Genomic DNA, 57,671 nt, shown 5'->3' with positions numbered 1-57,671 from the left:
GCGCGTGATCCCGCCCCCCTGCTTGTCGAGCGACACCTGTGCCAGTGCGCCGCTCATCGTGGTGCGCGTGCTGTCGTAATCGAGGTGCCCGGCATCGGGGCGCTGGTACAGATGCACGTTCGAGCGCTGCGTGCGGTCGATCGCCTCGGGCGTGCCGGTCACCCGGCTGCCCGCGAGCTGCGCCGAGACCTGGTAGCGGTTGCCGGCGAAACGGTGGCGGCCGTCGAAGCCCCCGGTCCAGGCGTCGCCGCGGAGTTCGTCACGCGTCCACTCGTCGTTGCGCCGCGTGGTGTTGGTCAGCATCACGCCGATCCCGGAGTTGCCGCCGCGCAGGTCCTGCTGCAGCCGCACGACGCCGTAGTTGGTCATCGGCTCGATCGTCCGGCCCTGCACGCCGGCCGTCCGCTCGGTGACGGCGTCGATCACCCCGATGGAGAGCCCGTTGCCCAGGCGACCGGTGACCTTCGCGGCACCGAGGATCGTGGATTGCCCCGGTGATGCGGCGTCGCCGTACGTGTCGCGCAGCTGCGGCGAGCGCCCGATGCGTCGCGAGTAGAACAACCCGGTGCACTCGCCGTCGTTGCAGTCGATGTCGTAGCGGAAGATGCCGCTCCCCTCGAGGAAGAAGGGCCGCCGTTCGGCGTAGAACTGCTCGAACGCGCTGAGGTTCAGCACGCCGGGGTCGGCCTCGACCTGGCCGAAGTCGGGATTGATGGCGGCGTCGAGCGTGACGTTCGAGGTGATGCCGACCTTCAGGTCCGCGCCGATGCGGGCGCGGCCGGCGTCACGCGGGGTGCCGTCGCCACGCGGCTGGTAGCCGTACCGGGCGACCGTGTAGGGCATCAGTTCCACGCGCCGCGGGGCGGAGAGCCCGGTGAAGCCGGCGGTGCGTTCCCACTGGCTCACGAACCCGGTCTTCGAGCGGCGGACCGTCGGCCAGACGACGCGCTCGCCGCTGCGGGCGGTGCGGCGCATGATGGCGAGGCCGAAGGTGTTGTCGCCGGTGGCGGCGTAGCGGAGCTGGCTGAGCGGGATGCGGTACTCGGCGATCCAGCCCAGCGAGTCGACGCGGGCGGCCCCCTCCCAGACGGCGTTCCAGCCCCAGTCCTCCTCGCCATCGTTGAACATGTAGCCGTCGGCCATGGCACCGGCGGCGGTCAGGCGGAAGAGGTAGCCGGTGCGCCGGTCGTTGTAGGAGTCGACGCCGAGGAGGATGTCGTCGGAGAGGGTGAAGGCGTCGCGGCGCTGGAGGACGGCGAGGATGCTGTCGGGCTTCGGGTCGAAGCTGCGGACGAGGACGTAGAGGTTCCGGGCGTCGTAGGCGATCCGGGCCTCGGTGCGGAAGGTGGGGTCGCCGGCCTCGGTGGGCTCGAACTGGCGGAAGTCGGTGACGACGGGCACGTCGCGCCACATGGGGTCGTCGCCGCGGCCGTCGATCTGCGGGGCGCGGGTGGCGCGCGCGGGCCGGTACCTGACGAGCTCGGCTGGCGCAGGCGCCTGGCGGGCGCTGCTGTCGCGCGGGGGCGCGGCGACCTGACCGGCGACGGCGAGCTGGAAGAGCAGGGCGGGGAGAAGCATCGGTCGCGGGTCGCAGGCTGGGAGGGGGAGCTCGGTCCCCGATGGCGGGAACGGCTCTTGGAGTCAGCCTACGGGCGGACGGTTGCCTCGGGTTTCGCCTGACGCTTCCGGAGGCGGGGATGGGGGTGCGGCGTGGGCCTAAGCTCTTGTGTTGACCTGACTTCCCCGGCTGGCTATGCTTCAGGTCTGTCCAAAACACCCTTTTCGGAGGGGGCCGAGACCCGGGTTGCATCGTGCACCGGTGAGGCGTGGGTTCATTCTCGTCCGCAGTGCTGATGCATCCGAACCAGAGTACGTACAGCCCGAAGCCGGCTGACCTCAATCATGCCTGGTGGGTTGTCGACGCCGAGGGCATGGTCCTGGGCCGTCTCGCCGCCGAAGTCGCGAAGATCATCCGCGGCAAGCACAAGCCGATGTACACCCCGCACGCCGACACCGGCGACTTCGTCGTCGTGATCAACGCCAGCAAGGTGCGCGTGACCGGCCGCAAGGCGGAGCAGAAGACCTACTTCCGGCACACCGGCTACATGGGCCACGAGAAGTACACGGCCTTCGCCGACATGATCGAGAAGCACCCCGAGCGCGTGATCGAGAAGGCGGTCTACGGCATGCTGCCGAAGACCGACCTCGGTCGCCGCCACCTGCGTCGCAAGCTGCGCGTGTTCGCCGGCCCGACCCATGATCACGTTGCGCAGAAGCCGCAGCAGCTCACGTTGACCGCCGCGAAGGGGACGAAGTAATGGCGACCGAACAGCTCCACGCAGTCGGCCGCCGCAAGGAAGCGGTGTGCCGCGTCTACATCACGCCGGGCACCGGCAAGTGGGAGATCAACGGCGGGCGCACGCTCGGCGACTATTTCCCGCGTCCCTCGCTGGTGACGTCGATCCAGCAGCCGTTCACGGTGACCGACACGATCGGCAACTACGACGTGAAGGCCAACCTCACCGGCGGCGGCCAGGCCGGCCAGGCCGGTGCGCTGCGCCTCGCCATCGCCCGCGTGCTGGTGCAGATCGACGCCGACCACAAGAAGAAGCTGCGCGAGTTCGGCCTGCTGACGCGCGATGCCCGCTCGGTCGAGCGCAAGAAGCCGGGCCAGCCGGGCGCCCGCAAGAAGTTCCAGTTCAGCAAGCGCTAGTCGTTGTCGCACCGGGCCGGCGCACCACTGCGCCGGCCGGTGCACCGCTCGTATCTCTCACGCGTTCCGAGTGCACCGCTGGTGCCGGCCCTGCCGGTTGCGGCGCACGATGACGACCGCGGCGGACTCAACCTTCTGATTGCCCACACATGTCGCAGCCCACGATCGAACAGCTCCTGGAGGCCGGTGTCCACTTCGGCCACCAGACGCGCCGCTGGAACCCGAAGATGCGCAAGTTCATCTTCGCCGAGCGCAATGGCATCCACATCATCGACCTGCAGAAGACGCTCAAGCAGCTCGAGCTCGCGCAGAAGCTGGCGCGTGAAGTCGTGCTCCGCGGCGAGCAGGTGCTGTTCGTCTGCACCAAGCAGCAGCTCCAGGCCATCGTGGCGCAGGAGGCCGAGCGCTGCGGCTCGATGTTCATCACCGAGCGCTGGCTGGGCGGGCTGCTGACCAACTTCGGCACCGTCAAGAAGCAGCTCAAGAAGCTGAAGGAGCTCGAGGCCGGCAGCGAGGAAGGCGGCGGCTTCTCGAACTACACGAAGAAGGAACAGCTGATGATGCGCCGGCAGCGCGACAAGCTGTCGAAGAACCTGTCCGGCATCTCCAGCATGACGCGCCTGCCCGGCCTGATGTTCGTCGTCGACGCGAAGAAGGAGAACATCGCGGTCAGCGAGGCGAACAAGCTCGGGATCCCGATCATCGCCATCGCCGACACGAACGCCGACCCGGACCTGCTGACCGTGCCGGTGGCGGGCAACGACGACGCCATCCGCTCGGTGGAGCTGATCGCCCGGGCGATCGCCGACGTGATCTCCGAGGCGCGCCGCGAGGCGCCGCAGCGCGTGGTCGAGGAGGAGTCGGAGGAGAGCACGTACAGCTCCGACCGCGGCATGGAGTCGGCCGGCCGGGGCGATGACCGTGGCCGTCGCGGTGGCCAGGGCGCTGGCGGCCAGGGCGGTGGCCAGGGTGCCGGTGCAGGTGCCGGTGCACAGGGCGGCCAGCGCCGTCGGCGCCGCGCGAAGCCGGAAGCCATCCAGGCGCGCCTGCGTGGCCCGGATGCCGCGGCGGCGGTCGAGACGACCGACGACGCCTCGTAACCGGCGCACCGGACACCGGATCGCGCCTACCCGCGTCCCGGCGTCCGGAGTATGCTTCCCGACGCCGCCGGCCATCAGCCGGCGGCGTTTCCACAATCCCGATTGACCCGGTCTCTTGACCAGGACGACGATGAATTTCACGGCCAAGGACGTCCAGGAACTGCGGCAGCGCACTGGCGCCGGCATGATGGACTGCAAGAAGGCACTCACCGAGATGAACGGCGACCTGAATGCCGCCGTCGAGTACCTCCGCAAGAAGGGGATCGCGAAGGCGGAATCCCGCGCCGGTCGTACCACCAGCGAGGGCCTCATCGGCAGCGCGGTCTCGAATGACGCCGCCGTCGGCGTGATCGCGGAAGTGAACTGCGAAACCGACTTCGTGGCGCGCACCGACGACTTCAAGGCGCTGGTCGATGTCGTGCTCGCGCACGCCATGACCACCGACTTCGCCGACACGGCCGCCTTGCTTGCCGCACCGGTGGGTGTCGAGGGTGGCAAGTCGCTGGACGAGGTGGTCAAGGAACGCTCGGCCAAGCTCGGTGAGGTCGTCAACGTGCGCCGCGTCACGCGCTACGCCATCGGCACCGGTGCCGTCGGCACGTACACGCACCACAACGCCAAGGTCGGCGTGCTGGTCGAGGCGACCCTCGGCAACCCCGACGTCGCCACCACCGAGTCCGTGCAGACGATGCTGAAGGCGATCGCCGAACATGCGGCGGCGATGAACCCGCTGGCGCTCGATCGCACCGGCATCCCGGCCGAGCTGGTCGAGAAGGAGAAGCGCATCGCGGAAGACCAGGCGCGCCAGAGCGGCAAGCCGGAGGCGATGATCGAGAAGATCGCGACGGGCAAGCTCGAGGCGTTCTTCAAGGACATGTCGCTGGTCTCGCAGCCGTGGGTGCGCGAGCCGAAGAAGACGATCACGGACCTGATCCGCGAGACGGGCAAGGCGGCCGGCACGGAGATCACCGTGACGCGCTTCGTCCGCTTCGCCCTCGGCGACGCGTGAGCGATCCCGCCGATGCGGTGACGGCGGCGGGTGCCGGGACGCCCGGCATCCGCTACCAGCGTGTCCTCATCAAGCTCTCGGGTGAGGCACTCGCCGGCGAGAAGAAGGTCGGCTTCGACTTCGAGCGCGTCTCCTTCTTCTGCGGGCAGATCAAGGAAGTCCTCGACCTGGGCTGCCGCGTCGGCCTCGTCATCGGCGGCGGCAACATCGTGCGGGGCGCGCAGCTCGCACAGAACGGCATGGATCGCGTTGGCGCCGACTACATGGGCATGCTCGGGACGGTCATCAACGCGCTCGCGTTGCAGGACCAGCTCGAGAAGCTCGGCGTCGACACCCGCGTCATGACGGCGATCCGCATGGAGGAGCTGGCGGAGCCGTACATCCGGCGGCGCGCCATGCGGCACCTCGAGCAGGGGCGGCTGGTGCTCTTCGCGGCCGGCACCGGCAATCCGTACTTCTCCACCGACACCGCGGCGGTGCTGCGCGGCATCCAGATGAAGGCGGACGTCATCATCAAGGCCACGAGCGTGGACGGCGTGTATTCCGCCGACCCGAAGAAGGACCCGAATGCCGTCAAGTTCGATACCGTCAGTTTCCGCGACGTCATGCTCGGCGAGCTTGCAGTGATGGACCAGACGGCCGTCACGCTCTGCAAGGAGAACTCGCTGCCGCTGATCGTCCTCAACACCCACACTCCCGGTGCGCTCGCCCGCGCAGTCCGTGGCGAGCGTGTCGGAACCTTCGTGTCATGATCCAGGACATCCTGAAGGCCACCAAGAGCGGCATGGAGAAGGGCATCGAGAACGCCAAGCGCGAGTTCTCGACCGTGCGCGCGGGCAAGGCCACCCCGAACATGCTCGACACGATCCAGGTGGAAGCCTACGGGTCGTGGGTGCCGCTCAACCAGGTGGCATCGATCTCGGCGCCGGAATCGCGCATGCTGATCGTCACCCCCTTCGACAAGGGCCAGGTGAAGGCGATCGAGAAGGCGATCCGCGAGTCGGACCTCGGCCTCGATCCCGCGCACCAGGGCAACATCATCCGGGTGCCGCTGCCGTCGATGAACGAGCAGCGCCGCAAGGAGCTGGTGAAGATCCTGCACACCCTCGCCGAGGATGGCCGGGTGGCCATCCGCCATGCGCGCACCGACGGCCGCGACAAGCTCAAGAAGCTCAAGAGCGTGTCGGAGGACGAGGTCAAGCACGCCGAGAAGGACCTGCAGAAGATGCACGATGACTTCATCGCGAAGATCGAGTCCGCGGTGAAGGCGAAGGAAGCCGAGATCATGGAAGTCTGAGGACCTCCGTGGCCACCTCGACGCTGTCGACCCCCGACCTGCTGGAGCAGGTGCGGCTGGCCGGTTCGCCACCGCAGCACGTTGCCATCATCATGGAGGGCAACGGCCGCTGGGCGCGCAAGCACTTCATGCCGCGGCCGGTGGGACACCGCTCCGGCATGAAGGCGGTGCGCGAGGTGGTCCACGGCGCGATCGAGGCCGGCGTCACGCACCTCTCGCTGTTCGCGTTCAGCCAGGAGAACTGGCAGCGCCCGACCACCGAGGTCTCGGCGCTGATGTCGCTCCTCGAGGAGTACATCGCGAAGGAAGTGGCGGAGTTGTCGGAACGCGGGGTGCGCGTGCGCATCCTCGGCGAGCGTGAGCGCCTCACCGACGGCGCGCGGCGGGCGGTGGAGCTGATCGAGCGCACCACCGCACACAACGACACGCTCCACCTCAACATCTTCATCTCCTACGGCAGCCGGATGGAGCTGGTGCGTGCGTCGCAGTCGCTGGCCCGCGACGTGGCCGCCGGCATCCTCGCCCCGTCGGACATCGACGAGGATGCCATCAGCGGCCGCCTCATGACCGCCGGCATGCCCGACCCCGACCTGCTCATCCGCACCTCCGGCGAGCAGCGGGTCTCGAACTTCCTGCTCTGGCAGCTCGCGTACACCGAGTTCTACATCTCCGGCGTGCTCTGGCCCGACTTCGGACGCCGCGACCTGTTCGCCGCGATCCTCGACTACAAGCGGCGCGAACGCCGGTACGGGAAGGTCTCCGTCTGAGCACCGGCCTGTCGGAGCTCGCCAAGCGTGTGCTCGTCGCGCTCGTCATCGCACCACTCGCCGTCGCCGCGGCCTGGCAGGGCGATGCGGCACTGGCCACGCTCCTCAGCGTGGTGGCGGCGGTGGCGGCGTGGGAGCTCTGCCGGATGTGCCGCAACGCGGGCATCGCCCCGCTCGAGTGGCTCACCATCGGCCTCGCGGCGGCCCTGCCGCTGCTGTCGCACGGCATGCGGCTCGGCGTGCTCCGGCCCAGCGCCGCCTGGTTCGCGATCGCACTCGTGCTCATCATGGCGGCCACCATCTTCACGCGCCGCATCGACCAGCGCCCCATCGCCGTCGCCGCGGTGAGCATGTTCACGGTGCTCTACACCGGTGGCATGCTGAGCTTCGCCTACGAGCTGCGCTACCACAACTATGCCATCGGGCGCACCGGGCAGAGCCTCGTGCTGCTGTTTCCGGTGCTGCTCACCTGGGCGTCGGATGTCGGGGCGTACTTCACCGGGCGCACCCTCGGGCGCACGAAGCTGATGCCCTCGGTGAGCCCGGCGAAGACGGTGGAGGGCGCACTCGGCGGCATCGCCCTCGCGGTGATCGTGGGCTGGTTCTTCGTGCGCCGCCTGATGGTCCCCTACGGCCAGCTCGGCCTCTCGCCGGCCGCGATCGTCGGCTTCGGTGTCGCCATCGCCGTCGCGGCGCAGCTGGGCGACCTGTTCGAGTCGCTGCTCAAGCGCGAGGCCGCGGTGAAGGACAGCTCGTCGCTGCTGCCCGGGCACGGCGGCGTGCTCGATCGCGTGGACAGCCTGCTGTTCGTGCTGCCGGTGGCGGCGCTGCTGCTGGACGCGTTCCTGATCCCGGCCCCGCAGTGACGCCCCCGGCGGGCCGCGCACCGCGCGGCGTGGCCATCCTCGGCTCGACCGGCTCGGTCGGCACGACGGCGCTGCGGGTGCTGGCGCGACAGCCGGAGGCGTTCACCGTGCGTGCGCTGACGGCGTTCAGCAACGTGGCGCTGCTGCGGGAGCAGGTCCGTGCCCACGCCCCCGCGTTCGTGGGGCTGGTGCGGCCGGAGCCGGGCGCCGACCCCGCCTGGGAGACCGGCGCCGGCGCCCTCGTCTCGGCCGCGGTGCGCGACGACGTGCACACCGTGGTCAACGCGGTGGTGGGCGCCGCCGGCATGCGTGCCACGCTGGCCGCGCTCGACGCCGGGAAGCGTGTCGCGCTCGCCAACAAGGAGACGCTGGTGATGGCCGGCGCGCTGGTCAACGACGCGGCGCGGCGCGGTGGCGGTGAGCTGGTGCCGGTGGACAGCGAACACTCCGCGATCCTCCAGTGCATCGCCGGCCGTCCGATGCACGAGGTGCGGCGCCTGATCATCACGGCGTCGGGCGGCCCGTTCCGGACGTGGGAGCGGGCGCGGGTGGAGGCCGCCACGGTGGCGGATGCGCTGAACCATCCCACCTGGACGATGGGCCGGAAGATCACCATCGACAGTGCGACGCTGGCCAACAAGGCACTGGAGGTGATCGAGGCGCACCACCTGTTCGGGATCCCGTACGACCGCATCGACGTGGTCGTGCACCCGCAGAGCGTGGTGCACTCGTTCGTGGAGTTCGTGGACGGCAGCGTGCTGGCACAGCTCGGCGTGCCGAGCATGGAGCTGCCGGTGCTGTACGCCCTCACCCACCCGGACCGCATCCCCGACACCGGGGTACCGCCGTTCGACCCCGTGGCGCTGTCGCCGCTGACCTACGAACCGGTGCGGCACGACGCGTTCCCCGCGCTCGGCCTCGGGATCGCGGCCGGCCGTCGTGGCGGTGCGGCCCCGGCCGTGTTCAACGCCGCGAACGAGCAGGCCGTGGCGCGGTTCCTCGCCGGCGAGCTGGCATTCGGCGATATTGCACGGGCGATCGCCGGGGCGCTCGACGCCCTCGGTGAGTCCGCTGGAGATACCCTCGAGGCACTGGTGGCTGCGGACGCTGCGGCGCGCGCCCATGTGCGGGAGTTTGCATGAACCTGTTGCCCCTGCTGGCCCCGCTGCTCGTCTTCGGACTGGTGGTGTTCGTGCACGAGCTTGGCCATTTCCTGGCGGCCAAGGCGGTCGGGATCTACGCGCCGGTGTTCGCGCTGGGCTGGGGCCGGCGCGTCTTCGGCGTGCGGCGCGGTGAGACCGACTACCGTCTGGCGCTGTTTCCGCTGGGCGGCTACGTGCGGATGGCGTCGCGCGACGACGAGTCGATGGCGGCGTTCGAGGGGGGCGCCGATCGTGGCAGCCTCGCGGACGGCGCGACGGCGTCGCAGGGGGAGCCCGGGATTCCGTGGGATCCGACCGCGATGGTGCCCTTCGGCCCGAAGCCCGTGCCGGCGGATCGCTGGTACGAGTCGAAGCCGCTGTGGGCGCGGCTGGTGGTGATGCTCGCCGGCGTGACGATGAACTTCCTCCTGGCCATCACGGTCGTGGCCGGCCTGCGGATGGCGAATGGCGCGCCGAACCCGGCGTCGGTGATCGGGACCGTGCTGCCGGGGTCGCCAGCAGAGCGGGGCGGGCTGGCGTCGGGTGACAGCATCGTGTCGGTGGCCGGGACGCCAGTGAGCACCTGGGTCGGCCTCGTGGAGCTGGTGGTGTCGAAGGCCGGCACGCCGCTGGCGGTGGAGGTGGTGCGTGGCGGGGCGCGGCAGCAGCTGACGATCACGCCGCAGGCGACGGTGGACACCAATCCCAAGACCGGGGTGGCCCGGACGGTGGGGAAGATCGGTGCCAGCTCGGGTCGGATGAGCGTGGGCCCGGTCGCCGCCGTGGCGGATGGGGCTGCCTACACCTGGGAGACCGTCGTGCAGACGGTGGACGTGCTGAAGGGGCTGTTCTCCGGGAACGTTTCCCCGAAGCAGCTTGGTGGCCCGATCATGATCGCGCAGGCCTCGTTCCAGACCGCCCGGGCCGGTGGCATCGAGGGGGTGCTGATGCTGATGGCGCTGATCAGCGTGAACATCGCGGTGCTGAACCTGCTGCCGGTGCCGGTGCTGGACGGCGGGCAGGTGGTGCTGGCGCTGATCGAGTCGGCGCGCGGCAAGCCGCTGGGCGAGCGGGCGAAGGGGGCGATCATGTACGCCGGGGTGGGGCTGGTGTTGCTGCTCCTGATCACGACGACGTTCAACGACCTGGCCCGGCTCGGGTCGCAGGTGATGGGGCATTTCCGGGGCTAGCCTCCGCCCCGAGCGGAGGTTCTGGCGCCGCAACGCTTTACTTCCGTCCGTAGGGTCTGTATTGTTCAGGGCTTACGATCATTCAGGACATTCGGACGCGCGGCCGCCGCGCAGACCCAGGACCATGGCATTCGAAAAGGCTGCAGCAATCGAGAAGCATCGCCAGCACGAGACCGACACCGGCTCGACGCACGTGCAGATCTCGATTCTCACGGAACGGATCAATTATCTCACTGGTCACTTCCGCACGCACAAGAAGGACCATCACGGGCGTCAGGGCCTGCTGAAGATGGTCGGGCGACGTCGTCGCCTCCTCGACTACCTCAAGCGTACCGATCTGGCCGGGTACCGGAAGATCATCGCAGACCTTGGCCTCCGGTATTAATCCGGGCCTCAATGGCAATCGCGCGGACGTCACCGGACGTTCCGCGCGTTTTGCGTTTCCCGCAGCCGAAATCCACACGTGATGCAGAGAATCGAGAAGACCTTCGCGGGCCGCAAGCTCGTCATCGAAACCGGCCGCATGGCCAAGCAGGCCGCCGGCTCCGCGCTGGTGACCTACGGCGAGACGATGGTGCTCGCCGCCGTCACGGTCAGCGAGAACAAGAGCTCCCTGCCGTTCTTCCCGCTGACGGTCGAGTACAAGGAGAAGACCTACGCCGCCGGCAAGATCCCGGGTGGCTACATCAAGCGTGAAGGCCGTCCCTCGGACAACGAGATCCTGACGTGTCGCATCGTCGACCGCTCGATCCGCCCGCTGTTCCCGGAGGGCTTCCAGAATGAGGTGCAGGTCGTGATCTACGTGATCTCGGCCGACCAGGAGAACAAGCCCGACACGCTCGCGCTGCTCGCCACGAGCTTCGCGCTGGCATCGTCGCAGGCGCCCTGGAACACGCCGATCGCGGGCGTGCGCGTCGGCCGGATCCAGGACAAGTGGGTGTTGAACCCCACCTTCCAGCAGCTCGAATACAGCGACATCGACATGATGGTCGCCGGTTCGTCGGACTCGATCATGATGGTCGAGGGCGGTGCGCTGGAAGTGAGCGAGGACGATGTGGTCGAGGCGATCACCGTCGCGCACAAGGGCATCAAGGAGCTGATCGCGATGCAGGAAGAGCTGCTCGCGAAGGCCGACACGAAGGAGCAGATGGCGTGGGCGAAGCACGAGCCTGCCGCGGATCTCGTCAAGCGCGTCGGCGACCTGGCCTCGGAGCGCATCGCGAAGGCGCTGAACCAGGCCGACAAGGCCACGCGCGTGAAGGCGATCGAGCTGGTCAAGCGTGAGGTCGCTGCGCAGATCGTGGCCGAGACGCCGGACATGGGCAAGGATGCGGGCAGCATCCTCGACGGCATGGAGTACGACGCGCTGCGCGCCCAGGTGCTCGACACCAAGAAGCGCGTGGACGGGCGTGCGGTGAACGAAGTGCGCCAGATCACCATCGAGACGGGATTGCTCCCGCGCGTGCACGGCTCGTCGCTGTTCACCCGCGGACAGACGCAGGCGCTCGTCGCGGTCACGCTCGGCACCGGCAACGACGTGCAGCGCCTCGACTCGATCGACGATCCGCAGGAGCAGACGAAGTCGTTCATGCTCCACTACAACTTCCCGCCGTTCAGCACCGGCGAAGCGAAGCCGATGCGTGGCACCAGCCGTCGCGAGATCGGCCATGGCAACCTCGCCGAGCGCGCGATCCAGGCCGTGCTGCCGCCATTCGAGGAGTTCCCGTACACCGTCCGCATCGTGTCCGAGATCCTCGAGTCCAACGGCTCCAGCTCGATGGCATCGGTGTGCGGAAGCTCGCTGTCGCTCTATGACGCGGGCGTGCCGATCAAGGCGGCGGTCGCCGGTGTGGCGATGGGCCTGATCAAGGAAGGGAAGAAGTACGCGATCCTCACCGACATCCTCGGCACCGAAGACCATCTCGGCGACATGGACTTCAAGGTGGCCGGCACGGAGCACGGCATCACGTCGATCCAGATGGACATCAAGATCGACGGCCTCGACCTGAAGATCATGACCGAGGCGCTGGCGCAGGCCAAGGAAGGCCGCCTGCACATCCTCGGCGAGATGGCGAAGGCACTCAACGCCCCGAACGCCGAGCTGTCGCAGTACGCCCCGCGCATCGTCACGCTGACCATCAGCCCCGAGAAGATCGGCGACCTGATCGGCCCGAAGGGCAAGACGATCCGTGGCATCCAGGACGAGACGGGCGCGGAACTCACCGTGGACGACTCGGGTCTCGTCACCATCGCCGCCGTCGGCGGCGAGGCGATGGAGCGCGCGAAGCAGATGGTGAAGGCCATCACCGCGGAGCCGGTCGTCGGCGACACGTACGAAGGCACCGTCAAGAGCATCACGGCCTTCGGCGCGTTCGTCGAGATCATGCCCGGCACCGAGGCGCTGCTGCACGTCTCCGAGATCAAGTGGGAGCGCGTGGACAAGACCGAGGACGTGCTCAAGAAGGGTGAGCGCGTGACGGTGAAGCTGGTGGACCGCGACGAGCGTGGCCGCCTGCGCCTGTCGATGAAGGCGCTGCTCCCGAAGCCGGAAGGCTACGTCGAGCGCGAGCCGCGTGAGCCGCGTGAGTCGTCCGGTGGCGAAGATCGTGGGGACCGCGGCAGCTCGCGCGGTCGCCCGCCGCGCCGGTAAATGATCGCACTCGCGACGCCGCCTGAGACAGGCGTCTCGCGGACGGTGCTGCCGAACGGCCTGACCGTGCTCTCGGAATACGTTCCGGGAGTGCGGTCAGTTGCCATCGGGGCGTGGCTGCGCTCGGGCTCCATGCACGAGCGCCGCGAGCAGATGGGCATCGCCCACATGCTCGAGCACATGGTGTTCAAGGGCACGCAGAAGTACAGCGCGAAGGCGCTGGCGCTGTCGCTCGAGGTGCTCGGCGGCTCGCTCGATGCATACACCACGCGGGAGCACACGTCGTTCCAGGCACGCGTGCTCGACGAGCACCTGCCCCAGGCCGCCGACGTGCTCTTCGAGCTCTGCTTCCGCCCGCTGCTCCGCGACGAGGACCTGCGCCTGGAGCGCAAGGTGATCCTCGAGGAAATCGCGATGGTGGACGACACGCCGGACGACGTGGTCTTCGAGCTGCACGCCGATCGGATGTACCCGTCGCATCCGTACGGGCACGCGATCCTCGGGACGCCCTCGACGGTGAAGCGGCTGTCGGTGGCCGACCTGCGGGCGCTGCACGAGCGCACCTGTCACCCGCCGCAGCTGGTCCTGGCGGCGGCGGGCAACGTGACGCACGAGCGGCTCCTGGAAGTGCTGGACGAGACCGGCTGGGCAGGGCAGCCGGCCGGTGTCACGGAGTGGCTGCCGGTCCCGCCCGCGCCGCAGGTGATCGGCCAGTCGTACGGCCACGTGCCGCGCAAGGACATCGCCCAGACGCACCTCGTGCTGGCCTGCGAGGCCCCGCGCCACGGCGATCCGCGGCGGCATGCGCTGTCGGTGGCCTCGGCGCTGCTCGGGGGCGGGATGAGCTCACGGCTCTTCCAGGAGGTCCGGGAGGAGCTGGGGCTCGCCTACAGCGTGTACTCGTTCTACAACACGTTCCTCGACAACGGGCAGCACGGCGTGTATCTCGCCACGGCGCCGGGGCAGTCACGCGAGGCGTACCAGGTCGTCTGCCGGGTGATGGCCGGCGTGGCGGCCGGTGCCATGCCCGACGAGGAGATCGCGTCGGGGATCAGCCAGCTGAAGGGCCAGCTGGTGCTGTCGCTCGAGGGGGTGTCGTCCCGGCTCTATCGCGCGGCGGAGGTGGCGCTGTACGACGAGCCGTACCGCCCGCTCGACGCCCTCCTGGCGGAGCTGGACGCCGTCACGCCGGCGCAGGTGCGAGAGGCCTGTGCGGCGTTCCTGGATCCGTCGCAGTGCAGTGTCCTGAGCCTCGGGCCCGTGGCCGCGGCGTGACCGCGACCGGGCCAACCCCACTCCTGTCAACTTCCCGTCCCATGAAGATCGGCGTCCCGAAAGAGATCAAGACGAACGAGAACCGCGTTGCGCTGGTGCCGGCCGGCGCCGAGGCGCTGGTGGCTGCTGGCCACGCCGTGCATGTCGAGACCGGCGCAGGCCTGGGCAGCGGCTTCAGTGACGCGGACTACGCGGAGGTGGGCGCGACGATCATGCCCGACGCCGCCTCCACCTGGGCCGCCGCCGAGCTGCTCCTGAAGGTCAAGGAGCCGATCGCCGTCGAGTGGCCGCACCTGCGTCCCGACCTGACGCTGTTCACCTACCTGCACTTCGCGGCCGACGAGACGCTGACGCGTGCGCACCTGGCGAGCGGTGCGACCTGCATCGCCTACGAGACGGTGGAGCTGCCGACCCGGGAGTTGCCGCTGCTGACGCCCATGTCCGAGGTGGCGGGCCGGATGGCGGTGCAGGAGGGGGCGAAGTACCTCGAGAAGCTGTACGGCGGCCGCGGGGTGCTGCTTGGCGGTGTGCCGGGGGTGCCGGCGGCCAAGGTCGTGATCCTGGGCGGCGGCGTGGTCGGCACCAATGCCGCCAAGATCGCGGCCGGGATGGGCGCGAAGGTCACGATCCTCGACCTGTCGCTGGAGCGGCTGCGCTACCTGAGCGACGTGATGCCGGCCAACGTGTCGCTGATCCACTCGAATCGTCACAATATCCTGGACCAGATCTCGACGGCGGACCTGGTGATCGGCGGGGTGCTGATCCCGGGGGCGAAGGCGCCGAAGCTGATCCGGAAGGATGACCTGAAGCGGATGCGGCCCGGGGCGGTGATCGTGGACGTGGCGGTTGACCAGGGCGGGTGCGTGGAGACCATCCACGCCACCACGCACGAGAACCCGACGTACACGGTGGAGGGCGTGATTCACTACGCCGTGGCGAACATGCCCGGGGGCGTGCCGCGCACGTCCACGCTGGCGCTCACCAACGCCACCTTCCCGTACGTGATGCTGCTGGCCACGCATGGGTGGCGGAAGGCGCTGGCGATGAATGGCGCGCTGCTGAAGGGGCTGAACATGACGGCCGGCCAGACGACGTACCGTGCGGTGGCCGAGTCCTTCGGGCTGCCGTTCAGCGAGCCGGCACAGTTCGTGGCCTGAGCACCGGCGCCCGACCCGGTGGCTGGGCGGCGGCGGTACCGCGACGGGCGGTGCCGCCGCCGCGGTGCAGATGGGGTGCGGTGTGTGGCACCGCGGGGCTATCCCGACTCACTTCACCGGGTATGGCCAACCGTGTATGTTGTTGTACGACAAGCCGTTGGTCCCGTCCACGTCGCCTGTGTCTGGCCCGCCGATGCGGGCCCTTTCCGCGCCAATAGATGCCGTTTCGCTGGCCCTTCAAGCCGGGTTCCCTGTTCCCGGCCAACGCGATCGCCGTAGATCTCGGAACCGCCAACACCCTCATCTACGTGAAGGGGGAGGGGATCGTCCTGAACGAGCCCTCGGTGGTGGCCATCGACCGCGACACCAAGAAGATCAAGGGCGTCGGGCTGGAGGCCAAGCGGATGCTCGGCCGGACGCCGGACGGCGTGATCGCGGTCCGGCCGCTGAAGGACGGCGTGATCGCCGACTTCGACGTGACCGAGAAGATGCTCCGCTACTTCCTCACGCTGATCATCGAGAACCATGTGTTCAAGGTGAAGCCGCGCGTGATCGTGTGCGTGCCGAGCGGCATCACCGAGGTGGAGAAGCGCGCGGTGCGTGACAGTGCCCTGGGCGCCGGCGCGAAGGAAGTGTTCATGGTGGCGGAACCGATGGCCGCCGCGATCGGCGTGGGCCTGCCGGTGGAGACGCCGACCGGCAACATGGTGATCGACATTGGTGGCGGAACGACCGAAATCGCCGTCATCGCGCTGAGCGGGATCGTCAGCGACACGTCGATCCGCACCGGTGGCGACGAGCTCGACACGTCGATCGTGCAGTTCATGCGCAAGAACTACAACCTGCTGATCGGCGAGCCGACGGCGGAGCAGATCAAGATCCAGATCGGCAGCGCGTATCCCGTCGGCGAGGAACGCGACATGGAGGTGAAGGGACGCGACCTCGTGAGCGGCATCCCGAAGACGGTGCGCGTGCACTCCTCGGAGATCCGCGAGGCGATCCAGGAGCCGATCCAGCAGATCGTCGACGCGGTGCGCCGCGCGCTCGAGATCACGCCGCCCGAGCTCGCATCGGATATCGTGGACCGTGGCATCGTGATGACGGGTGGCGGTGCGCTGATCCGCGGGCTGGACCTGCTGCTGAGCCAGGAGACGAACCTCCCGATCCATGTGGACGAGGACCCGCTCACCTGCGTGGTGCGCGGGTGCGGCCGCATCCTTGATGATGAGGAGAAGTACCGCTCCGTCCTGAGCAGCTGAGTCCAGGATGGCGAGGACCTCCCGCACGGGAACGCGCACCGACCTCGCGCTGCTCGGCGCGGCGGTGGCGTGCGCCCTGGCGGCGCTGGTCCTGCCCACCGCGGCGCGTGATCGTGTGCAGGGCGCGCTGCGCTCGAGCGTCGTTGCCCCTCTGGTGAGTGCCCAGGCGTGGGCGGAGCGGGGGCGTTCCGCGATCAGCGACCATGGCCGCCTGATCACGCGCGTGGACAGCCTGGCGCTCGCATCGCAAGCCGTCGAGCCGCTGCGCTCCGAGAATGATCGCCTGCGTGCGCTGCTCGGCCTCGGGCAGCGGCTGGGGTGGGGGTTCGTGGCTACCGAGCTGCTGCACCCCCCGCGCGGCGGCGACGAGCATGTGGTGCTGCTGGCGGCCGGCAGTGCCGCGGGGGTGCGCGCGTTCTCGCCGCTGGTCGTGCCCGAGGGCCTGATCGGCATGGTGACGTCGGCGGCCGCCAACTCGGCCACGGCGATCCTCTGGACGCACCCGGACTTCCGGGTGAGCGCCACGACCACCGATGGTGCCGCGTTCGGGATCGTGGCCGCGCACCTGGGCAGCGGGGCCGACCGCTTCCTGCTGGAGATGCGTGGCGTGCCGTTCCGCAGCGAACTCAAGCCCGGCACGCTGATCGTGAGCTCGGGACTCGGCAACGTCTTCCCCCGCGGCATCCCCATCGGCGTGGTGTTGCGCGAGACGAAGACCATCGAGGGATGGGCGCGGACGTACCTGATCCGCCCGATCGTCTCACCCGACGATGCCAGTGCGGCGGTGGTGCTCCTGCCGCCACGCGCGGCGGCGGGTGTTGCCGGTGCATGGAGCAGTGTCTCGCAGACGGATGCGACACAGCGCGCGATCGTCGCCGCCGGTGACTCACTCATCGCCGACTCGGTGCGCGTGGTGCAGGAACGGCTGGCGAAGCTCGCGCTGCTCGACTCCCTGCGCCGGGCGGCGATCTACCGCGGCGACAGCGGCGTGCGGGTCGAGGGTGATTCCGCGCCGCCCGCACCGGTGCCGCCGGGTCCGGCGACCGCGGCACCGGCGAGTGGTGCCGGAGTGCCCGCCGCGGTCACGCCCGCAGCCACGACACCGACGATCGCGCCGCCGGCGGCGCGCCCACCCGCGACGGCACGGCCGCGGCCGCGCACGGATTCTGCCGCAGCGCGGCGCCGCAGTGCGCCGAAGCCGCCCGAGAATCCCTTCCGGCTTCCGCCGGGCAGAGGGACGCGGTGAGCGGCCTCTACGACTGGATCCGGCTGACGATCGCCGTGCTGCTGCTGGTGGTGGCGCATTTCGTGCTCCGCCCGTTGCTCGGGGACCGCATCGAGATCGACTTCCTCGTGCTCGCGCTGCTGCTGATGGCGATCCGGGTGCGGCCCGGCGTGGGTGCGGTGCTGGGCCTGCTGATGGGTGCGGCGTCCGACGCCGCGTCACCGGCCGGATTCGGCAGCGCCATGCTGGCCCTCACGATCGTCGGCTACGTCACGAGCTGGCTCAAGGCGGCGTTCTTCGCCGAGAACGCCGTGCTCGATGGCGTGGTGATCTTCGCCAGTGCGTGGGGCGTGATGCTGACCCGGTTGCTGCTGTCGGGGCGCTCGTTCGAGACCGGCTTCGCGGTGTCGGCGCTGGTGTGGGCACCGTTGTCGGCCGCCGCGACGGCGCTGGTCGGCGCCGTCCTCTTCACCGTCCTGCGTCCGCTGCTCAAGCCGGCGTCGGCATGAGTTATCACCCGAATGACGTCTCGCGCCGGGCCACCGTGGCGCGCCTGCTGCTCGGTGCCGGGTTCCTGGCGCTGATCTCGGCGTTCTTCCGCGCGCAGGTGCTCCGCAACAAGGAGTACCTGGCGCAGGCCGAGCAGAACCGCTTCCGCGAGGTGCCGCTGGCGGCGCCGCGCGGGATCATCTACGACCGGAACGGGCGCGTCATCGCGGAGAACCTGCCGGGGTATGCGGTCTCGCTGCTGAGTCCCACTGCGGATTCGCTGCGCAGCGCCATGCGTCGGCTGACGAACATCATCCCGATCACCGACGATCAGGTGGAGGCGGCGGTTCGGCGGTGGCGGAAGAATCCCACGCGACCCGCGGTGATCCTGCCCGACGCCCCGTTCGACGTGGTGGCCGTGCTCGAGGAACGCCGGGTGGAGAACCCGAGCCTGATCATCCAGAGCACGCCGAAACGCTACTACCCTGACGGTCCGGCGGTGGCGGCGTTCGTGGGCTACACGGGCGAGGTCACGGAGCGCGAGCTCGCCGACACGATGCACAACGACTACAAGCCCGGCCAGCAGATCGGGAAGGGCGGGCTGGAGCGGTCGTATGAAGCGCAGCTCCGCGGCCGCGAGGGGATGCGGTACGTGGAGGTGGATGCGCGAGGCCGCGTGGTGCGCGATGCCGGTGCGCGGGCCGAGCTGGAGCCCGAGGCGGCCAAGCCGCTGCGCACGAACATCGACATGGACCTGCAGAAGTACGTCGTGGAGCTGCTCGGCGACTCGCTGCGTGCCGGCGTCGTCGCCCTCGACCCGAACGATGGCGCCGTGCTGGCACTGCACAGCGCGCCGACGTACGACCCGAACCGGTTCGTGGGCGGCATCCCGGCCGATTACTGGCGGGAACTGAACACCGACCCGCGCCGGCCGCTGTACAACAAGGTGATCCAGGGCCGCTATCCACCCGCCTCGACCTGGAAGCTCGCCACCTCGGCGATGGCGATGGAAGCCGGTCTCGTGCAGTTCGACGACTACATGCCGCAGCCGTGCACCGGCGGCTATCGCTACGGGCGCTACTTCCGCTGCTGGAACCACCGGGGCCACGGCAACATCAACCTGCGCCAGGCCATCGAGCAGAGCTGCGACGTGTACTTCTACCAGGTGGGGTTGAAGCTCGGCCTCTCGCGCCTGGTGGCGGGCGGGCTGAAACTCAAGATGCGCGAGCGGTCCGGCGTCGACCTGCCGAACGAGACGCAGCCGCAGTTCCCGCCCGATGCGCAGAACTACTTCAACGAGCGGTATGGCACACGCGGCTGGGTGGCCGGTTCGGTGGCGCTGAACCTGTCGATCGGGCAGGGCGAGAATGCGCAGACGCTGATCAACATGGCGCGCTTCTACACCGCGCTGGCCACCGACGGCAAGGCGGCGCGCCCGGAGATCGTGTCGCGCAATCCCGAGCGGGTGCAGATCATGAACCTGACCGAGGCCCAGATGCAGGGGCTGCGGCTGGCGATGGCCGGCGTGGTGAGCAGCCGTGGCACGGCCAACAGCGCGCGGGTGGAGGGCATCACGGTGGCCGGCAAGACGGGCACCGCGCAGAATCCGCCGCATCCCGACCATGCCTGGTTCATGGGCTTCGCACCGGCCGAGCGGCCGCGCATCGTGGTGGGGGTGTTCGTGGAGTACGGTGAGCACGGCTACGTGGCCGCCCGCATCGCGACCAAGGTGATGGCGCGATACCTGAAGGCGGCCACGGCACCGGTGGTGACCACCGAATGACCAGGCGCATCCCCGACCTCCCGCTGGTGCTGACCGCACTGGCACTGAGTCTCTTCGGCGTTTCGATGGTGTACTCGGCGGGCCAGACCGACACGATGACGTTCGTGGCGAACCTGTGGAAGACACAGAGCGTCTGGCTGGTGGTGGCGGTGCTGGCCGCGTTCGGCGCCAGCCGCGCCTCGGTGCGATTCCTGGACTGGGTCACGCCGTTCGCGTACGTGCTGACGCTGGTGGTGCTGCTGCTCACGCTCGCCTTCGGCGGCGGCGCGGGCACGGCGGCGAGCTCGAAGAGCTGGCTGGTGATCGGCGGCATGCGGATCGGGCAGCCGGCGGAGCTGGCGAAGATCACGGTGGTGCTGATGCTGGCGCGCGTGCTGGCGAACCGGCGCGAGCCCCCGGAGTCGCTGCTGGACCTCTGGCATCCGGCGCTGGTGGTCGGCATCCCGTGGGTGCTGATCATGCTGCAGCCCGACCTCGGCACCGGCATCGTCTTCATCGGCATCTTTTTCGCGATGCTGTTCTGGTCGGGCGTGAACTGGCGCCTGCTGCTGCTGATCGCGAGCCCGGCGATCAGCCTCGTGCTCGCGTTCAGCACGCGGTTGTGGGGGGCGTGGTTCCTGCTGCTGCTCGGCATGGTCTGGCTGTACCGGCCGTACCTGATCGAGGGGATCGTGCTGGTCTGCATCAACGTCGTGACCGGCGTGGTGGCACCCATCCTGTGGGAGAAGCTCGCCCCGTACCAGCAGAAGCGCCTGCTGGTGTTCCTGGACCCGAGCATCGATGCGAAGGCGTCGGGCTACCACGTGATCCAGTCGCAGGTGGCGATCGGCTCCGGAGGATGGTTCGGCAAGGGGTTCACGCTCGGCACACAGAAGCGCCTCAACTTCGTGCCGGAGCAGGAGACCGACTTCATCTTTGCGGTAGTGGGCGAGGAGCTCGGGTTCATCGGCGTGACACTGGCGCTGACGCTGTTCGTGGCGCTGTTCCTGCGCGCGATCCGGATCTCGAGCCGGGCCAACGATCCTTATGCCAGCCTGATCGCCTTCGGCCTGCTGGCCAGCTGGCTGGTGCACGTGGTCGAGAACGTCGGCATGACGCTGAACCTGATGCCGATCACCGGCATCCCGCTGCCGTTCTTCAGCTACGGTGGCAGCTTCATGCTGGCCTCCTGGCTCTCGGTCGGGATCCTGATGCGGATCTCCGGGGAAGGCCGCGGCCGGGGTGACCTGGCTGCCATCTGACGGCGGGCGGCCCGCCATCTGGCGATGCCGGCGTCCCGAGACCCTGGGCGCCGTGGCAACCCGGACCGTTGCCCAACCCCCGTCTCGGGGCGAGATTTCGGGATGGCATGGTTCCGCAAGGAAAAGAAGCCCCGGCAGCCCCGGCGCGAGAAGCTCGAGATCCCGCGCGATGCGTGGGTGAAGTGCGAGGCCTGCGGGCACACGGACATCCGCGACAACTTCGAGCGGAACCTCAACGTGTGCCCGAACTGTGACTATCACCGTCGCATCCGGGCCGCCGACTACCTCTCGATCCTCCTCGACGAGGAGACGATCGACGAGCGCGATTCCGACCTCCGCTCGACGGATCCCCTCAGCTTCCCCGACTACCCGGCGCGCCTGAAGAAGTCGCTCGGCAATGCCGGTGACCAGGACGCCGTGATCACGGCCACCGGGCGGATCGCCGGGATGCCGCTGAACGTGGGCGCGATGGACTTCGCCTTCATGGGCGGCTCGATGGGGTCCGTGGTGGGCGAGAAGCTGGCGCGGATCGGGCAGCACTCGCTCGAGAAGAAGTTCCCGCTGGTGATCGTGTCGGCCTCCGGCGGGGCGCGCATGCAGGAGGGCGTCCTCTCGCTGATGCAGATGGCGAAGGTCTCGGCCATGCTGTCGATGCTGGCGGAACGCCGCATCCCGTACATCTCGATCCTCACCAACCCGACCACGGGTGGCGTGAGTGCGAGCTACGCGATGCTCGGCGACGCGATCATTGCGGAGCCCGGGGCCGTGATCGGCTTCGCCGGCCCGCGCGTGATCAAGCAGACCATCGGGCAGGACCTGCCGGACGGCTTCCAGACGGCGGAGTTCCTGCTGGAGCATGGCATGCTCGACGCGGTGGTGCACCGCCACGAACTGAAGGCGACGGTCGGCCGGCTGCTGCGGCACATGACCGGCAAGCCCGCGGCGACAGGCTGGTCGGCGGCCTGACGACGATGACGGATGGCGGCGCGGCGTCCCCGGACTACCGCGCGGCCATCGCGGCGCTCGCCGCACGCACGACGCAGGGCGTCCGCCTCGGCCTCGATCGCACCCGCGCGCTGCTGGCGGCGTGTGGTGCGCCGCACGAGCGTCTGCGGACGCTGCATGTCGCCGGCACGAACGGGAAGGGCAGCACCTGCGCCACCATGGATGCCGTGCTGCAGGCGGCCGGCTTCCGCGTCGGTCGCTACTCGTCGCCGCACCTGGTGGACTTCAGTGAACGGGTGCTCGTGAATGGCGCCGCCGTGGACCAGGCTCGGATCCTGGCGTGGCTCGAGGAGCATCGCGGGGACATCGACCGGCTGGGCGCCACGTTCTTCGAGGCGACCACCGTGATGGCGTTCGACCTGCTGCTGGAGGCCGGCGTGGACATCGCGGTGGTGGAGGTCGGGCTTGGCGGGCGTCTCGACTCCACCAACGTGCTGACGCCGCTGGTCTCCGGGGTGACGGCCATCGGCCTGGACCACCGGGAGTACCTCGGTGACACCCTGTCAGCGATCGCGCTCGAGAAGGCCGGGATCTTCAAGGCCGGCGTACCGGCCGTGATCGGCGACCGTGATCCGGCCGTCGTGGACAAGCTCCGCGAGGCCGCCCGCCGCGCTGGTGCCTCGACGGTCACGGTGGCACAGGACGCGCTGCCGCTGGAGTCCGCCGGGCTGACGGCCGACGGGACCCGGATGACGTTCCGCGACGGTCGCGAGCGACTTGAACTGACGAGTTCGCTGATGGGGATGCACCAGTCGCAGAACGTGGCGACCGCGGTGACGATGCTGCGTGCCGCGGGTGCACCGTGGACCCCCACCAACGCGTCGCTGTCGGACGGCGTCAGCGCCACGCGGCTGGCCGGTCGCTTCCAGCGCACCGGACGCTGGCTCTTCGACGTGGCGCACAACGCGGACGGCATTGCCACCGTGACGCGTTCACTCGCGGCGGTGGCCCTGCCGCGCCCGTTGGCCGCCGTGGTGTGCGTGCTCTCCGACAAGGACTGGCGCGCGATGCTCGAGGCGCTGCTGCCGCACCTCGATGCACTGTGGCTGACCGACGCCCCCACGGCGCCCGCGAGCCGGCGCTGGCCGCTGGCGGAGGTGGCGGCGTTCGCACGTGCACGCGCCGGAGTCCGCGTGGCGATACACGTGGTGCCCGACTTCGGCGCCGCACTTGGGCAGGCGGCCAGTGGCGCGGCCACCGTGCTCGTGACCGGCTCATTTCACACGGTCGGCGACGCGATGCAGCGGTTGGAGATCGATCCTCTGGCCGGGTAAGTTGCACGATGGCATCGATCCGCCCCCTGAACGGGTTTCGCGACTTCTACCCGCCGGCCTTCGCCGAGCGCGCGCATATCTTCGCGACCTGGCGACGGGTGGCGACCCGCTACGGCTTCGTGGAGTACGACGGCCCGCCGCTGGAGCCACTCGAGCTGTACACGAAGAAGAGTGGTGCCGAGATCGTGGACCAGCTCTACGCCTTCGTGGACAAGGGGGGGCGTGACGTCGCGCTGCGCCCCGAGATGACGCCGACAGTGGCGCGGATGGTGGCGGCGCAGGCCAATGCGCTGCGGAAGCCGGTGCGCTGGTTCTCGATCCCGCAGCTCTTCCGGTACGAGCGGCCGGGGCGCGGGCGCCTGCGCGAGCACTTCCAGCTGAATGCGGACATCTTCGGCGACGGGGGTGCGTCCACCGACGCGGAGTTGCTGGCACTGGTGATCGACATGCTGCGCGAGTTCGGGCTGACCAGCGACGACGTGCGCGTGCGCCTGTCGGATCGGCGCCTGCTCGACGTGCTGCTGCGCGCCATGGGCAATCCGGATGACCGCATTCCGGCGATCTACGCGGTGCTCGACAAGTTCGACCGGCAGCCGCGTGAGCTCTCGATCGAGAAACTGACGACCGCGGGCTGCTCGGCCGGGCAGGTCGAGTCGCTGCTGTCGCTGCTGGTGGAGGCTCCGTCCCTGACGCCAGCGGGACGCCTGCTCCCGATGCTGGGCAACGCCGAGGTCGCGACACACTACGAGGCGCTCACCGAGACGCTGCGGATGGTGTCAGCCTTGATCGGTGAGCCGGCGTTTCGCTGGATCCAGCTCGACCTGACGATCGTGCGTGGCCTCGCGTACTACACGGGCCTCGTCTTCGAGGTGTTCGACGCCAAGGGTGAATTGCGCGCGGTCTGCGGTGGTGGACGATACGACGGCCTGCTGAAGGCGCTGGGCAACGTGGACATGCCCGCGGCGGGATTCGGCTGGGGTGACGTGGTGCTGGGCGAGCTGCTGCGCGACCGCGGGCTGCTGCCATCGGCACCGGCCGGCCCGGAGATCTGGGTGGCGACGAGCGATCCGTCGGACGTCGACCTCGTGCAGCGCGTGGTCGGGTCACTGCGCCGCGCCGGCCGCCGCGTCGAGTATGCGCTGCGGCCACAGCAGGTCACCAAGCAGTTGAAGGCGGCCGTGAGCGCCGGCGCGACACAGGCCGTGATCCTCCAGAGCGACGCACCGAACGACGCCGTGCTGCGTGACCTCACGACCGGCAGTGAAACGAAGATCGACCTCGTCACCTGGCTCGAAGCGCAGTGACGCGCGGTTTGCCACATCACACTCCGGTGCGCCTCCGCACCGACGGAGCAGCATGAGCGACGACAAGAAGCTTCCGACCCGCGCCGAGGACTTCAGCGCGTGGTACAACGAACTGGTGCTGAAGGCCGAGCTGGCAGACTACTCCCCCGTGCGCGGCTGCATGGTGATCCGCCCGGACGGCTACGGCATCTGGGAGCGCATGCAGCTTGCGCTCGACCAGATGTTCAAGGCCACCGGGCACCGGAACGCCTACTTCCCGCTGTTCATCCCGGAGAGCTTCCTGAAGAAGGAGGCGAGCCACGTGGAGGGCTTCGCGCCGGAGCTGGCGGTCGTCACGCATGGTGGCGGCTCGAAGCTCGAGGAGCCGCTGGTGGTGCGCCCGACGTCGGAGACGATCATCTACCACATGTTCGCGAAGTGGCTGCAGAGCTACCGCGACCTGCCGTTCCTGTACAACCAGTGGGCCAACGTCGTCCGCTGGGAGATGCGCACGCGCCTCTTCCTGCGCACCACCGAGTTCCTCTGGCAGGAGGGGCACACGGCCCATGCCACGCACGACGAGGCCGAGGCGGAGACGCGGCAGATGCTCGGGGTGTACCGCACCTTCATGGAGCAGTGGATGGCGATGCCGGTGGTGACCGGCCAGAAGACGGACAGTGAGCGGTTCGCCGGCGCACTGCGCACCTACTCGTGTGAGGCGATGATGCAGGACAACCGCGCGCTGCAGGCGGGGACCTCGCACAACCTCGGGCAGAACTTCTCGAAGGCATTCGACCTCACGTTCCAGGCCGAGGACGGCGGCATTGCGCATGCATGGAACACGAGCTGGGGCGTGAGCACGCGGATGATCGGCGGGCTGGTGATGACGCATGGTGACGACAACGGCCTGCAGATCCCGCCAAGGCTGGCGCCGATCGAGGTGGTGATCGTGCCGATCTGGAAGACCGACGAGGAGCGCACGCTGGTGATCGAGACGGCGCACCGCGTGAAGGCGGAGATCAGCGGTCGCGAACGGGGCCTGGAGGGGCGCATCACGGCGCACGTGGACGATCGCGTGGGCATCAAGCCGGGCGCGAAGTACTACCACTGGGAGCTGAAGGGCATCCCGATCCGGATGGAGATCGGCCCGCGCGACGTGGCGGCAAACCAGTGCGTGCTGGTGCGGCGCGACGTGAAGGGCAAGCACCCGGTGTCGCTCGACGGCGTGCTCGGGACGATCCACGCGATGCTCGACACGATGCAGGCCGACATGTTCGCGGCGGCGACCGCGCGTCGCGAGGCGCACAGCCATCGGGGCGAGATCAGCTATGACCGGTTCAAGGAGATCATGGACGGCCCGGGCGGCTTCGTGTATGCCGGCTGGAACGGCGATCCGGCGGTGGAGGCCAGGGTGAAGGAGGAGACCAAGGCCACGATCCGCTGCATTCCCGACGCCGAGTTCCGCTCGACGCCGGCCCCGGCACGGTGCATGGTGACCGGCGAGCCGGCACGCCACGAGGTGATATGGGCGAAGGCGTACTGACGGCGGGGTTCCACCGCCGCGACGGCGTGCTGGCGTGCGATGACGTGTCGCTCACCAGCGTTGCCGCCGCCGTGGGCACGCCGGTGTACGTCTACTCGGCCACCGCCGTCCGGGCCGCCTACGCGCGCCTGGCGTCGGCGCTGGCCGGCCTGCCGGTGCACATCCACTACGCGATGAAGGCGAACTCCAACCTCGCGCTGCTCGCGATCGTGCGCGCGTGCGGGGGGGGCGTGGACGTGGTGTCGTCGGGTGAGCTGCACCGCGCCGTGCTGGCGGGGTTCGGCGGTGCGGACATCGTCTTCGCCGGCGTCGGGAAGACGCGTGCCGAGATGGAGCATGGCCTGCAGATCGGCGTCCGCTGCTTCAATGTCGAGAGCGAGGAGGAGCTGGAGCTCCTCTCGGCGGTGGCGGCCGCCCGCGGCGTGGTGGCCCCGGTGGCGCTGCGCATCAATCCCGGGGTCGGCGACGTGACCGCGGCACACGCCTACATCGCCACCGGTGAGGAGGGCACGAAGTTCGGCATCGCCATCGACCGTGGCGTGGCGGTGGCGGCGCGCGCCGCCGCGCTGCCGGGGATCGCGCTGGTGGGGCTCGACATGCACATCGGCTCGCAGATCGGCGACGTGAACGCGTTCGCGGACGCGCAGCGCCGGCTGCGGGGGCTGCTGGAGGCGGTCCGGGCCAGCGGCATCACGACCGTCACCACGGTTGACGTGGGGGGCGGGTTCCCGATCGCGTACCACGATGGCGAGCCGGCGGCCGACCTGGACGCCTTCGCCGCCGTGCTGCGCGACACGTTCGGTGATGCCGGCGTGGACATCATCGTGGAACCGGGGCGATTCCTGGTGGCGGATGCCGGGGTGATGCTCACCGCGGTGCTGTACCGCAAGGCCAGCGGCGGCACGCAGTTCATGGTGACCGACGCGGGGATGAACGACCTGATCCGCCCGTCGCTCTACGAGGCACACCATGGCATCGAGGCGGTGCTGCCCACCGCGGCCCGCCCGCAGGTGGTGAACGTGGTGGGTCCCGTGTGCGAGAGTGGCGACTTCCTCGCCCTCGACCGCGAGATGCCGGACGTCGGCGCGGGCACGCTGCTGGCCGTGCGCACCGCCGGCGCCTACGGCTACGTCATGAGCTCGAACTACAACTCGCGCCCGCGCGCCGCCGAGGTGCTGGTGGACGGCGACCGGTGGGGGGTGGTGACCGCACGCGAGACGCTGGATGACCTCGTGCGCAACGAGCGCGCCATCCCCGACTGGAGAGGTGCCTGATGCGCATCGGCCTGATGTCCGACACACACGACCGCGTGGACGCGGTGGCGGAGCTGGCGAAGCGGATGGCGGCCGGTGGCGTGGGCTACGTGATCCATGCCGGCGACTTCTGCGCGCCCTTCAGCCTGCGGCCGATCCAGGACCTGCAGCTCGCGCTCAGCGGCGTGTTCGGGCGCAACGACGGCGACCACGAGGCGCTGCGGGCGATGGCCATGACCGGCCTCGGCTCGGAGCTCTTCGAGTCGCCGCACAGCTTCGAGCTGATGGGTCGCAGCATCCTCGTGGTGCACGACATCAACGAGGCCGCCGCGCGCTCGATCGAGGCGCACGACATCGTGATCCACGGCTGCACCCACCGGGAGGAGATGAAGACCCGCGGCACCACGCTGCTCGTCAATCCCGGCGAGGCCTGCGGCTGGCTGCACGGGGCGCCGACCGCCGCCATCCTCGACCTCGAATCCCGACAGGTCGAGATCATCAAGTTGACCGAGTCCAACTGGAGCACCCGTTGAGCAGCCGTATCCTGATCCTCGATTGCGGGTCGCAGTTCACGCAGCTCATCGCGCGCCGCGTGCGCGAGGCCCGGGTGTTCTCGGAGATCCACCCGGCGACGCGCAGCCTGGCGTGGATCCGGGACTGGCAGCCGACCGGGATCATCCTCAGTGGTGGCCCGAGCTCGGTGACCGACGCCGGCGCCCCCACGATCGACCCGGCCCTCCTCGACGTGGCCCCCGTGCTCGGCGTCTGCTACGGAATGCAGCTGATCGCGCACCTGCAGGGCGGCCGCGTGATCGGTGGCGGCCGCCGGGAGTACGGCCGTGCCGATGTCGAGGTGATGGAATCGGCGGGGCTGTTCGCCGGCTTCGCGGTCGGCGACCGGTCGCAGGTGTGGATGAGCCACGGCGACCATGTCGAGACCGTCCCGCCGGGCTATGTGCAGACGGCGCGCAGCGGCACCACGGTCGCCGGGTTCCGGCACGCCACGAAGCCGATCCACGCGGTGCAGTTCCACGCCGAGGTCATGCACAGCGTGCGCGGCGCGGAGATGCTCCAGAACTTCCTGTTCGAGGTCTGCCACTGCGTGCCCGACTGGACGCCGGGCCATTTCATCGACCAGCAGGTGGCCGCGATCCGGGAGCGCGTGGGGGACGCGCAGGTGATCTGCGGGCTCTCCGGTGGCGTGGACAGCGCCGTCGCTGCGGCGCTGGTGCACAAGGCCATCGGGGAGCAGCTCACCTGCATCTTCGTGGACACGGGGTTGCTGCGGCTGCACGAACGCGAGCAGGTGGAGCGCACCTTCGCATCGCACCTCGGAATCCGGCTGATCACGGTGCGGGCCGAGCGGCTGTTCCTGGACGCGCTGGCGGGGCAGGGCGAGCCCGAGGTGAAGCGGAAGCGGATCGGGCACACCTTCATCGACGTGTTCGAGCAGGCGAGTGCCGATGCGGGCAAGGATGCGAAGTTCCTCGTGCAGGGCACGCTCTATCCCGACGTGATCGAGTCGGTGAGTGCGACCGGCGGCCCGTCGGCGACGATCAAGACGCACCACAACGTCGGAGGCCTGAAGCCCGACATGCAGTTCCAGCTGATCGAGCCGCTGCGCGAGCTGTTCAAGGACGAGGTGCGCAACGTGGGCCGTGAACTGGGCCTCCCGGAGGAGATGGTGGGGCGGCACCCGTTCCCCGGACCCGGGCTCGCGATCCGCATCCTGGGCGAGGTCACCGAGCATGCGCTCGACATCCTGCGCAAGTCGGACGCGATCTACCTCGAGGAGATCCGCGCGGCCGGGCTGTATCCCGACATCTGGCAGGCATTCGCCGTGTTCCTCCCCGTGCGCTCAGTGGGCGTGATGGGGGATGGACGCACGTACGAACATGTGATCGCGCTCCGCGCCGTGACCAGCACCGACGGCATGACGGCGGACTGGTTCCCGTTCCCGCACGACGTGCTCGGCCGCATCTCGAACCGCATCATCAACGAGGTGGACGGCGTGAACCGCGTGGTCTACGACATCTCCTCGAAGCCGCCGGCGACGATCGAGTGGGAGTGACGGCGAGTCGCCAGGTCAGCGCGCCGCCGCCACCTGCGTCCGTGCGGTGGCGCGCACGATCAACGGCATCAGCCGCTCCGCGACCATCCGGCTGCCCGCCAGCGTGAGGTGGTTGCCGTCGCTGTAGAGCACCGCGCCCGCATCGGTGGCGCGACACAGCTCGGCGTCACAGAAGGCGTCGGTGGGATCGAAGACCTCCACCGAAGGCACCAGCGTCGTGACCCGCTGCACGAGCGCGCGATACGCGGCGTTGCGCCGGTCGACGTCCGCCCGGCGCACGCCGCAGGGGCGGCGCACCTGCCGCAACCCGAACGGACGCCCGACCAGGCACTCGTCGGGCAGGAAGCCCATCTCCGGCACGCCGAGGACGAGCACCACGTGCTTACCCGCGCGCCGGAACCCCTCGATCGACCGCAGCAACCCATCCTCGAACGCGTGGCGCATCGCGAGGGTGTCACCGCCCGACACCGGCACCACCGCACGCAGCGAGTCCGTGCCGTATCCAGCACCGGAGAGATACGCCGGACCGCGTGACGCGATGAGCACGGTGCCGATCGCGCGGTCGGCGCTGATCGTGGCATGGGCCAGTTGCGCGGACCGCCGGCAGGTCTCAGCCGTCGCCACCGGCAATGGACCCGTGTGCAGGATCGGCGCGCACCCCTTCCGGCCGGTCAGCAGCATGGGCTGCGCGGCACGGACGGCGTGCAGTCCGGCGAAGATCACCTCCGCATGGCTGTCGCCGAAGACGGCGATCCCCGATCCGCCGGCTCCCACGCGCCGGCACCAGGTCGCGAATCCCCGGTCGGCGAGGCGACAATGGGTGGCATCGCGCTCGTAGGTCACGATGGAGTCGGGCGAGGCGGCGGTGAGGAGGCGCGTGACGTCGACACCAGCCGCACCGTAGCGGGCCGGGAGGCCTCGCCCCCCGATCACCAGCACACCGGCGACGGCCACACCGGCCAGCGCCGATGCGTACGGGCGCAGGTGGCGCACACCGATCCGTGTCGTGCGCTCGGTCGCCACCGCACGGCGCCGCAACGGCCGCTCGAGGAACGCGAGAGACAGGTGTGCGAGGACCACCGCCGGCACCATGAGCGCAGTGGACCACGCCAGCAGCGCGTCAGGTGACATGCCGCGTTCCGTCGCGAGGATATGCAGGAACGCCAACGGCGGCCAGTGCCACAGGTAGAGCGCGTAGCTGCGCTCCCCGATCCAGCGCGCGGCGGGTGATGCGAGCAGCACCCGGTTCGGCAGCGCGGTCGCGCCGGCCGCGATCACGAACACCGTGCCGAGCACCACCGGCAACGCCGCCACGCCGGGCCAGGCCGCAGTGCCATCCAGCTGCGTAGCCGTGGCGAGCAGCAGCAGGATGCCAAGACCGCCGATCGCATCCAGCAGGTGGCGGGCGTGCACCGGGTGGCGCGCCGCCAGGCGCGCGGGCAGCGGCGGAAGGAGCGCCAGTGTGCCACCGAGCCCGAATTCCCAGGCCCGCGAATGCAGCAGGTAGAACCCCTCGGCGGCAGCGTCGTAGGCCAGGCCCTCGCTCACCAGCAATGACGACGCCGAGAGCGCCAGCACGGCCAGCAGCCGCCCGCGGTGCCGGGATGGCATCACCGCCAGCAGCAGCGGCCAGAGGAGGTAGAACTGCTCCTCCACGCCGAGCGACCAGAGATGCAGCAGCGGTTTCAGTGCGGCGGCGGTGTCGAAGTAGCCGCTCTCGGTGAGGAGCAGGATGTTCGATGCCGAGAGGCTGCCCGCGATGGCGTGGCGGCCGAGCGCAGTGAACTCCGGCGCGGTCAGCACGCAGGCGCCGGCAAGGAGCGTCGCCGCCAGGACGACCACCAGTGGCGGCACGATGCGCCGCGCGCGGCGCCACATGAAGGTCAGGTACGAAAACGACCCGTCACGCTGCGCACGATCGATGATCCCCGTCATCAGGAAGCCGGAGATGACGAAGAAGACGTCCACCCCGGCGAATCCGCCCGGCAGGACGCCGGGCGCGACGTGGTGCACGATGACGAGCAGGACGGCGAGGGCTCGCAGGCCGTCGATGTCGCTCCGGTGGGCGGCCTGGGTCGGGTGCGGCATGCCGGGAAGGACTGTCCCCGATACCGCCTCGTCACATCATCCGAGTCCCTGCGAGGCGCGTGGGCGAGGCCGCCCGCCGCGACGAAAGGTCCAGCCCGCTAGAGGTTCTTCTCGGCGAGCAGGCTCATGAAATCCTCGGCCGTCGACAGGGAATGCAGGCGCTCGGGGACGTCAGGCTCCTTGCCGAACTGCGCGATCTTCCCGAGCACCGGGAGGTACTGGTTGGACACCTCGAGCGGCGGCGCCACGATCAGGAACAGGAAGTTCACGGGCTTGTCGTCCATCGCCTTGAAATCCACCCCGTCGATCTTCCGGCCGAACGCCACGCGGAGCTTGTTGACGACGAGGGAGCGGCTGTGCGGGATCGCGATCCCGCGGCCGATGCCGGTCGAGCCCAGGTTCTCACGGCGCTTCAGCATCTTGAAGAGCATGCCCTCGGACTTCTCGTCGAGCTTCAGCAGCCCGATGAGCTCCTTCAGCACGTCGTCCTTGGTGCTGCCCTGCAGGTCGAGCTGTACCGCGTCCAGGGAGAAGAACTCGCGCAGTTCCATCGGGTTCCTTGAGTCGGCCGCCGGCGCCGAGCCGCATCGAACAGGTGGCGGGGCAGGTGATTCGACCCCGGACGAACAGGCGAAGGTACCCGACGCTGCAGGGGGTGTCAAACGATGAAACTGCACGGAGTTGCCCGGCCCGGGTATCTTCCGGGATGAAGTTTCCGTACCCCGTCGGCCACGACGTCCCGCTCTTCCTCGCGCCCATGGCGGGTGTCTCCGAGTCCCCGTTCCGGCGGCTCTGCCGTGCGCATGGGGCGGATGTCGTCGTGACCGAGTTCCTCTCGGCCGAGGGCATCCGGCGCGAGAACGACGCGACCATCGCCAAGCTCCGGTTCCTCCCCGAGGAGCACCCGATCGGGGTCCAGATCTTCGGTGCCGACCCGCAAGCGATGGGCGAGGCAGCGGCGCTGGTGACCGATCTGTTCCACCCTGACTTCGTCGACATCAACTTCGGCTGTCCGGTGAAGAAGGTGGTGCGCCGGAACGGCGGCTCCGGCTGCCTGCGCGACCTGGACCTCGTCCAGACGGTGATCAGGGCGGTGGCGCGCAACACACACCTGCCGGTCACCGTCAAGGTGCGCAGCGGCTGGAACGAGGAGATGCGCGACCCGGTCACGATCGCCCTGCGGTGCCAGGACGCCGGTGCGCAGGTGCTGGCGCTGCACCCGCGCACCCGCACGCAGATGTACAGCGGGCATGCGCACTGGGACGAGATCGCCGCCGTGAAGGCCGCGCTCTCGATTCCCGTGATCGGCAATGGCGACATCAAGACCGCGCAGGACGCGTACCGGATGCGGGTCGAGACGGGGTGCGACGCGGTCATGATCGCCCGCGGCTCGTTCGGCCAACCCTGGATCTTCGCCCAGGCGCGCGCGCTCCTGGAGGGGCGGACGCCGCCGGCGGCGCCCACGGTCGAGACCCGGTTCGCGATCGCGATCGAACATGCCCGGATGGCCGACGTCTACGAGGCGGACCGGCGCGGGGCGGCGATCGAGTTCCGGAAGCACCTCGGGTGGTACTGCAAGGGGCTGCCAGGGTCGGCCAAGCTCCGGGCCCGACTGCACCAGGTGGATTCGCTGGGGCAGGTCGAGGAGATCTTCGGGGACTACCTGGCGAACCGGTCCCGGTACCTCGACACGGCGACCGACACGGCGGCGCCAGCGGTCGGGGCCGACTCGGACACTGGTGAGGAGACGTCCGGTATGCTCCCGGCCAGCGGCGACCTGGCCGGGACGCCCTGAGGCTGAAACAAGGCCGCTGGACCCCGGAAGGCTGAGCTCGCCGTGGCGTCGGGTGGGGTAAGTCGTCCTGCACGGTGACGCCCGTATCGCCGCCGCCCAGCCCGTGCGGCGCAGTCAGGCGTTTGCCCCGAGCTGCCGATCCTCTCAGTCAGCATGTCGCCCGTCAGGACGCCACCACGTCTCCAGGTCGCACCACCGCCATCGTGACGCACCCACCTGCCCGTACACGCCTCGCGTACCTGCTGCTGATCCTGCCGTGGATCATCGCGGCGGCACTCGCCGGGGGCGTCGCGTCGGCCGCGCTGTCCCAGGCGCAGCGAGCGCAGCTGCACCTCGCCACGGCGGTGATCGCCGCGCTCATCGCGACTGGCGCCCTGCTGCTGATGATCCCGAACCTCGACGAGGCGCGGCACCGCGCGATCGGCTACGCCGCGAGCCTGCTCGGCCCGTTCACGGCGCTCGTGGCACTGCAGTCGGGCGGTGCACACTCCGTCGCATACGTCGCGGCGTGCGTCTGCGCGCTCGGCGCGACGGTCGCCACCGGATGGCGCGGCGTGTCGGTCGGTGTGTGCGGCGTGCTGGGCGTGATCTTCCTCGCCCCCGCACTCCACGGCGCGTGGCCGGGTGGCGCGGATGCGGCGTATGGCATCGCCGTGCTGCTCACGGTGACGGTGCTGCCGATCGCGTACATCATGCGCTCGCTGCAGCGGGGCACGATGCGCACGCTCTCCGAACTGCCGGCGTTCACGGCCGCCACCGCCGAGCCGGCCCTGGAGTTCTTCGGCGCAATCGTCGATGCCCGCTCCGCCGTCGAGTCGGAGGCGGCCGAGTCGCGCACGCGCACCGAGGCCCTGGCGCGCTACCTGCGGCAGGTCTGCGACACGCTCGGCGCGACCGATGCCGTGTACTGGCGCACGACGCGCACCGGCAACACGCTCGCACCGCTGGCCTGGGCCGCCACTGACGGCGCCCGGTGGGAGACCACGCATCACGCCCTCGGCGGCGACCTGGTCGCCGTGCAGGGCGCCACGCGCGTTGCGCTCTTCGACCGCAATGTCGAGGGGATGATCGCGGCTGTCGCAGTGCCCGGGCCGGCGAGCACCGCTGGTGTCCTGTCGCTGCACGCGGTCGAGCTGCAGATGTCGCACGAGGTGCTGGCGCGCTGGCTGCCGCGCTTCGCCGACAACCTCGGCATGCTCGCGCAGCTGCTCGAGACGCAGTCGGAGCACAGCCGGCAGAACCGCCAGTCGCAGTCGCTGCTGCACGCCTCGCAGGTGTTCCAGCAGCAGCGCACCATCGACACGCTGGGCCAGTCCATCTGTGACTCCGCGCTCACGGTGACCGGTGCGACACGCGCCTCGCTGGTCCGCTGGTACCCGGAGACGTCCGCCGGTGTGATCCAGAGTGTCACGTCCGGCCACCACATCGTGCGTGGGGCACCCGTGTCGGCCGAGTCCCTGGTGGGGCAGCTCTGCGCCACCGGCCTGCCGCAGGTGTGGGAGGATGCACGACTGGTGGAGCAGGTGACGCCGCTCTACAGCGCCGGCTACGTCGTGCCGCGACTGGGGAGCGTGAGCGTGGTGCCGTTGCGCCAGGGCGACACGGTGACCGGTGCGATCGTGGTGGAGAGCGAGGCGGTCGGTGGCGTGCTCCTGCGCGACATGCGCAACGTGCGCCTGCTCGGCGCGGTGGCATCGGTGTCGCTGGAGACCGTGTGGCAGATCGAGGAGGCGACGCGGCGGGCGCGCACCGACGCCCTGACCGGGCTGGCGAACCGGCGCGCCTTCGACGAGGCGCTGGCCCGCGCGGTGGCCGAGGCCGACCGGTTCGGGCACAACGTCGGGCTGGTGATCTGCGACGTGGACAACTTCAAGCGCGTGAACGACCTGTATGGCCACGAGGTCGGTGACCACGTGCTGCGGTCGATCGCCGCGTCGCTGTCCACCGGCGTCCGCGGCGTGGACCTCGTGGCACGCTACGGTGGCGAGGAGCTGGTGATGCTGCTCGGCAAGGCCGACGTGGCGATGGCGTGGGAGGTCGCGGAGCGGATGCGGGCGGCGATCGAGGCCAAGACGATCGGCGTGGGCGAGCACCTGGTGCACGTCACCGCCTCGTTCGGCGTGGCGTCGTACCCGGAGACTGCCCGGCTCGGAGACGAGCTCTTCCCGGCGGCCGACAAGGCGCTGTACGTGGCCAAGCGGGAGGGGCGGAACTGCGTCCGGTTCGCCCGCCCGCTGTACCCGGAACAGGCCGGTGAGGGCGAGGGTATCCCGGAGGACGGGGAGGAGGAGTAGCCGGGACCGTGCACGGCGGGCCTCTCCGGGGTAGATTGCAGTGCGTCGGGGGCGACTTGGCTTCGACGGGGATGTAGCAGTTACGGTAGCGTGTCGAGGTTCTCGGACTCCTCGTTAATCCATTCGGGAAAACACAATCGCCAACAACAACTTGGCCCTGGCTGCCTAACTTCTAGTTAGACCAGCAGTGCGTATGTGGAAGCCCGCCCGGGGCGGCTGCATACGTATCGCAAATCCGGGATAGTGCGCTGATGTGTTGCCGGTCAGTGTGCGAAACTCAAGGTGACTTGTCCCGACGTGGGCGGCCCACTGGCCAGCGGCGGGAGACCTCAATCGGTGGGACACACACGTAGAAGCCGTAGCGGAAGCATTTTCGGACCCGGGTTCGATTCCCGGCGCCTCCATCAGTGGAGCCGACACCGCAGGAACACGACGGGCCCGGCGCGATGCCGGGCCCGTCGTCGTTCCAACGCCCCGACCACGCGTGCACCGGCGCTTGATCGGCACGTATCCCGCAGGCGAAGTTGCGGCGGTGCGCGCGGCGCGGTGCCACACGCGTCCCCCGTCCGGTGCTCATCCAGCCCCATGCTCCTCGACTTCACGACTCTCGACCGTCGCGCAGCCTACTTCTGGATGGCGTCGACCATCGCGCCGCGGCCGGTGGCCTGGGTCTCGTCGCGGTCGGCCGCCGGCGTGATCAACCTGGCACCGTTCAGCTTCTTCCAGATGGTCACACCGCAGCCGCCGACGCTCATGATCTGCCCCCAGCACAACGGGGACGGCTCGCTGAAGGACACTGCGCGCAATATCCGTGACACCGGCGAGTTCGTGGTGAGCCTGGTGTCGCATGCGATGGTGGCGCAGATGAACCAGACGTCGTTCGGCTTCGATGCTGACACCAGCGAGTTCGAGGCGGCCGGCGTCGAGGCGGTGGCATCACATGCGGTGGGGGTGCCGCGGGTGGCCGGCGCGCCGATGGCGTTCGAATGCCGCGTGGCGTCGTTCGAGCTCTACCCGGAGGCGGCGCCGACCTGTGCGATCGTGCTGGGCGAGGTGGTCGCCGCGCACGTTGACGAGGGGATCCTCGCGGCTGACGGCACCGTAGACCCGGCGCGGCTCGATGTCGTCTCACGCATGGGCGCCGACTGGTATGGTCGTACGAACAGTCCAACGAACTTCTCACTGGCGAGGCCGACGGGATGGGCGCGATGAAGCGGGCGGCGGCGAAGGCAGGCAGTGCACGCAAGGCGGCACCGGTGGGCGAGTTCACCGGCTTTCCGACGGCGGCGTTCACCTTCCTGAAGGGACTGGCAGACAACAACGATCGCGAGTGGTTCGAGGCGCGCCGCGACACGTACGAGGGGGCGTTGCGCGAGCCGATGAAGGCACTGGTCGAGGAGATGGATGCGCGGCTGGCCACATTCGCCCCGGAGATCACCGGCACGGTGAAGGGGAGCATGTTCCGCATCCACCGCGACATCCGCTTCAGCAAGAACAAGGCGCCGTACAAGACGAATGCCGCCTGCTGGTTCTTCCACCGCGACTCGAAGGGCAACGTGGGGCAGGAGGCCGTCCACGGCGGGGCGGGGCTCTACTTCCACCTCGAGCCGCGGGCCTGCTTCGCGGGTGGGGGGGTGTGGATGCCGCCGGCGCCGGTGCTCAAGCGCATCCGCGGCGCGCTGGACGTGGGCCACGAGGAGTTCAATGCCATCGTGACGGCGCGCGCGTTCCGGAAGCACTTCGGCGACCTGTCCACCGAGGCGGTGCTGAAGCGCATGCCGCGCGGGTATGATCCAGAGCATCCCGCGGGTGACTGGCTGCGCTACCAGAGCTTCACGGCGGGCTGCGACCTCACGCAATCCGAGGTCACATCGGCGGCGCTGGCGGACCGGCTGGAGGAGGCCTTCCGCGTGATGACGCCGTTGGTGCGCTGGCTCAACACGGCGATGGGTTTCCGTCCGCACACTTCACGCTGAACCTCCAGGAGCCGGATCGTGTCGCAGTTCGCCGGAAGGGCCGCGCTGGTCACGGGTGCCGGATCCGGCATCGGTGCCGCCTGTGCGATCGCGCTCGCCGGCCACGGCGCGATGGTCTGGTGCACCGACGTGCTGGAGGACGGCGCAGCGGCCACCGTGCGCCGCATCAGCGACGCCGGCGGCCATGCGGCTGCCCTGACCCTCGACGTGACCGATGAAGCGGCCTGGGAGGCCGCCACGGCCGCCGCCGGCCCCCTCTACATCTTGGTGCACGCCGCCGGCGTCAGTGCCGGCTCCCCCATCACCGACACCGCCTTCGATGACTGGAAGCGCGTGATGGCCGTGAACCTCGACGGCTCGTTCCTGGCCATGAAACACGGCGTGCGGGCGCTGCGCGAGCGTGGCGGCAGCATCACGGCGATCGCCTCGGCGTCCGGCGTGAAGGCCGCGCCCGGGGCCGCCGCGTACTCGTCCAGCAAGGCGGCCGTGCGCATGCTGGCCCGCGTCGTGGCGAAGGAGTGCCTGGCGGGCGGGACGCCGGTGCGGGTCAACACCATCTCACCCGCCGGCGTCCGCACCCCGATGTGGAGCAGCCTCCCGTTCTTCCAGGAGCTCTCGGCGCGGCTCGGCTCCGACGACGCCGCCTATCGTGAGATCGGCTCGCAGCCGGGCAGCTCGCGCTTCGCCTCACCCGAGCAGATCGCGGCCGCGGCCTGTTTCCTGGCCTCGGACGACGCGGCGATGATCACCGGCACCGACCTCGTGATCGACGACGGCTACACGATCTGAGCCGGCGTGACTCAGCGCGGTGCGCGCCGCAGCGTGAAGCTGCCGAGTGGTGACACGGCGCCGTTCATCTGCAGCTCGACGCGGTGCTCGCCCGGGTAGTGCCGGCGCGTGGACAGGTCTTCCAGCGACACGGTCTTCCTGAGCTGCACGGTGGCGCCGGCGGCGAGCTCGATCGTCGACAGCTTGAACACCTTCGCGTTCGTGCCGCCGTGTGCCTTCACGAAGTGCACGCGCAGGTCGACCACCACGCGCTGCGCCTTCCGCGCCGGGTTCCGGAGCGCACAGGTCACCACGACCTTGGAGCCCATCACCGCGCGTTTCGGCGTGATGGCCGCTGCGGTGAGCTCGAGGCGCGCCCGGCCACCGAAGCCGAGGAGCGTGAGCGCGGCCGGATCCCCGCGCTTGACCAGCGTCCGCAGCGCGTGGGTCACGATCCATCGGCGCCCGGCAGAGGCGCCGTCCAGCCAGCGGCCGGCGGTCTCCAGCAGCAGTGCCGGTGAGTCCTTGCCGATGTCGTGCAGGTTGTTCGCCACCGAGCGGCGCACGTAGAGCTCCGGGTCATCGCGCAGCAGCTCCAGCAGGGCGAGCACGGGTGCCGGATCGCGCTGGAAGCCGCGCAGGACCGGCGCCCAGGGCAGGCGCGTCCGGGTGCCCTCGGAGACGAGCCGGCGCACGTGGGGGTTCGGATCGCGCGTCCACTCCTGCAGCCGGGCGAGTGTCGCCGCCGGGTGGTGCTCGAGGAACGGCCGGATCGCGAACTCGCCGGTGAACACCTGCGTGAGTGCGTGCAGCCCCCGCAGCGAGTCCTCCAGGTGCGGCAGGCCGAACTGCCGGATGAACTCCGTGTGGGCGAGGTAGCGGAAGGCGAGCATCCCCGTTTCCGGCACGCGCACCGCGGGCAGCGTGGCGAGCTGCAGGTCCACCGCAGCACCGAACGCCCCTGGCAGGTACCGCTGCAGGACGCGGCCCAGGTGCCGGCCGCGATCGAGGAGCTCGAGCGCCTCGAATCCCTCCAGCGCGTCGCGCTCGAAGCCGTGCCGGTCGAACGCCGGCCACGCCGCCTGCAGTTCGCTGGCCAGCCGCTGCACCACCGGCGGCCCGAACTGGTGCTTGAGTGCCTCTGCCATCGCGTGCGCGCGTCCGGCGGGGCGCTATCGCGTCTCGAGCGCCGCCTGGCCTGCGGCCAGCCGGGCAATCGGCACGCGGAACGGTGAGCAGCTCACGTAGTCGAGGCCCGTGCGATGCACGAACGCGATGCTCTTCGGGTCGCCACCGTGCTCGCCGCAGATGCCGGCCTTCATCCCCGGCCGCGTCTTGCGGCCGGATTCCATCGCGATGCGCACCAGCTTGCCGACGCCATCCTGGTCCAGCACCTGGAATGGATCGTCGGGCAGCAGGCCGTGCTCGATGTAGAACGGGAGGAACCGGCCCGCGTCGTCGCGGCTCAGGCCGAGGGTCGTCTGCGTGAGGTCGTTGGTGCCGAACGAGAAGTACTCCGCCTCCACCGCGATCTCGGCGGCGGTGAGGGCCGCGCGCGGCAGCTCGATCATCGTCCCCACCTGGTACTCGATGGGCTCGCCCATGCCACCCAGCACCTGCCGTGCCACGTCGTCGATGATGCGCCGCTGGCTGGCGAGTTCCTTCGCGCTCATGATCAGCGGGACCATGATCTCCGGCTTGACCACGATGCCGCGGCGCTTCGCCTTCACCGCCGCCTCGAAGATCGCGCGCACCTGCATCTCGGTGATCTCGGGGTAGGTCACCAGCAGCCGTGCGCCGCGGTGCCCGAGCATGGGGTTCGTCTCGCGCAGCGCATCCACCACGCGCAGCAGCTCCTCGCGCGAGACGCCGAGCTGGCGCGCGAGCATCTTCATCTCCTCGCCGCCGTGCGGCAGGAACTCGTGCAGCGGCGGGTCGAGCAGCCGGATGTTGACCGGGAACCCGTTCATCGCCTCGAAGATCGCCTCGAAATCGCCGCGCTGCATCGGCAGCAGCTTCGCCAGCGCACGCCGGCGGCCCGACTCGTCGTGGGCGAGGATCATCTCCCGCACGGCGTTGATGCGGTCGCCCTCGAAGAACATGTGCTCGGTGCGGCAGAGGCCGATGCCCTCGGCCCCGAACGCGCGCGCGATCCGCGCGTCCTTCGGCGTGTCGGCGTTGGCGCGGACCCGCAGGCGCCGCGGCCGGTCCGACCACTCGAGGAGCTGGCGGAAGGCCAGGTACGTGGGCGCCTGGTCGGCGCGCACGGTGCCGTTGATCACGCGCATCACCTCGCTCGGCACCGTCTGCAGTTCGCCCAGGTAGACGTTGCCGGTCGCGCCGTCGACCGTGATCCACTCACCCTCGCGCACCACCGTGTCGCCGACGCGGAAGTGCCGCCCGTCGGCGTCGACCGTCATGCGCGACACGCCGACCACGGCACACTTGCCCATGCCGCGGCAGACGACGGCGGCGTGGCTGGTCATGCCCCCGCGCGCCGTCAACACGGCCCGCGCCACCACCATGCCATGGAAGTCCTCGGGCGTGGTCTCGTCGCGCACGAGGATCACGCTGTCGCCGCGCGCGGCGCGCTGCTCGGCCGTGTCGGCATCGAACACCGCGACGCCACTGGCCGCGCCGGGCGACGCCGGCAGTCCGGTGCAGATCACCGGGGCACGCTGGCCGGCATCGATGACGGGGTGCAGGAGCTGGTCGAGCTGGTGGGCGGGCACCCGCATCACCGCCTCGTCGGGCGTGATCAGCGACTCGTGGACCATGTCGCGCGCGATGCGGATCGCAGCGGTGGCGGTGCGCTTGCCGGTGCGGGTCTGCAGCAGGTACAGCTTGCCGCGCTCGACGGTGAACTCGAGGTCCTGCATGTCGCGGAAGTGCGTCTCGAGTGCGACCTGGGTCTGCATCAGTTCCGTGTAGGCCTCGGGGAGCAGCTCGGCCATGCGTTCGATGCGCAGTGGCGTGCGGATGCCGGCCACCACGTCCTCGCCCTGGGCGTTCACCAGGAACTCACCGTAGAACGCGCGCTCGCCGGTGGATGGGTCACGCGTGAACGCCACGCCGGTGCCGGAGTCGTCGCCCATGTTGCCGAACACCATCGACACCACGTTCACCGCCGTGCCGACGTCATCGGCAATGCCGTTCACGCGGCGGTAGTCCACGGCCTTCTTCAGCATCCAGCTCCGCCAGACCGCCTCGGTGGCCCCCCACAGCTGCTCCACCGGGTCCATCGGGAAGTCGATCCCCTTGTCGCGGCGGACCAGCAGCTTGTACTCCTCGACGAGGGCGCGCAGCGAGCTCTCGTCGAGCTCCGAGTCGTGCTTCACGCCCTGCATCAGCCGCTTGTTCTCGAGCAGGCTCTCGAACCGGTGCATCGGCACGTCCAGCACCACGTCGCCGTACATCTGCAGGAACCGCCGGTAGCTGTCGAAGGCGAAGCGCGCGTTGCCGCTGTTGCGGGCCAGCCCCTCCACGCTCTCGTCGTTGAGGCCGAGGTTGAGGATCGTCTCCATCATCCCCGGCATCGAGACCGCGCCGCCGGAGCGCACCGAGACCAGCAGCGGGTGCTGCGCATCACCGAACCGCTTGCCGGTGACCTGCTCCAGTCGCACGAGGTTCCGCGCCACCTCGTCGCGCAGCGCCTGCGGGTACGCCTGCTCGCGCAGGTACAGCGCGCAGAGCTCGCAGGTCATCGTGAATCCCGGCGGCACCGGGACGCCGATGTTCGTCATCTCGGCGAGGTTCGCGCCCTTCCCGCCGAGGATCGCCTTCATCTCCCGCGTGCCGTCGGCCTGGCCGTTGCCGAAGAAGTAGACGTAGCGTCGCTCAGTGGCCGGTGCGGAGGTCGTCACGTGGAGGTCAGTGTCAGGAGGGCAGTTCAGCAGCCGTAGGCACGTCCGCTGACGAGGTCCGCCGGGGGGTCGGTCGGATAGTTCCCACTGAAGCATGCGTCGCAGAAGCCGGTCGGTCCACCCGGCACCGCGGCCAGCATCCCCTCCAGCGACAGGTAGCCGAGCGAGTCGACGCCGAGCATCGCGCCGATCTCGGTGACGTTCCGGGCGGAGGCGATGAGTTCCTCCTTCCGCGGCGTGTCGATGCCGTACCAGCACGGCCCGGTGACCGGGGCGGAGCTCACGCGCATGTGCACCTCCCGGGCCCCGGCATCGCGGATCATCTTCACCAGGCCGCGCGTGGTGGTGCCCCGGACGATCGAGTCGTCGATCATCACGACGCTGCGGCCAGCCAGCACCTCGCGCACGGCGTTGTACTTCACCTTCACCTTGGCGATCCGGCCCGACTGCGTCGGCTGGATGAAGGTGCGCCCGATGTAGTGGTTGCGGATCAGGGCCAGCTCCAGCGGCAGCCCGCTGGTCTCCGCGTAGCCCAGGGCGGCGGCATTCGACGAGTCGGGCACCGCGAACACGAGGTCGGCGCCCGGGGCAGGGCACTCGCGCGCCAGCTGGTGGCCCAGCGCGCGGCGCGCCCGGTCCACGCTGTGGCCGAAGATCTGGCTGTCGGGGCGCGCGAAGTACACGTGCTCGAACACGCACTTCTTCAGCGGCTGCACCGGGAACGCCTGCACCGCCCGCAGCTCGCCGCGCTCGACCGCCACGATCTCCCCGGGCTGCACCTCGCGCAGCAGCGTCGCATTCACGATGTCCAGCGCGCAGGTCTCGCTGGTGGCGATCACGCTGTCACCGAGGCGACCCAGCACCAGCGGACGCCAGCCGCGCGGGTCGCGCGCGGCGAGGAGCGTCTGGTTGATCAGCACCACCAGCGAATAGGCGCCTTCCACCCCCTGCAGCGCATCGGTGAGCCGCTGCACCGGGTCCTCGTGGCTCGAGCGTGCGAGCCGGTGGAGCAGCACCTCGGAGTCCATCGTCGAGGTGAAGATCGACCCCTGCGCCTCGAGCTCCGCCCGGATCTCGGAGGCGTTCGTCAGGTTGCCATTGTGCGCCAGTGCGATCACGCCGCCCTTGAAGCGCGCCATGATCGGCTGGGCATTCTCCACCGTCGAGCTGCCGGCGGTGCTGTACCGGGTGTGGCCGATGGCCACGTCACCGACCAGCGGCGCGATCGACGACGCGGGGAGCGCCTCGGAGACGAGCCCCATCGCGCGGATGGGGTGGGCGGCCCCCCCCTGGTCCACCGTCACGATGCCCGCCGATTCCTGCCCGCGGTGCTGCAGGGCATACAGGCCAAGGTGCGTCAGGGCCGCCGCGTCCGGCGTGCCGTAGATCCCGAAGATTCCACACATGACAGGTCAGTCCTCAGGCCGTCGCCGTCGCGGCGCGTCGCATCAATGCCGGGATCGCATCGAAGTACGCATCGACCAGTGGCGCCAGCGGTGCATCAAGGGTCCGGGCACCGGCCCGGATGACGAGGCGCGGGTCGGCCGTGACGGCACCGATCACCCGCGCGGGAATGCCCTGTGCGCGGGCGTGCGACAGCACCGCCGCGGCGTCCTGCGTGCTCACGATCACCCGACCCTGCGCCTCACCCCAGAGCAGCGCACGCGGCGAGCCCGGTGCATCGGGCCCGAGGTCCACCGAGGCGCCGAACGTGGCGATCCGGTCACCCATGCAGCACTCCGCGAGGGCCACCGCCAGGCCGCCCTCGCTGATGTCGTGCGCGGACTCCACGACACCGGCCGCGATCGCCGCCAGCAGGGCATCGACCAGCCGCTTCTCGTGGTCGAGGTCCACCACCGGCACCGCGCCGATCGTGAGCCCGTGCACCCGCGCGAGGTACTCGCTGGCACCGAGTTCATCGGAGCACTCGCCCAGCTGGACGATCGAGGCGCCAGCCGTGGCGAAGCCGCTGCGCGTGATGTGCGCCACGTCGGCCACGAGGCCCACCATGCCGATCGTCGGCGTGGGGAACACCGCGCCCTGTGGGTTCTCGTTGTAGAGCGACACGTTGCCGCCCGTGACCGGCGTGCCGAGGGCGCGGCAGGCGTCGCCCATGCCGTAGACCGCCTCTCGGAACTGGAAGAACACCTCGGGCTTCTTCGGGTTGCCGAAATTCAGGCAGTTCGTGATGGCCATCGGGCGGCCACCGGTGCAGGCGACGTTGCGCGCCGCCTCCGCCACCGCGATCCGCCCGCCCATCCGCGGGTCCAGGTAGACGTAGCGGGAGTTGCAGTCGGTCTTCAGCGCCAGCGCCTTGGTGGTGCCGCGCAGCCGCACCACGGCTGCATCACCGGCCCCCGGCCCGACGACGGTGCTGGTGCGCACCTGCGAGTCGTACTGGCGGTAGATCCAGCGCTTGTTCGCGATGGTGGGCGACGAGAGCAGCGCACGCAGCGTCCAGGCGGCGTCCGACTCCTCCGGGCGCTCCGGCACCTCGTGCGGATCACGGGCACGCAGGGCCACGATCGCCTCGCTCTCGCGCGCCTCCGGGGCGTACTGCGGGCACTCGGTCACCAGCCGGCTGCCGGGAAACTCGGCCACCACGCGGTCGCCCTCCACCACGCGGTACACGGGCTCCGCGATCACCTCGCCGATCACCTCGGCCTGCAGGTCCCACTTGCGCAGGATCGCCCGCGCGGCCTCCTCATGGCCCTTCTTCGCCACCACCAGCATCCGCTCCTGGCTCTCGCTGAGCAGGATCTCGTAGGGGGTCATCCCCTCCTCGCGCACCGGCACCTTCGTCACGTCGATCACCACGCCCACGTCACCGCGCTCGGCCATCTCGGCACTACTCGACGTGAGGCCGGCCGCACCCATGTCCTGGATCGCGACGATGTGCCCGCTGCGGATCAGCTCCAGCGACGCCTCGAGCAGCAACTTCTCGGTGAAGGGATCGCCCACCTGCACCCGCGGCCGCTTCGCCTCGTTCTCCTCGCTCAGGTCCTCGGACGCGAAGCTCGCGCCATGGATGCCGTCGCGGCCCGTGCGCGCACCGACGGCGAGGATCGGGTTGCCCACGCCCTCGGCCTTGGCGGTGATCAGTTCCTCCTCGCGCATCAGCCCGACGCACATCGCGTTGACGAGCGGGTTGCCCTCGTACGCCGGGTCGAACATCACGTCGCCCGCCACCGTCGGCACCCCGATGCAATTGCCGTAGTCGCCGATGCCCTTGACGACGCCGGAGACCAGCCAGCGCACCCGCGGCGAGTCGAGGCTGCCGAAGCGGAGCGAGTTGAGCATCGCGATGGGGCGCGCGCCCATCGTGAACACGTCGCGCAGGATGCCGCCGACACCGGTGGCCGCCCCCTGGTACGGCTCCACCGCCGACGGGTGGTTGTGGCTCTCGATCTTGAACGCGACGGCGAGCCCGTCGCCGACGCTGATCACGCCGGCGTTCTCACCCGGGCCCTGCAGCACGTACGGCGCCTGCGTCGGCAGTGTCTTCAGCACGGGGCGCGAGTGCTTGTACGAGCAGTGCTCGCTCCACAGCGCGCTCACGATGCCAAGCTCGGTGAACGTGGGCTCACGCCCGAGCAGGCCGAGCAGCTTCTCGTACTCGAACGGCGTGATGCCATGCTCCGCGACCAGCGCCGGCGTGATCGCCGGGTCGCCCGGGCGAGGCTGCACCCTGGAGGGCGTGGCGCTCATGCACCCACCCGTGCCAGGAGTGACTCGAACAGCGGCAGCCCGTCCACGGATCCGAGCAGCGACTCCACCGCCCGCTCCGGGTGCGGCATCATGCCCAGCACGTTGCCGGCGGCGTTGGTGATGCCGGCGATGTTGCGCATCGCCCCGTTGGGATTGGCCGCATCGGAGACAGTCCCGTCGGCGTCGCAGTACCGGAACACCACCTGTCCCTGCTGCTCGAGGGCGTCGAGCGTCGCGTCGTCGGCGGCGAAGCGGCCCTCGCCGTGCGCCACGGGGATGCGCAGCACCTGTCCCGGGGCATAGCCGGACAGGTAGAGCGGCGCCGCGCCCTCCACCCGCAGGTGCACCCAGTCGCAGACGAACTGCAGGCCGGCATTCCGCATCAGCGCGCCGGGCAGCAGGTGTGACTCACACAGGATCTGGAAGCCGTTGCAGATGCCGATCACCGGCGCCCCGCGCTCCGCGTGGGCGACGACCTCCCGCATGATGGGGCTGAAGCGCGCGATCGCGCCGGCCCGCAGGGCGTCGCCGTAGCTGAACCCGCCCGGGAGTATAAGGACGTCGCAGTCCTGTGTGTCATGGTCGCGATGCCAGAGCGACACCGCGGTCTGGCCCAGCTGGTCGGTCACCGCGTGGAGTGCGTCGACGTCGCAGTTGGAGCCGGGGAAGGTGACGATGCCGAACTTCATCGTCAGGCCGTCACCGTGGAGGCGATCTGGTAGTCTTCGGTGACCGGGTTGGCGAGCAGCTTGTCGCACATCGCCTGCACCGCCGTCTCGGCCGCGGCCGCACTGTCCGCCCTCACGTCGAGCACGAGGTGCCGGCCGATGCGGGTGTCCTCGACCTCCGGGAAGCCCAGCGCGTGCAGCGCGTCGGACACGGCCTTGCCCTGCGGATCGAGGAGTCCCTTGCGCGGGACGATGTGCACACTGACGCGGTAGCGGCTCATTCTGGGGGCTCGGGCGAGCGGGATGGGGGTGGGGGAGGCGGGGCGGTGGGCGAGCGGGGGACCAGCGGGGTGTCGTCGCGCGAGCGCCGGCGCTTGCGGCGCCGGTTGGCGTCCACGATCGTGAGCGCATCGGAGGCCGCGACCGCGCGTTCGCCCGCGATGTCCTCGGCGGCCAGCGGCTCCGGGCGATCGGCCAGCGACTGCAGGATCGTGCCCATCAGGCCGACCAGCACGTACACGAGCCCCGCCGGGAAGAAGAACTGCCGCGGCACCACGATCGCGCCGACCAGGCAGGTGATCACCGTGACGGAGCCGAGGATGCCCTTCCAGTCGCGGAAGCCCGTCCGGGGGAAGGCAGGGTAGCGCACGTTGCTGATCATCAGCAGCGACAGCCCGACCATCAGGTACTTCACGAGCTCGTGCCACGGCAGGTCGCCGATCATCGTCTGCTGGTACAGCGGCGTCTGCGCGAACCAGTGGTAGGTGGCGAGCGTGCCGCCGGCCGCCGGGCTGGGAAGACCCAGGAAGTAGCTCTTCTTCGAGCCGGCCTGCGTGACGTTGAAGCGTGCCAGGCGCAGCACGGCACACATGCAGAAGAAGAAGACCAGGATCCACGACCACCGGTCGCGGCCCGGCTCCGTCGGGGCGAGGACGGCGAAGTACGTGATCATCGCCGGCGCCAGCCCGAACGAGATCGCGTCCACCAGCGAGTCGAGCTGCTCGCCGAACTCGGTGCCCGAGTTCGTTGCCCGCGCCACGCGGCCGTCGAGCATGTCGCAGACGCCGCCGCACACGATGAACAGCACCGCCCGGCCGAACTCGCCGCGGCTTGCACTGATCATCGCGAAGATGCCGAAGAACAGGTTGCCCAGCGTCAGCCCGCCGGGAAAGAGCACCACCGCGCGCCGCATGCCCGTCGGCCGCTCGGGGCGCCCTGGTTGCACGCGCATCACGGGGACCCTCCGGCACGCGTCGCCGCCGCCGTCGCCGCCGACGGTGTCTCGTGCGCCACGCGGCCGGCCGGCGTGCGGAACACCCAGGCCACGCCGAGGGTCGCGACGAGCAGGACGACGCCCACGATCCAGAGCGCCCAGCTCCGGCGCCAGACGGCCAGCGCCAGCACGGCGACGGCGATCCCGCCGCAGATCGCCATCAGCGCAGCGCCATCGCGCGAGAAGCTCATGAGAACTGCGTCAGGTCGAGCGCCGCGCCGGTGATGCGCCGGAAGGCATCGAGGTAGCGCAGGCTGGTGGCCTCCACGACCTCCTCCGGCAGCGACGGCGGCGGCGCCTCGCCATTCCAGCGACCGGCGTTCCGCTCGTCCTGCAGCCAGTCACGCAGCGGCTGCTTGTCGAAGCTGGGTTGCGGTCCGCCGGGCGCGTACGCCTCGGCGGGCCAGAACCGTGACGAATCAGGCGTGAGCACCTCGTCGCAGAGGATCACGCGGTCCCGCCAGAGCCCGAACTCGAACTTGGTGTCGGCGATGATGATGCCGCGGGCCTGTGCCATGCGCCCGCCGCGGTCGTAGACCAGGCGCGTGAGCTCCTCGAGCTCGCGGGCGTGCACGTCGCCCACCACCGTCTTCATCCGGTCGATCGTGATGTTCTCGTCGTGCCCGGTCACCGCCTTCGTCGCCGGTGAGAAGATCGCCGGCTGCAGCACCGCGCTCTCCACGAGCCCTGCCGGCAGGCGCTCGCCCGCCAGCGTGCCCTGCGCCGCGTACTCCTTCCACGCCGAGCCGCTCAAGTAGCCGCGGATGACGCACTCCACCGGGAAGATCCGCGCCCGCTTGACCAGCATCGAGCGCCCCGTGATCGTGGCGCGGTGCGGCGCGAGTTCCGGCACCTCGGCGATGATCTCCGACGCATCGGCACTGATCATGTGGTGGGCCACCTCCGCCTCCAGCTGGCGCAGCCACCAGGCCGTCATCTGCGTCAGCACGATGCCCTTGTACGGCACCGCCTCGCGCATCACCACGTCGAACGCGCTGACACGGTCGGTGGCCACCAGCAGGAGGCGCTCCTCGTCGACCTCGTACACGTCACGCACCTTGCCGCGCGCCGCATGGAACAGCGGCAGGCGCGTGGTCGGGATGCCGGCCGGCGTCAGCCGCGCGTCAAACACGGACCGCCCCGGCCGCCGTCTCGTCGGTGGCGATCCCGGCCAGCGCCGGTTCCAGCTCCTCGGCCAGGAACTCGTCCACCTGCTCGGCACTCCGCCCGACGAAGCGGGCAGGGGACATCACGCGCTGCAGCACTTCGAGGTCCACGGGATACTCCGGGTCGGCGGTCAGGCGTTCCAGCAGGTCGTTGCGCACGCCCTCGTCCTTCACCGCGCGCGCGGCGGCGATCGCGTGCCGGCGGATCACCTCGTGCACCGCCTGGCGGTCGCCGCCGGCGCGCACCGCATTCACGATCAGTTCCTCGGTCGCCATGAACGGCAGCTCGTCGTCCACCCGACGCCGGATCCGCTCGGGATGCACCTCCAGGCCGCGGGCGATGTTCGCCACCAGGATCAGGATCGCGTCACAGGCGAGGAAGGCCTCCGGGATCACCAGCCGGCGGTTGGCGGAGTCGTCCAGCGTCCGCTCGAAGTACTGCACCGCGTGCGTCTGGTTGGCATTCGGCTCCAGCGACAGCACGAACCGCGCGAGCGATGCGATGCGCTCGGCCCGCATCGGGTTGCGCTTGTACGCCATCGCCGAGCTGCCGATCTGCTCCTTCTCGAACGGCTCCTCGATCTCGCCGAACGCCTGCAGCATCCGGATGTCGCCGCTGAACTTCGACGCGCTGGACGCGATCCCGCTCACCACGCCCAGCACCTGCGCGTCGAGCTTCCGGCTGTAAGTCTGGCCCGTCACCGGCAGCGGCCGCGGGAAGCCCATCGCCGCGGTGACCATGCGGTCCAGCTCCCGCACCCGCCCGTGGTCGCCGTCGAACAGCGTGAGGAAGCTGGCCTGCGTGCCGGTGGTGCCCTTCACGCCGCGGAACGGCAGCGTCGCGATGCGGTGCTCGAGGTCGGCCAGGTCGAGCAGGAAGTCCTGCATCCAGAGCGTGCAGCGCTTGCCCACCGTCGTCAGCTGCGCGGACTGCAGGTGCGTGTAGCCCAGGGTGGGCTCAGCACGCCAGTCCCGCGCGAACCCGGCCATCGCGCGCAGCGCCGCCGCCAGCTTCGCGCGCAGGATCTCGAGCCCCCGCCGCATCAGGATCAGGTCGGCGTTGTCGGTCACGTAGGCCGACGTCGCCCCGAGGTGGATGAACGCCTTCGCCGCCGGCGCGGCATCCCCGAAGGCATGCACGTGCGCCATCACGTCGTGGCGGAACCGCTTCTCATAGGCGGCGACGGCGGTGAAGTCGATGTCGTCCAGCGCGCCACGCATCGCGGCGATCGCCGCGTCGGGGATGTCGACGCCGAGGCGCTGCTGGCTCTCGGCCAGCGCGAGCCACAGGCGCCGCCAGAGGCTGTAGCGGTTCTGCGCCCCCCACAGCTCGAGCATGGCGGGGGAGGCATATCGCTCGGCAAGCGGCGACGAGTACAACACGTGTGGCTGGGACATCACTGGATGTAGAACTGGGTGGAGTACATCGCGCCGCGCCGCTCGATGATGAGCTGGATCATGCCGCGTCCCGCGAGCTGGTCGATGGCCCGCGCCACTTCCTCGGCCGAGCTGACCGACACGCGGTTCACGCCGATGATCACGTCCCCGGGCATGACCCCGAGCTGGTCCATCACGCGGTCGCTGGCGTTCACGACGAGCGCCCCGCGCGTCGAGCGGATGTTGCGCTCCTGCCGGATGGCGGGCGTGAGCGTCACCAGCTGCACATCGCGCAGCACCTCGACCTTCTTCGCGCCGACCTCCGGCATGTCGGCCGGCGTGACCGACACCGTCTCCTCGCGCCCGTCGCGGCTGATCACCATCGCCGCCGCCTCGCCGACGCGCAGTTCCAGCATCTCGCCTTCCCAGTCGAACATGTTGCGCAGGAACCGGCCGCGGCTCCGGACGATCTGGTCGCCGGGCTTGATGCCGGCCTGCGCCGCCGGCGAGCCGAGGACCACGCTCCGCACCACCACGCCCGACCGCAGCACCTCGCGCGGGGTGTTGCCGGCCGGCTGTGCGATGCGCAGGCCGATCCACGGGTGCCGCACCGCACCGTGCTTCAGCAGGTCGTCGGCCACCCGCATGGCCCGGTTGATCGGGATCGCGAAGCCGAGGCCGATGCTCCCGCCACTGGGGGAGAAGATCGAGGTGTTGACCCCGATCACCTGGCCGAGCGCATTCACCAGCGGGCCACCCGAGTTGCCGGGATTGATCGACGCGTCGGTCTGGAGCATGTCCACGTACGTGCCCCCCGTCTCGGACTGTCCCTGCTGCGGCACGAGGTTCCGTCCCGTCGCACTGATCACGCCGGCCGTGACGCTCGGCTCCGTGTTCCCGAGGAGGAATCCGTACGGGTTGCCGATCGCGATGGCCCACTCGCCGATGGCGAGGTCACCGGACGAGCCGATGGGCGCCACCGGGAGGCGGTTCGCGTTGATGCGGAGCACCGCGAGATCGTTCATCTCGTCCATGCCGACCAGCTTCGCATCGTAGGTCTGGCCGTCACGCAGCGCGACCACGATCTTCGTCGCGCCGTTGACGACGTGCGCGTTGGTGACGATCACGCCGTCGGCCTGCACGATGAAGCCCGAGCCGATGCCCGACTGCCGGCGCTGGCCGCTGCGTGCCCCGCCGAAGAACATCTCGAACGGATCGACCGGCACGTCCTGCACGGTCTCGGTCTGCACGGTCACCACCGCCGGTGCGACCTTCGAGACGGCCTCGGTGATGGCGGTGCGCCGCGACAGCGGCAGCGAGGCCGACGCCTGCTCGGCGCGCGACGGGGCATTGGCGACGGCGGGCGTGGACACCGCCGGCCGTTGCGCTTCGCTCGAGGCGGCCGGCACGCCCTCACAGGCGAGGACGAGCACGGCGCCGGACAGCAGGGTGAGACGGAAGGCCATCGTGTGCAGGGAGGGAATGCGCCTGAGCGCGCGGTGCAAGGTGGGGCCGGGCTGGTGAAGGATCCGCATACCCGTCAGGCGGCCGCCGCCGGAGCGTCGGCGAGATAGAGGGTGAGTGGATACGTGACGCGTTCAAGGTACAGGCCGCAGGCGGGCGCCGGGGCCGCGACATCGCGGTTGTCGACCGCCGCGAGGAGGGCACGGATCGTCCCGGGCGGGCGTCGCCCCACACCGACCTCGACCATTGTGGCGACGAGGAAGCGCACCATGTGATGGAGGAACCGGTTGGCCGCGATCTCCAGGGTGAGCCCGCCGTCGCGCTCCAGCCAGGCACAGCGCCGGATCTCGCAGCGGTGATCGTCGCTGGCCGGAGCCGTCCCCTTCACGGCAAAGGCGTGGAAGGCGTGCTCGCCTGCGAGGCTAGCCGCCTCCGCCCGCAGGAGCGCCAGGTCCGGGGCGCGCCCGAGCGCCCATTCGCGATTGTACCGAAACGGGCTCCCCGCGTCGGCGTCCGTGCCGAGCAGGTACCGGTACGCGCGCTCGGTGGCACTGTAGCGGGCGTGGAAGGCTTCCGCCATCTCGAAGGCGGCGGCGCACCGCACGTCCCGGGGCATCACGGCGTTGAGGGCACGCTGCAGGCGCCCCGGTGTCCAGGAGTCGGGCACGACCACGCTCACAGACTGCCCGAGCGCGTGGACCCCGGCGTCAGTGCGGCCGGCACCGATGGCCGGCACGTGTGACTGCATCAGCCGCGCGAGGCCGTCCTCGATCGCGCCCTGGACCGTCCGCTGTGCCGGCTGCCGCTGCCATCCAGAGAAGGCTCCGCCATCATACTGGACGACAAGCTGGAGAGTGCGCCGCGACATTGGCTGAAAGCTAGGCCGCCCGGGAAGTGACTTCAAGCGAGACAAGTCGTGATAAGACAACGGATTGACAAGCCCGCACGAGCCCGTCACCCTTGGGGACCGCGCGCGCTCCCGTGACGTTGCCCGCACCGCCTTCCACGATCCAGATGGCTCCTCGCACGCTCGCGTCCCTGGCGCACTCCCTCGCCGTCGCGCCCGACCTGGGCGGCGCGATCGGCGTGTTGGGTGAAGCCCTTGCCGAGCTCGACCGTGGAGCCTACCTCGCGTACTTCCGATACGACGGACGCCGCGAGTTGCTCACCGACCGTCTCAGCCCGTCCTCGGTCGGGTCGTCGCGTCCCACCCAGCTCGAGGTGGCCTTCGACCAGCTGCCGATTGCCGTCCGGCAGGGCATCGCGGCCGGCTCGACCTTCGTCGACGTCACCGAGCGGGCCGCCGACTTCGCGCGACTCCTCGGCCTCCCGCCCGTGGAGAACGCCACCCTCTCGATTCGTGGCCTGCGCTTCGACGGCGCCCTCGGTGGGGTCCTGACCGTCGTCGAGCCGAAGAAATTCTTCGGCGGCCGGACCATCGAGAAGTTCCTGCCGAACGCCGCGCTCTTCGACCTCGCCTTCGCCCGCTTCGCCGAGATGGATGCCCGCCGCGAGGCAGTCGTGACCCTTGAATCCGTCACGCAGCGCATCCACGGCGAGTACGACCGCAAGCTCGGGGAACTGGAGCAGAAGTTCTCGGCACTGGCACCGGCGCAGACCAGCAGCGCGGACCACGCCAGGATCGTCCAGCTCGAGCGCGAGACGAGCCGCATCGAGGAGGACGCACGCCGCTTCCAGCGCAAGTCGGAATCGCTGCAGAAGCAGCTCGAGTCCGCGCTGGGCCAGACCGAGCAGGCGCACATCGAGTTGCACCGCCGCAACGAGGAGCTGCGCGACCGCGAGCGCACGGTGCTGCTGATTGACCGCGTGCTGTCGATGGATGCGAGCGATCCCGACCCGCGCCGGCTGGCCGACGAACTGCTCAACCTCGTCGGCGAGGACATGCAGGCGCAGCGTGTGTCGCTCATGATGCGGGCGCCGGAGCCGGGCATGCTCTACCTGGCCGCGGCCCGCGGCGTGGCGCGTGACGTGCGCGACGGCTACCGCGTGGCGATCGGCAGCGGTGTGGCCGGCAAGGTGGCCGCCAGCCGGCAGGTGATCCTCGTCACCGACGCCACCCAGGCCAGCCGCCATCCGCTGCTGAAGGACGAGTACTTCACCAGCGGCAGCTTCATCGCCTTCCCGCTCGTCTACCGCGAGGACCTGGTGGGCGTCGTGAACGTGGCGAACCGCAACCAGCAGGGTGTCTTCACCGAGGCCGATGTGGACCGCGTCCGGCTGCTGGGCCTCATCATCGCGCTGGTGGCCACGCAGGCGGGCCTCGCCGAGCGTCTGCTGCCCGAGCTCTCGGCGACGTGACCGGGCCGCGCGGCGGCGGGCGCGCAGTGCGGCCGGCAGGATGACCGACGAGGCGCTGCGCCATGCGGTGCGCCGCCTTGCCGGGGGCCATCACCTCGGCGCCGACGAAGCCGGCGCGGCCTTCGATGTCGTGATGGGCGGCGGCGCCACGCCGGCGCAGGTGGCGGCGCTGCTCATGGGGCTGCGCGTCAAGGGCGAGACGCCGGCGGAGGTCGCGGGTGCCGCGCGCGCCCTGCGCCGCGCCATGATCACGATCGACGCCGACACCCCCGCCGCGCTGGTGGACACCTGCGGCACCGGCGGCGGCGCCGTGCCCACGTTCAACATCTCCACGGCCGCCGCGCTCGCGGCCGCGGCGTGCGGCGTGCGCATCGCCAAGCATGGCAACCGCAGCTTCACCAGCCGCAGTGGCAGTGCCGACCTGCTCGAGGCGCTCGGCATGCGGATCGAGCTCACGCCGGCGCGGATGGCCGCCATCCTGCGCGAGGTCGGCATCGTCTTCATGTTCGCACCGCTGATGCATCCGGCCATGCGGCATGTCGGACCGGTGCGCCGCGAGCTCGCGATCCCCACGGTCATGAACATGATCGGGCCGCTCGCGAACCCGGCGCGCGCCGGCCGCCAGGTGATCGGCGTCGCGGACCGCAACCGGCTCGACCTGATCGCCGGCGCGCTGCACACGCTCGGCACCGAACATGCCCTCGTCGTGCACGGCGAGCCGGGCATGGACGAGATCTCCCCGATCGGCGTGACACACGTGCGCGAACTGCGTGGTGATGCGCCGGTTCGGGAATGGACCATCGATCCCGCGGACCTCGGCTTCGCCGGGCTCGGGGCCCCCGAGCTCGCCGGTGGCGAGCCGCTCGAGAATGCCGTGCTCGTGCGCGAGGTGCTGGGCGGAGGCGGGAATCCGGCGGCCCGCGCTGCGGTGATCCTCAACGCGGCCGCGGCCCTCTTCGTGCACCGCGGCACGTCGACCTACGCCGCGCTGGTGGACGAGGTGCGCGAGACGCTGCGCACCGGTGCGCCGCAGCGCGTCCTGCAGGACCTCGTCGCGGCGTCGACGGTCCCGGCGGGCTGACGCCGCGGAGCGTCAGGCCGCGGCGTCGAGCGCGCCGTAGCGCATGCGCCAGCCCTGCAGCTGCTCGTCGGTGATGCCGGCAGCACGGATGCTCGGCAGGTGAAGCGCGGGGGCGATGCGTCCCGGGGCGCGCGCTGCCATCGCATCGGCGATGTGCACCGCAATCGCGGCATCGAAAATGGAGCCCGCCAGGCGTTCCGGCGTGTGGTGGAAGGCCACCGCCTCGATCACGCCCGAGGGCAGTCCCCACAGGCTGAGCAGGTACGCGCCCACCAGCGAATGCGCCACGGCGCCGGTGCGGTGTTCGACCACGTCGACCGACACACCGGCCTCGCTGGCATCGGCTTCCAGCGCGCGCCACCGGGTCGGTGACACGCCCGCCACCACCACCTGGCCGACGTCGTGCAGGAGGCCGGCGAGGAACGCCTCGTCGGCGAGCGAGCGATCCTGCGGACAGATCGCCAGTGCGATGTCGCGGGAGGCGGTGGCCACGCGCACGGCGTGCATGTTCCAGTCGTCGAGGTCGAGCACCGCCGGATCGACCGTGAACGACCGCACCGCACCATCCGCGAGCGCGATCGACCGCACCAGCGAGACGCCCATGAAGTTCACGGCGGCGTCGACGCGCGTGACCTGCCGGCCGACACCGAAGAACGAACTGTTCACCACGCGCAGGAGCCGCGCGGTGAGTGCGGCGTCGCGACTGATCACGGCAGCCACTGCAATCACGCCGGCATCCGGATCCGCGAGCACCTTCTCCAGCGCCTGCACCGTCACCGGTGGTCGCGGGATGGCCTCGAGCCCGCCGATGGCAGCCAGCACCGAGGGATCGTGCACGACGTCACGTAACGTGCTGTTGCGCTCGATCAGCATCGCCAGCGTGTAAGTGTCGCAGGGCTTGTGGAGGAAGCGGTGCACGCTCCGCTCGAGGCGCAGCGCCACCGCGCGGTCCGCGAACTCCGACAGCGCGATGCGGACGATCGAGGGCCAGCGCGCCTTCACCGTTTCGAACAGCTCGACACACCCGCTGCCGGGGGCGCCCAGTTCCGAGATGAAGACATCAGTGCGGCCTGCCTCGAGTGCCTCGAGCGCGGCCGCCGGGGTGCTGGCGAGCACCACGTCCCATTCCGGCCTGACGCTTCGCAGCGCGCGCCGGTGGGCGTCGGCCACGTGGTGTTCGTTGTCAACGAGAACGAGGCGCATGGCCGCTGGTCCAACAAGGGGGGTCCCGATCCGGCCCGGAAGCCGGGGAATGATCTCCGCCGAGTGTCGGATGTTTGCGCCGGCGACTTGAGGTCTGCCGGGTCAGCCCTCGATGCGGAAATTCGGGTTCTGCACCACGCCGAGGATGTTGCCGAACGGGTCGCGCACGGCGCCGATCCGGACTCCGCCGCCCACATCCTGGACTGGCTCATGGTCGGCCGCACCGAGGCCCACCAGCCTGGCGTAGGCGCCCTCGGCGTCGTCCACCCCCCAGAACGCCACACCGGCGGCGTCCCGCTCCGCCGGCGCCTCGGGCTCCGGCACCAGGCCCAGTTCGAAGCCCCCGACGTTGTAGCCGACGTAGAACTCCTCGTCGAAGTACGGCGGCCGCTCGAGGGCCGATGTGTACCAGGCCTTCGCGGCCGCCAGGTCGGGAACGGCGTAGATCGCCGTCCGCAGCCCCCGGATGGAGGTCGGGCTGGTCATGCGTACCGCCGGAGCACGCCGACCACCACGCCCTGGATCAGCAGGTTGCGCTCGTCGGTGAAGATCGGCTCCATGGTCTCGTTGGCCGGCTGCAACCGGATGCGGCCGTCCTTCTCGCGATAGTAGCGCTTCACCGTGGCGGAGGTGCGCTCGAGCAGCGCGATCACCATCTCGCCGTTGTCGGCGCTCTTCCGCTCGTTGACCACCACGAAGTCGCCGTCGCGGATCTGCTCGTCGATCATCGAGTTGCCGCGCACCTTGAGGACGTAGTGGTTGCCCGTCTTGCGAAGCATGTCCGGCGGGATGGCCATCGTCTCACCCGTGCCCGACGCCTCGATCGGCATGCCGGCCGCAACCAGGCCCAGCAGTGGCAATTCCACGAAGCGGGGTGACGACTCGGACGGCAGGATCTCGATCGCGCGGCTCTCGTTGTAGCCACGCCGGATGTACCCCTTCCGTTCGAGATTGCTGAGGTGCTCGTGCACCGTCGCGAGGCTCGTGAACCCGAAGTTCTCGGCAATTTCCTCGAAGCTCGGCGCGTACCCGTTCT

51 protein-coding genes and 1 other RNA gene (2 of these 52 only partly in view) are annotated in these 57,671 nt (G+C 69.9%); 34 read left to right on the top strand and 18 right to left on the bottom strand.

Annotation, left to right across the window (positions count from 1 at the left end; genetic code table 11):
• Nucleotides 1-1,578, bottom strand: partial view of a carbohydrate binding family 9 domain-containing protein gene (locus tag IT355_03695; protein ID MCC7052344.1) — the 5' portion only. It extends 972 nt beyond the left edge of the window; only the first 1,578 of its 2,550 coding nucleotides appear in the window; it begins with the start codon at nucleotides 1,576-1,578; its stop codon lies beyond the left edge, outside the window.
• 275 nt (nucleotides 1,579-1,853) lie between these two features.
• On the opposite strand from IT355_03695, the gene rplM reads away from it, so the two are divergent.
• From rplM to guaA, 26 genes are all read left to right on the top strand, one after another.
• Nucleotides 1,854-2,318 carry a 50S ribosomal protein L13 gene (gene rplM, locus IT355_03690; GenBank protein ID MCC7052343.1) on the top strand — a complete coding sequence of 155 codons (465 nt, stop codon included), beginning with the start codon at nucleotides 1,854-1,856 and terminating at the stop codon, nucleotides 2,316-2,318.
• On the top strand, nucleotides 2,318-2,713 hold the full coding sequence (rpsI, locus tag IT355_03685; GenBank protein MCC7052342.1) for a 30S ribosomal protein S9: 396 nt from the start codon (nucleotides 2,318-2,320) through the stop codon (nucleotides 2,711-2,713). Before rplM ends, rpsI begins: the two co-directional genes overlap by 1 nt.
• A 149-nt stretch (nucleotides 2,714-2,862) precedes the next feature.
• Nucleotides 2,863-3,813: a 30S ribosomal protein S2 gene (gene rpsB / locus IT355_03680; protein ID MCC7052341.1), complete on the top strand. Its 951-nt coding sequence runs from the start codon at nucleotides 2,863-2,865 to the stop codon at nucleotides 3,811-3,813.
• A gap of 130 nt (nucleotides 3,814-3,943) precedes the next feature.
• Nucleotides 3,944-4,822, top strand: a complete 879-nt coding sequence (locus tag IT355_03675; GenBank protein MCC7052340.1) for an elongation factor Ts — start codon at nucleotides 3,944-3,946, stop codon at nucleotides 4,820-4,822.
• A gap of 47 nt (nucleotides 4,823-4,869) precedes the next feature.
• The gene (locus tag IT355_03670) at nucleotides 4,870-5,574 is read left to right on the top strand and encodes a UMP kinase (protein MCC7052339.1); all 705 of its coding nucleotides are present in this window, start codon (nucleotides 4,870-4,872) and stop codon (nucleotides 5,572-5,574) included.
• Nucleotides 5,571-6,119 carry a ribosome recycling factor gene (gene frr / locus IT355_03665; GenBank protein ID MCC7052338.1) on the top strand — a complete coding sequence of 183 codons (549 nt, stop codon included), beginning with the start codon at nucleotides 5,571-5,573 and terminating at the stop codon, nucleotides 6,117-6,119. Before IT355_03670 ends, frr begins: the two co-directional genes overlap by 4 nt.
• Nucleotides 6,120-6,211: 92 nt before the next feature.
• Entirely contained in the window at nucleotides 6,212-6,886 is a 675-nt protein-coding gene (gene uppS, locus IT355_03660; GenBank protein MCC7052337.1) for a di-trans,poly-cis-decaprenylcistransferase, read from the top strand.
• Nucleotides 6,887-6,915: 29 nt separating this feature from the next.
• Nucleotides 6,916-7,752, top strand: a complete 837-nt coding sequence (locus IT355_03655) for a phosphatidate cytidylyltransferase (protein ID MCC7052336.1) — start codon at nucleotides 6,916-6,918, stop codon at nucleotides 7,750-7,752.
• Complete coding sequence (locus IT355_03650; protein ID MCC7052335.1) at nucleotides 7,749-8,894, top strand: 1-deoxy-D-xylulose-5-phosphate reductoisomerase; 1,146 nt, start codon at nucleotides 7,749-7,751, stop codon at nucleotides 8,892-8,894. The genes IT355_03655 and IT355_03650 overlap by 4 nt, the downstream gene beginning before the upstream one ends.
• Entirely contained in the window at nucleotides 8,891-10,084 is a 1,194-nt protein-coding gene (rseP, locus tag IT355_03645; GenBank protein MCC7052334.1) for an RIP metalloprotease RseP, read from the top strand. Before IT355_03650 ends, rseP begins: the two co-directional genes overlap by 4 nt.
• Before the next feature lie 124 nt (nucleotides 10,085-10,208).
• Entirely contained in the window at nucleotides 10,209-10,469 is a 261-nt protein-coding gene (rpsO, locus tag IT355_03640; GenBank protein ID MCC7052333.1) for a 30S ribosomal protein S15, read from the top strand.
• A gap of 81 nt (nucleotides 10,470-10,550) precedes the next feature.
• The gene (locus tag IT355_03635) at nucleotides 10,551-12,734 is read left to right on the top strand and encodes a polyribonucleotide nucleotidyltransferase (protein MCC7052332.1); all 2,184 of its coding nucleotides are present in this window, start codon (nucleotides 10,551-10,553) and stop codon (nucleotides 12,732-12,734) included.
• Entirely contained in the window at nucleotides 12,735-14,009 is a 1,275-nt protein-coding gene (locus IT355_03630) for an insulinase family protein (protein ID MCC7052331.1), read from the top strand.
• A 41-nt stretch (nucleotides 14,010-14,050) separates the two neighbouring features.
• Complete coding sequence (ald, locus tag IT355_03625; protein ID MCC7052330.1) at nucleotides 14,051-15,166, top strand: alanine dehydrogenase; 1,116 nt, start codon at nucleotides 14,051-14,053, stop codon at nucleotides 15,164-15,166.
• A 218-nt stretch (nucleotides 15,167-15,384) separates the two neighbouring features.
• Nucleotides 15,385-16,425: a rod shape-determining protein gene (locus tag IT355_03620; protein MCC7052329.1), complete on the top strand. Its 1,041-nt coding sequence runs from the start codon at nucleotides 15,385-15,387 to the stop codon at nucleotides 16,423-16,425.
• 7 nt (nucleotides 16,426-16,432) lie between these two features.
• Entirely contained in the window at nucleotides 16,433-17,671 is a 1,239-nt protein-coding gene (locus IT355_03615) for a rod shape-determining protein MreC (protein ID MCC7052328.1), read from the top strand.
• Nucleotides 17,668-18,159, top strand: coding sequence for a rod shape-determining protein MreD (gene mreD / locus IT355_03610; protein ID MCC7052327.1), 492 nt, complete (start codon nucleotides 17,668-17,670; stop codon nucleotides 18,157-18,159). The genes IT355_03615 and mreD overlap by 4 nt, the downstream gene beginning before the upstream one ends.
• A complete protein-coding gene (gene mrdA / locus IT355_03605; protein MCC7052326.1) occupies nucleotides 18,156-19,922 on the top strand; it encodes a penicillin-binding protein 2 in 1,767 nt (588 codons plus the stop codon). The genes mreD and mrdA overlap by 4 nt, the downstream gene beginning before the upstream one ends.
• Nucleotides 19,919-21,163, top strand: a complete 1,245-nt coding sequence (gene rodA / locus IT355_03600; protein MCC7052325.1) for a rod shape-determining protein RodA — start codon at nucleotides 19,919-19,921, stop codon at nucleotides 21,161-21,163. The genes mrdA and rodA overlap by 4 nt, the downstream gene beginning before the upstream one ends.
• A 102-nt stretch (nucleotides 21,164-21,265) precedes the next feature.
• Nucleotides 21,266-22,129, top strand: coding sequence for an acetyl-CoA carboxylase carboxyltransferase subunit beta (locus IT355_03595; protein ID MCC7052324.1), 864 nt, complete (start codon nucleotides 21,266-21,268; stop codon nucleotides 22,127-22,129).
• A 5-nt stretch (nucleotides 22,130-22,134) separates the two neighbouring features.
• Entirely contained in the window at nucleotides 22,135-23,442 is a 1,308-nt protein-coding gene (locus IT355_03590) for a bifunctional folylpolyglutamate synthase/dihydrofolate synthase (GenBank protein MCC7052323.1), read from the top strand.
• Between the two features lie 8 nt (nucleotides 23,443-23,450).
• Nucleotides 23,451-24,746 (top strand): histidine--tRNA ligase, encoded by a 1,296-nt coding sequence (gene hisS / locus IT355_03585; protein MCC7052322.1) that lies wholly within the window; start codon nucleotides 23,451-23,453, stop codon nucleotides 24,744-24,746.
• A 52-nt stretch (nucleotides 24,747-24,798) separates the two neighbouring features.
• Nucleotides 24,799-26,268 (top strand): proline--tRNA ligase, encoded by a 1,470-nt coding sequence (locus tag IT355_03580; GenBank protein ID MCC7052321.1) that lies wholly within the window; start codon nucleotides 24,799-24,801, stop codon nucleotides 26,266-26,268.
• Nucleotides 26,250-27,542 (top strand): diaminopimelate decarboxylase, encoded by a 1,293-nt coding sequence (gene lysA, locus IT355_03575; protein MCC7052320.1) that lies wholly within the window; start codon nucleotides 26,250-26,252, stop codon nucleotides 27,540-27,542. The genes IT355_03580 and lysA overlap by 19 nt, the downstream gene beginning before the upstream one ends.
• Nucleotides 27,542-28,054 (top strand): metallophosphoesterase, encoded by a 513-nt coding sequence (locus tag IT355_03570; GenBank protein MCC7052319.1) that lies wholly within the window; start codon nucleotides 27,542-27,544, stop codon nucleotides 28,052-28,054. Before lysA ends, IT355_03570 begins: the two co-directional genes overlap by 1 nt.
• Nucleotides 28,051-29,592, top strand: coding sequence for a glutamine-hydrolyzing GMP synthase (guaA, locus tag IT355_03565; protein ID MCC7052318.1), 1,542 nt, complete (start codon nucleotides 28,051-28,053; stop codon nucleotides 29,590-29,592). Before IT355_03570 ends, guaA begins: the two co-directional genes overlap by 4 nt.
• 15 nt (nucleotides 29,593-29,607) lie before the next feature.
• Here the strand turns inward: guaA and IT355_03560 are convergent, their stop codons facing one another.
• Together IT355_03560 and IT355_03555 are read right to left on the bottom strand one after the other, a co-directional pair.
• Nucleotides 29,608-31,680: an acyltransferase gene (locus IT355_03560; protein ID MCC7052317.1), complete on the bottom strand. Its 2,073-nt coding sequence runs from the start codon at nucleotides 31,678-31,680 to the stop codon at nucleotides 29,608-29,610.
• 98 nt (nucleotides 31,681-31,778) lie between these two features.
• Entirely contained in the window at nucleotides 31,779-32,231 is a 453-nt protein-coding gene (locus IT355_03555; protein ID MCC7052316.1) for a PTS sugar transporter subunit IIA, read from the bottom strand.
• 155 nt (nucleotides 32,232-32,386) lie between these two features.
• Between IT355_03555 and dusB the strand changes: the two genes are divergently transcribed.
• From dusB to IT355_03525, 6 genes are all read left to right on the top strand, one after another.
• A complete protein-coding gene (gene dusB / locus IT355_03550) occupies nucleotides 32,387-33,475 on the top strand; it encodes a tRNA dihydrouridine synthase DusB (GenBank protein ID MCC7052315.1) in 1,089 nt (362 codons plus the stop codon).
• A gap of 203 nt (nucleotides 33,476-33,678) precedes the next feature.
• Nucleotides 33,679-35,769 carry a GGDEF domain-containing protein gene (locus IT355_03545; protein MCC7052314.1) on the top strand — a complete coding sequence of 697 codons (2,091 nt, stop codon included), beginning with the start codon at nucleotides 33,679-33,681 and terminating at the stop codon, nucleotides 35,767-35,769.
• 47 nt (nucleotides 35,770-35,816) lie between these two features.
• Nucleotides 35,817-36,176: a transfer-messenger RNA gene (ssrA, locus tag IT355_03540) on the top strand.
• 178 nt (nucleotides 36,177-36,354) lie between these two features.
• Nucleotides 36,355-36,981, top strand: a complete 627-nt coding sequence (locus IT355_03535; protein ID MCC7052313.1) for a flavin reductase family protein — start codon at nucleotides 36,355-36,357, stop codon at nucleotides 36,979-36,981.
• Nucleotides 36,978-37,745, top strand: coding sequence for a DUF2461 domain-containing protein (locus IT355_03530; GenBank protein ID MCC7052312.1), 768 nt, complete (start codon nucleotides 36,978-36,980; stop codon nucleotides 37,743-37,745). Before IT355_03535 ends, IT355_03530 begins: the two co-directional genes overlap by 4 nt.
• Nucleotides 37,746-37,763: 18 nt before the next feature.
• A complete protein-coding gene (locus tag IT355_03525) occupies nucleotides 37,764-38,534 on the top strand; it encodes an SDR family oxidoreductase (protein MCC7052311.1) in 771 nt (256 codons plus the stop codon).
• 11 nt (nucleotides 38,535-38,545) lie between these two features.
• Here IT355_03525 and IT355_03520 read toward each other — a convergent pair whose 3' ends face one another.
• From IT355_03520 to truA, 12 genes are all read right to left on the bottom strand, one after another.
• Nucleotides 38,546-39,661 carry a DNA alkylation repair protein gene (locus tag IT355_03520; GenBank protein ID MCC7052310.1) on the bottom strand — a complete coding sequence of 372 codons (1,116 nt, stop codon included), beginning with the start codon at nucleotides 39,659-39,661 and terminating at the stop codon, nucleotides 38,546-38,548.
• A 24-nt stretch (nucleotides 39,662-39,685) separates the two neighbouring features.
• On the bottom strand, nucleotides 39,686-42,472 hold the full coding sequence (locus IT355_03515; GenBank protein MCC7052309.1) for a pyruvate, phosphate dikinase: 2,787 nt from the start codon (nucleotides 42,470-42,472) through the stop codon (nucleotides 39,686-39,688).
• Nucleotides 42,403-43,782, bottom strand: a complete 1,380-nt coding sequence (locus tag IT355_03510) for an amidophosphoribosyltransferase (protein MCC7052308.1) — start codon at nucleotides 43,780-43,782, stop codon at nucleotides 42,403-42,405. The genes IT355_03515 and IT355_03510 overlap by 70 nt, the downstream gene beginning before the upstream one ends.
• 13 nt (nucleotides 43,783-43,795) lie before the next feature.
• Nucleotides 43,796-46,084, bottom strand: a complete 2,289-nt coding sequence (gene purL / locus IT355_03505) for a phosphoribosylformylglycinamidine synthase subunit PurL (protein MCC7052307.1) — start codon at nucleotides 46,082-46,084, stop codon at nucleotides 43,796-43,798.
• Nucleotides 46,081-46,773: a phosphoribosylformylglycinamidine synthase subunit PurQ gene (gene purQ, locus IT355_03500; protein MCC7052306.1), complete on the bottom strand. Its 693-nt coding sequence runs from the start codon at nucleotides 46,771-46,773 to the stop codon at nucleotides 46,081-46,083. The genes purL and purQ overlap by 4 nt, the downstream gene beginning before the upstream one ends.
• 2 nt (nucleotides 46,774-46,775) lie before the next feature.
• Entirely contained in the window at nucleotides 46,776-47,033 is a 258-nt protein-coding gene (gene purS, locus IT355_03495) for a phosphoribosylformylglycinamidine synthase subunit PurS (GenBank protein MCC7052305.1), read from the bottom strand.
• On the bottom strand, nucleotides 47,030-47,983 hold the full coding sequence (pssA, locus tag IT355_03490; protein ID MCC7052304.1) for a CDP-diacylglycerol--serine O-phosphatidyltransferase: 954 nt from the start codon (nucleotides 47,981-47,983) through the stop codon (nucleotides 47,030-47,032). Before pssA ends, purS begins: the two co-directional genes overlap by 4 nt.
• A complete protein-coding gene (locus IT355_03485; GenBank protein ID MCC7052303.1) occupies nucleotides 47,983-48,216 on the bottom strand; it encodes a hypothetical protein in 234 nt (77 codons plus the stop codon). Before IT355_03485 ends, pssA begins: the two co-directional genes overlap by 1 nt.
• Nucleotides 48,213-49,142, bottom strand: coding sequence for a phosphoribosylaminoimidazolesuccinocarboxamide synthase (locus tag IT355_03480; protein ID MCC7052302.1), 930 nt, complete (start codon nucleotides 49,140-49,142; stop codon nucleotides 48,213-48,215). Before IT355_03480 ends, IT355_03485 begins: the two co-directional genes overlap by 4 nt.
• Nucleotides 49,143-49,149: 7 nt before the next feature.
• Nucleotides 49,150-50,589, bottom strand: coding sequence for an adenylosuccinate lyase (locus tag IT355_03475; protein MCC7052301.1), 1,440 nt, complete (start codon nucleotides 50,587-50,589; stop codon nucleotides 49,150-49,152).
• Nucleotides 50,589-52,034: a trypsin-like peptidase domain-containing protein gene (locus IT355_03470; protein MCC7052300.1), complete on the bottom strand. Its 1,446-nt coding sequence runs from the start codon at nucleotides 52,032-52,034 to the stop codon at nucleotides 50,589-50,591. Before IT355_03470 ends, IT355_03475 begins: the two co-directional genes overlap by 1 nt.
• Before the next feature lie 74 nt (nucleotides 52,035-52,108).
• Entirely contained in the window at nucleotides 52,109-52,900 is a 792-nt protein-coding gene (gene truA / locus IT355_03465; GenBank protein MCC7052299.1) for a tRNA pseudouridine(38-40) synthase TruA, read from the bottom strand.
• Nucleotides 52,901-53,046: 146 nt separating this feature from the next.
• On the opposite strand from truA, the gene IT355_03460 reads away from it, so the two are divergent.
• Entirely contained in the window at nucleotides 53,047-54,351 is a 1,305-nt protein-coding gene (locus IT355_03460) for a GAF domain-containing protein (protein ID MCC7052298.1), read from the top strand.
• A 40-nt stretch (nucleotides 54,352-54,391) separates the two neighbouring features.
• A complete protein-coding gene (gene trpD, locus IT355_03455) occupies nucleotides 54,392-55,432 on the top strand; it encodes an anthranilate phosphoribosyltransferase (GenBank protein ID MCC7052297.1) in 1,041 nt (346 codons plus the stop codon).
• A gap of 12 nt (nucleotides 55,433-55,444) precedes the next feature.
• On the opposite strand, the gene IT355_03450 is transcribed toward trpD, so the two are convergent.
• The 3 genes from IT355_03450 to lexA form a co-directional block, all read right to left on the bottom strand.
• Complete coding sequence (locus IT355_03450; protein ID MCC7052296.1) at nucleotides 55,445-56,635, bottom strand: HDOD domain-containing protein; 1,191 nt, start codon at nucleotides 56,633-56,635, stop codon at nucleotides 55,445-55,447.
• Between the two features lie 102 nt (nucleotides 56,636-56,737).
• A complete protein-coding gene (locus tag IT355_03445) occupies nucleotides 56,738-57,121 on the bottom strand; it encodes a VOC family protein (protein ID MCC7052295.1) in 384 nt (127 codons plus the stop codon).
• Nucleotides 57,118-57,671 carry the 3' portion of a transcriptional repressor LexA gene (lexA, locus tag IT355_03440; protein MCC7052294.1) on the bottom strand. Its footprint extends 58 nt past the window's final position, so only the last 554 of its 612 coding nucleotides appear in the window; the start codon falls outside the window, past its right edge — the gene reads right to left on this strand; the stop codon is at nucleotides 57,118-57,120. Before lexA ends, IT355_03445 begins: the two co-directional genes overlap by 4 nt.

It is taken from the genome of Gemmatimonadaceae bacterium (assembly GCA_020851035.1).
Lineage (GTDB): Bacteria > Gemmatimonadota > Gemmatimonadetes > Gemmatimonadales > Gemmatimonadaceae > JACMLX01.
This window is presented reverse-complemented; position numbering and strand designations above follow the sequence as displayed.

Coding starts and splice junctions, on each gene's coding strand:
- rplM (MCC7052343.1), top strand. CDS start 1,854: ATGCATCCGAACCAGAGTACGTACAGCCCGAAGCCGGCTGACCTCAAT.
- rpsI (MCC7052342.1), top strand. CDS start 2,318: ATGGCGACCGAACAGCTCCACGCAGTCGGCCGCCGCAAGGAAGCGGTG.
- rpsB (MCC7052341.1), top strand. CDS start 2,863: ATGTCGCAGCCCACGATCGAACAGCTCCTGGAGGCCGGTGTCCACTTC.
- IT355_03675 (MCC7052340.1), top strand. CDS start 3,944: ATGAATTTCACGGCCAAGGACGTCCAGGAACTGCGGCAGCGCACTGGC.
- frr (MCC7052338.1), top strand. CDS start 5,571: ATGATCCAGGACATCCTGAAGGCCACCAAGAGCGGCATGGAGAAGGGC.
- uppS (MCC7052337.1), top strand. CDS start 6,212: ATGGAGGGCAACGGCCGCTGGGCGCGCAAGCACTTCATGCCGCGGCCG.
- rseP (MCC7052334.1), top strand. CDS start 8,891: ATGAACCTGTTGCCCCTGCTGGCCCCGCTGCTCGTCTTCGGACTGGTG.
- rpsO (MCC7052333.1), top strand. CDS start 10,209: ATGGCATTCGAAAAGGCTGCAGCAATCGAGAAGCATCGCCAGCACGAG.
- IT355_03635 (MCC7052332.1), top strand. CDS start 10,551: ATGCAGAGAATCGAGAAGACCTTCGCGGGCCGCAAGCTCGTCATCGAA.
- IT355_03630 (MCC7052331.1), top strand. CDS start 12,735: ATGATCGCACTCGCGACGCCGCCTGAGACAGGCGTCTCGCGGACGGTG.
- ald (MCC7052330.1), top strand. CDS start 14,051: ATGAAGATCGGCGTCCCGAAAGAGATCAAGACGAACGAGAACCGCGTT.
- IT355_03620 (MCC7052329.1), top strand. CDS start 15,385: ATGCCGTTTCGCTGGCCCTTCAAGCCGGGTTCCCTGTTCCCGGCCAAC.
- IT355_03615 (MCC7052328.1), top strand. CDS start 16,433: ATGGCGAGGACCTCCCGCACGGGAACGCGCACCGACCTCGCGCTGCTC.
- mrdA (MCC7052326.1), top strand. CDS start 18,156: ATGAGTTATCACCCGAATGACGTCTCGCGCCGGGCCACCGTGGCGCGC.
- rodA (MCC7052325.1), top strand. CDS start 19,919: ATGACCAGGCGCATCCCCGACCTCCCGCTGGTGCTGACCGCACTGGCA.
- IT355_03595 (MCC7052324.1), top strand. CDS start 21,266: ATGGCATGGTTCCGCAAGGAAAAGAAGCCCCGGCAGCCCCGGCGCGAG.
- IT355_03590 (MCC7052323.1), top strand. CDS start 22,135: ATGACGGATGGCGGCGCGGCGTCCCCGGACTACCGCGCGGCCATCGCG.
- hisS (MCC7052322.1), top strand. CDS start 23,451: ATGGCATCGATCCGCCCCCTGAACGGGTTTCGCGACTTCTACCCGCCG.
- IT355_03580 (MCC7052321.1), top strand. CDS start 24,799: ATGAGCGACGACAAGAAGCTTCCGACCCGCGCCGAGGACTTCAGCGCG.
- lysA (MCC7052320.1), top strand. CDS start 26,250: ATGGGCGAAGGCGTACTGACGGCGGGGTTCCACCGCCGCGACGGCGTG.
- IT355_03570 (MCC7052319.1), top strand. CDS start 27,542: ATGCGCATCGGCCTGATGTCCGACACACACGACCGCGTGGACGCGGTG.
- IT355_03560 (MCC7052317.1), bottom strand. CDS start 31,680: ATGCCGCACCCGACCCAGGCCGCCCACCGGAGCGACATCGACGGCCTG.
- IT355_03555 (MCC7052316.1), bottom strand. CDS start 32,231: ATGGAACTGCGCGAGTTCTTCTCCCTGGACGCGGTACAGCTCGACCTG.
- dusB (MCC7052315.1), top strand. CDS start 32,387: ATGAAGTTTCCGTACCCCGTCGGCCACGACGTCCCGCTCTTCCTCGCG.
- IT355_03535 (MCC7052313.1), top strand. CDS start 36,355: ATGCTCCTCGACTTCACGACTCTCGACCGTCGCGCAGCCTACTTCTGG.
- IT355_03530 (MCC7052312.1), top strand. CDS start 36,978: ATGAAGCGGGCGGCGGCGAAGGCAGGCAGTGCACGCAAGGCGGCACCG.
- IT355_03520 (MCC7052310.1), bottom strand. CDS start 39,661: ATGGCAGAGGCACTCAAGCACCAGTTCGGGCCGCCGGTGGTGCAGCGG.
- IT355_03515 (MCC7052309.1), bottom strand. CDS start 42,472: ATGCTTCAGTGGGAACTATCCGACCGACCCCCCGGCGGACCTCGTCAG.
- IT355_03510 (MCC7052308.1), bottom strand. CDS start 43,782: ATGTGTGGAATCTTCGGGATCTACGGCACGCCGGACGCGGCGGCCCTG.
- purL (MCC7052307.1), bottom strand. CDS start 46,084: ATGAGCGCCACGCCCTCCAGGGTGCAGCCTCGCCCGGGCGACCCGGCG.
- purQ (MCC7052306.1), bottom strand. CDS start 46,773: ATGAAGTTCGGCATCGTCACCTTCCCCGGCTCCAACTGCGACGTCGAC.
- purS (MCC7052305.1), bottom strand. CDS start 47,033: ATGAGCCGCTACCGCGTCAGTGTGCACATCGTCCCGCGCAAGGGACTC.
- pssA (MCC7052304.1), bottom strand. CDS start 47,983: ATGCGCGTGCAACCAGGGCGCCCCGAGCGGCCGACGGGCATGCGGCGC.
- IT355_03485 (MCC7052303.1), bottom strand. CDS start 48,216: ATGAGCTTCTCGCGCGATGGCGCTGCGCTGATGGCGATCTGCGGCGGG.
- IT355_03475 (MCC7052301.1), bottom strand. CDS start 50,589: ATGTCCCAGCCACACGTGTTGTACTCGTCGCCGCTTGCCGAGCGATAT.
- IT355_03470 (MCC7052300.1), bottom strand. CDS start 52,034: ATGGCCTTCCGTCTCACCCTGCTGTCCGGCGCCGTGCTCGTCCTCGCC.
- truA (MCC7052299.1), bottom strand. CDS start 52,900: ATGTCGCGGCGCACTCTCCAGCTTGTCGTCCAGTATGATGGCGGAGCC.
- IT355_03460 (MCC7052298.1), top strand. CDS start 53,047: ATGGCTCCTCGCACGCTCGCGTCCCTGGCGCACTCCCTCGCCGTCGCG.
- trpD (MCC7052297.1), top strand. CDS start 54,392: ATGACCGACGAGGCGCTGCGCCATGCGGTGCGCCGCCTTGCCGGGGGC.
- IT355_03450 (MCC7052296.1), bottom strand. CDS start 56,635: ATGCGCCTCGTTCTCGTTGACAACGAACACCACGTGGCCGACGCCCAC.
- IT355_03445 (MCC7052295.1), bottom strand. CDS start 57,121: ATGACCAGCCCGACCTCCATCCGGGGGCTGCGGACGGCGATCTACGCC.